Source organism: Mameliella sp. LZ-28 (assembly GCF_012274245.1).
Lineage (GTDB): Bacteria > Pseudomonadota > Alphaproteobacteria > Rhodobacterales > Rhodobacteraceae > Antarctobacter > Antarctobacter albus.
The window spans coordinates 226,683-281,833 of record NZ_JAANYX010000032.1; the positions used below are offsets into that span (position 1 = coordinate 226,683).

Genomic DNA, 55,151 nt, shown 5'->3' on the forward strand with positions numbered 1-55,151 from the left:
GGTTCCACGACTGGCCCTCGGGGTTCAGGTGATCGGGCGGGGCGCCGATGGTGACGCCTTGGGCGATGGTGTCGCGGTGCATCCAGACCTCGGCGCCGCCGGGTCGCGCGCCCACCGCCAGATCCAGGTACAGCCCGAAATCCATTCCCGCCTCGCGCGCGGTGGCCTGCGCGGCATCGATCTGTATCTCGGCCCGCCATTGCAGCCACTGGTGGAATTCCACGTCCTCTGCGGCGGCCCGCGCGGCGTCGGGGCCCGGACGTCGCAAGGCATCGGGCCAGTTGCGGAAATCCTCGCCGTGCAGCGCGCTCAGCGCCTCGAACTGGGCAAAGGTATCCAGCCGGGCGCCACCCTCGGCCCGGAAGCGCTGAAAGGCGCGGCGCTCGGCTTCGGGGGCGGCCTCGAAGCGCAGGTACTCGCTGTGCAGCGCGCCCCGTTGGCGGCGGCGGTAGGTGGCGTAGTCGATCAGCTCATCCCGGGGTGTCGGTCCCAGCCCGGCGCGCGGTGCGATGTGATCGGTGCTGAAAAAGCCCCGGTGCGTGGGCGAATAGGGGCTGGTCATCTCCTCCGCCGTCCAGCCCAGCGCATGGATCGGGTTCAGCCCGAAGAACTGCGCCCCCGCCTGCGCCAGCGCCCGCAGGGCGGCGGGCAGGTCGCCATAGCTGCCCAACCCGCCATTGTGCCCGGACCGCAGACCGTAAAGCGCGCCGCAGACCCCCCATCCCTTTGCCCGCCCGGTCAGGTCCTGAACGGTTGGTGCATGGGCCGGGGCCGCCAGCACCAGCGATTCGGCGTGCCGGTCCGGTGCCGCGACATGCAGAGTGAAATAGCCCACGTCCATCGGCCCGAGGTCGATACTTTCCCCGGCCCGTCCCGCCTGTACCTCGGCGCCGCTCTCGTCCAGCAGCATCCAGTCGCAGGGCGCCGGAACGGGCTGCGACAGGGGTGCACCGGCGCGGGCCAGGATCTCGGATGGCACGGGGCTTTCGTCCTGGCGGACGCGCAACTGCTCCAGCGCCTCGGCCACCGTGGCGGGCGTATCGGCGGCAACGCCCATCCCCCCCAGGAGCGCGCGCAGCGTTTCCGGTGCGGCGGCGTGTTCATGGCCTTGCAGGTCGTGAAAGCCCAGGTGAACGCCATAGGCCTTGGCCAGGGCGCGCAGGGCCTCGTCGGCTCCGGTCATGTCGTCTTCTCCGGGTGGCGGACAAAGCCCGCGACGCTGAATGCGGCGACGGTGACGGTCGCCTCGGTGATGTCCTGCGGGTTCTGGCGCGGCGCCGAGCTGTCGATCTCGCGCCGCCATGTGCCTGCGGGCGGGGGCAGTTCAAGGACCTGATCGCTGCCCTCGCGGTTGAAGGCCAGCAGGATCTCCTCGGTGTCGGCGCAGCCCGACGGGCTTTCGGCACAGCCGCGCAGCAGCAGGCAGAGCGAGGACAGTCCCGGATCGCGCCAGTTGAGCGCGCTGCCGTCAAAGCCGCGCCATTCCACGTCCGGCTTGCCGTCCGCGCGCTGGACCCCGTGCAGGAACCGGCCCTGCCGCAGCACGCCATGCGCCTTGCGGAAGGCGATCAACGCGGCGGTGAAATCGACCAGGTCCTTGTCCATCGTCGCCCAGTCCAGCCAGCTGGTTTCATTGTCCTGGCAATAGGCGTTGTTGTTGCCGCCTTGCGAATTGCCGCCCTCGTCGCCCGCAAGGATCATGGGCGTGCCCTGCGACAGCAGAACCGTGGCCAGCATGTTGCGCACCCGCTGGCGACGAGCGGACAGGATCGTCGCGTCCTTGGTCTCGCCTTCCTCGCCCAGGTTGTCCGAATGGTTGGCATGGTGGCCGTCGCGGTTGCCTTCGCCATTGGCCTGGTTGTGGCGTTTCGAATAGGCGGTGACATCGGCCAGCGTGAACCCGTCGTGGGCGGCGGCAAAGTTGACAGAGGCCCAGGCGCGGCGCCCACGCGTGTCGAACAGGTCCGCCGTGCCCAGAAGCGCCGAGCCAAGATCCTGCGCCGCATGCCCGTCGCCGCGCCAGAAGCGCCGTACCGTGTCGCGAAAGCGGTCGTTCCATTCGGCGAACTCGGGCGGGAACTGGCCCAGTCGATAACCGCCGTGTCCCAGATCCCAGGGTTCGGCGATCAGCTTGACCTCGGCCAGCAGCGGGTCCTGCCGCAGCGCATCCATGAAGCCGCCGTGCCGGTCGAACCCCTGCCGTTCGCGCCCCAAGGTGGTGGCCAGGTCAAAGCGGAACCCGTCGACGCCCATGCAGTCCACCCAGAAGCGCAGGCTGTCGAGGATCAGGCGCAGGACAAAGGGATGGTCGGTGTTCAGCGTGTTCCCGGTGCCGGTGTCGTTGACATAGAACCGGGGCTGCCCCTCGACGAGGCGATAGTAGGAGGCATTGTCGAGCCCACGAAAAGAGAAGGTGGGACCAAGGTGATCGCCCTCGGCCGAGTGGTTGTAGACCACGTCAAGGATCACCTCGATTCCCGCCACGTGGAACCTGTCGACCATCCGGCGGAAGCCTGCCACGCCCGCAGGTCCAAGGTAGCGCGGTTCGGGAACAAAGAACCCGGCGGTGTTGTAGCCCCAGTAATTGACCAGCCCGCGCCCGGTCAGCGCGTTTTCCGACCGGATCGCCTGCACCGGCAGCAGTTCGACCGTGGTGATGCCCAACCGGGTCAGATGGTCCAGCATCGCGTCCGAGGCCAGCCCCTCGACCGTGCCACGCAGCGCCTCGGGCACGTCCGGGTGGCGCATCGTGCTGCCCCGGACGTGGGTTTCGTAAATGACCGTGTTGGACCATCCGCGCCGCAGTCCCCTGGCGCCGGTGGGATAGTCGGCGGGGTCCCAGACCACGGATTTGGGTGTATGGGCCGCGCTGTCGGACGAGCTGAACGACAGATCGCCATCCGCCGACCCGGGGCTGTAGCCGAAGGTCGCGGGATGGGTGCTGAACCCGCCGTGCAGGGCGCGGGTGTAGGGATCGACCAGCAGCTTGTTGGCGTTGAAGCGGTGGCCGCGCTCGGGGGCAAAGGGACCGTGGACACGATAGCCGTAAAGCGCTCCGGGCTTCAGCCCCGGGACATACCCGTGCCAGACCGCGCCGCGCCGTTCGGGCAGCGAATGGCGTTGCTGCTCGGTTTTGCCATCGGGCGAGAAGAGGCACAGGTCGACCCGCTGGGCATGATCCGAGAAGAGCGCGAAATTGGTGCCTTCTCCGTCAAAGACGGCGCCCAGCCGGTTTGGCCGGCCTGCGCCGATCCCATATGTGCCGCCCCCGGGTTCGGTCATGCGCAGAGCGTCTCGTACATCCGGACATAGTCGCGGGCCGAGCTTTCCCAGCCAACGGGCTGACGCATGGCCGCCGCCTGCATCTGTTTCCACAGGTCCCGGTTGGCATGGGCGGCGATGGCGCGGGCAATCACGCCCTCGATCCCGGCGACAGAGACATCGTCGAACACAAAGCCGGTGGCCACGCCCGCCGCCAGCGCCGCGTGGTTGGCATCGATTACCGTGTCGGCCAGCCCGCCGGTCCGCGCCACCACCGGCAAGGTACCGTAGCGCAACCCGTACAGCTGGGTCAGGCCGCAGGGTTCGAACCGCGAGGGGATCAGGATCGCATCCGATCCCCCTTGCATCAGGTGCGACAGCGCCTCGTCATAGCCGATCTCGACCCCAACCTTTCCGGGGAAGCGCGCGGCGGCGTCGCGAAAGGCCTGCTCCAGCTCTGGCTCGCCCGAGCCGAGCAGCGCCAGTTGGCCGCCGCCGGCGACCAGCGCAGGCAGGGCGCCGGCCAGCGCGTCCAGTCCCTTTTGCAGGGTCAGGCGGCTGATGACGCAAAAAAGCGGGCCGTCATGGTCGGGGTCCAGCCCAAGCCGCTCGGCCAGGGTGGCGCGGTTCTTGGTCTTGGCGCCCAGCCGTTTCAGTCCGTAGGTCGCGGTCAGGGCCGGGTCGCTCTTGGGGTTCCAGGCCTCCAGGTCGATGCCGTTCAGGATGCCGGTCAGGTCCGAGGCCCGGCCTGCCAACACCCCGTCCAGCCCCATGCCGAATTGCGGTGTCAGGATCTCGCGCGCGTAGGTCGGGCTGACGGTGGTGATGTGATCGGCATAGACCAGCCCCGCCTTGAGAAAACTGACATCGCCGTAATATTCCAGCCCGCCGGGGTGGAACAAGTCGCTGCGCAACTGCAGGTCGCCCATGACATGCGGGCCGAACCGGCCCTGGAAGGCGATGTTGTGGATCGTGATGACCGATTTGGGCGGCGTGCGTCCGTCCTGTTTCAGGTAGACCGGCGCCAGCCCCGCTTGCCAGTCATGCGAGTGCAGCACGTCCGGCACCCAGCCGTCAAGCCCGTCGAAACTGATCCGTGCCGCCGCCTGCGCCAGCGCACCGAAGCGGCGGTGATTGTCGGGCCAGTCCTTGCCATCGGCGCCGGTGTAGGGCGCGCCGGGCCGGTCGAAAAGCTGCGGCGCGTCCAGCAGCAACAGGGTAAGCCCCTCGGCCTGAACCTCGACCAGACGCCCGGGACCGCCGGGCAGGTCGCCAAAGCTGGCCACCTCCTTGCCCTTGGCCAGCAAGGGGAACAGCGCCGGGTAAGCGGGCAGGACGGTCTTGACCTCGACCCCCAGCGGCGCCAGCGCACCGGGCAGCGCGCCCGCCACGTCCGCCAGCCCCCCGGTCTTGACGAAAGGCGCACATTCCGAGGCGACCATCAGCACCTTCATGCGATCACTCCAGTTCCTCGATCATCTTGCGGGTGATGAGGCAGATGCCGTTTTCGGTCCGCCGGAATCGCTTGGCGTCAAGCTCGGGGTCTTCGCCCACGACCAAACCCGGCGGGATTTTCACGCCACGGTCGATGATCGCGTTCTTGATATGCGCCCGCCGTCCGACCTCGGAATAGGGCAGGGCGACGACGCCTTCCATCTGTGAATAGGAATGCGTCTTGACCCCGGTGAACAACAGGCAGCGATAGAGCGACGAGCCCGAGATGATGCAGCCGCCCGAGACCATCGAGGACACGGCCTGACCGCGCCGGCCTTCCTCGTTGTGGATGAACTTGGCCGGGGCCGTCAGCTCGGAGTAGGTCCAGATCGGCCAGTCGGTGGCGTAGATGTCCAGCTCGGGCTCGAAATCGGTCATGTCGATATTGGCCTGCCAGTAGGCATCCAGCGTGCCGACATCGCGCCAGTAGGGTTTGCGTTCGAGCCCCGACATGACGCAGGAGCGGCCAAAGGGATGGGCGACGGCATCGCCAGAGGCCACCAGCCCGGGGATGATGTCCTTGCCGAAATCATGGCTGGAGTTGGGGTCGCGCGCGTCCGCCTCCAGCAGCTCGCACAGGAAATCCGTCTCGAAGACATAGATCCCCATCGAGGCCAGCGAGCGTGTCGGATCGTTCGGCATGGTGGGCGGGTCGGCGGGTTTCTCGACAAACTCCAGGATCTTGTCGTTCTCGTCCACCGCCATGACGCCAAAGCCCTTGGCCTCTTCGCGGGGCACCTCGATACAGCCGACCGTCACCTTGGCGCCGGATTCCACATGCTGTTCGATCATGTAGGAGTAATCCTGCTTGTAGATGTGGTCCCCGGCCAGGATCAGGATGTACTTGGGCTCGTATCCCTTGATGATCGAGATGTTCTGCGTGACCGCGTCGGCGGTGCCCTTGTACCAGTTTTCCTCGTTCAGTTGCTGTGAGGCCGGGAGAATATCCAATCCCTCGTTGCGCTCGGCCCGGAAAAAGGACCAGCCGCGCTGAAGGTGGCGGATCAGGCTGTGCGCCTTGTACTGGGTTGCGACGCCGATGCGGCGGATTCCGGAATTGACCGCGTTCGACAGGGCAAAGTCGATGATCCTTGTCTTGCCGCCGAAATAGACCGCGGGTTTGGCTCGGATGTCGGTCATCTCCTTCAGGCGCGATCCGCGCCCGCCTGCCAGGACATAGGCCATCGTCTGCTGGGCCAGTCTGAACCTGTCGTATTCCATGTGGTCCTCCCCCGTTATCTGGCGTCCGGTCACTCCCCCCCGGACAGTTGAAAAAATACCGTCGCCAGCGGCGGTACGGTGATTTCAATCGAATAGGCGCAGCCATGTGCGGAGTCTGCCGTTGCGGTCACCCCGCCTGGGTTGCCCTGGCCGCTGCCGCCGTAAAGCGGCGCGTCGGTGTTCAGGCGTTCGTCCCAGTGGCCTGAAAGCGGCACGCCGATCCGGTAGCCATGCCGTGTCACCGGCGTGAAGTTCGACACCACCAGCACCGGCGCCTCGCCCTCGTCGCCCATGCGGACCCAGGAAAAGATGGATTCCGCCGCGTTGCCGCCGTCGATCCAGCGAAAGCCCTCTGCCTTGCTGTCCAGCTGGTAGAGCGCCGGCGTGCCCCGGTAGAACGTGTTGAGATCGCGGACCAGCCGCTGCATCCCCTTGTGCGGCTCCTGTTCCAGCAGGTGCCAGTCAAGGCTGCGGTTGTGGTTCCATTCCTCCCACTGGCCGAATTCGCCGCCCATGAACATCAGCTTCTTGCCGGGATGGCCGTACATGAAGCCGAAATAGGCCCGCAGGTTCGCGAATTTCTGCCAGTCGTCGCCCGGCATCCGCGACAGCAGAGAGCCCTTGCCGTGCACCACCTCGTCATGGCTGAGCGGCAGCACGAAGTTCTCCGAAAAGGCGTAGTGCAGCCCGAAGGTCATCTTGTCGTGATGGTATTTGCGGTTGATCGGGTCCTCGCCCATGTACCGCAGGGTGTCGTTCATCCACCCCATGTTCCACTTGAAGCCAAAACCCAGCCCGCCGGTATCGGTGGGCGCGCTGACGCCCGGAAAGGCGGTGGATTCCTCGGCCAAGGTCATGATGTCCGGATGTGCGGCATAGACCTGTTCGTTCATGTGCCGCAGAAAGGCGATGGCTTCCAGGTTTTCGCGTCCGCCGTGCTGGTTGGGGATCCATTCGCCGTCCTTGCGGGAATAGTCGCGATAGAGCATCGAGGCCACCGCATCGACGCGCAGCCCGTCGATGTGGAATTCCTCCAGCCAGTAACGGGCGTTGGCGATCAGGAAATTCGCCACCTCGGTGCGGCCATAGTTGTAGACCAGCGTGTTCCAGTCCGGGTGATAGCCTTCCTTGGGGTCGGAATGTTCATAGAGCGCCGAACCGTCGAACCGCGCCAGCCCGTGGCTGTCGGTGGGGAAATGGCCCGGCACCCAGTCGATGATCAGGCCAAGGCCCGCGCCATGCGCGGCCTCGACCAGCGCCCGGAAATCCTCGGGCGTGCCAAAGCGCGAGGTGGGCGCGTAAAGACCCACCGGCTGATAGCCCCATGAACCGCCGAAGGGATATTCGGAAATCGGCGTCAGCTCGATATGGGTAAAGCCCATGTCTGCCGCGTATCGCACCAGTTGTTCGGCGTGTTCGCGGTAGGTCAGCGGGCGGCCGTCCTCTTCGGGTACGCGGCGCCAGCTTTCCAGGTGCACCTCGTAGATCGAGATCGGCTGGTCGATGCGGTGCTTGTGCCAGCGTGTCGCCATCCAGCCATTGTCCATCCACCAATGCTGTCCAAGGTCGCGGACGACAGAGGCAGTGTTGGGCGGCAATTCGGCGCCAAAGCCCACCGGATCGGCCTTGAGCGGCAGGAGCATCCCGTTGGCGTCCAGCAGCTCGAACTTGTAGAGCGCGCCTTCTGCCACGCCGGGCACGAAGATCTCCCAGATACCGGTCGGGCCCCGGCGGCGCATGACGTGGCGGCGTCCGTCCCATTCGTTGAAGTTGCCCACCACCGAAACGCGCGCGGCATTGGGCGCCCAGACGGCGAAATGTACGCCCGAGGTGCCGGCGTAGCTTGTCAGATGCGCCCCCAGTGCGCGCCAGAGCTGGCCATGCGTGCCCTCGCCCAGCAGGTATTCGTCGATCTCGCCCAGCACGGTGCCGAAGGCATAGGCGTCTTCTTCTTCCCAGCTGTCGTTGCCGCGCGACAGACGCAGGCGATAGTCATATCGCCCGGCGATCCCCGGCAGGATGCCGTCGTACATCCCGGGCGCGCCTTCGACCGGCTCCAGCACCGCCAGCAACATGCCACTGTCGCGCGCCAGCACCTCGACCCGGTCGACGTTCGGGTAAAAGACCCGCACGCATTGGCTGCCGTCCGGCAGGGTGTGCTGGCCAAGAACAGAGAACGGGTCGCCGTGGCGTCCCTCGACGATGTTTCGGGCGGTGCGTTGGTCGAGAGGGGCTGTCATGCGCTTTGCTCCAGTTGGCCGTCAATGGCGCTATGCACGTTCCAGATGTCACGCGCGTAACCCCTGATCGTTCTGTCGGAGGAAAACCAACCGACGCTGGCGGTATTGCTGAGCGCCATTGCCGCCCAGGTCGCCTGGTGCTTGAAGGCCTCGTCGGCGCGCCGCTGGGTGTCGAAGTAGCTGTCGAAATCGCAGGACACGAGGAAATGGTCGTGGTCCCAGAGGTTGCCGACAAGCCCGTGATAGCGGCCCGATTCCTGCGGCGAGAAGCGCCCCTCGGCGATCTGGGCCAGCACCTTCTGCATCCGCGGGCTTTGTTCGATGGCGGCGCGGGCATAGCCGTGGTGGCTGCGCCGTTCGATCACCTCTTCGGCGGTCAGGCCGAAGAGAAAGAAATTCTCCGCCCCCACATGTTCGCGGATTTCCACGTTGGCGCCGTCCAGGGTGCCGATGGTCAGCGCACCGTTCAGGGCGAATTTCATGTTGCCGGTGCCGCTGGCTTCCTTGCCGGCGGTCGAGATCTGCTCAGACAGGTCCGCCGCCGGGATCAGCAGTTCGGCCATCGTCACGTTGTAGTTGGGCGGATAGACGATTTTCAGCAGATCCTTCGTGACCGGATCGTTGTTCACCACTGCGGCCACGTCGTTGATCAGGCGGATGATCTCCTTGGCGACGTGATAACCAGGCGCCGCCTTGCCGCCGAAGATCTTGACCCGGGGCGTCCAGCCCGCCTGCGGATTGGCGTGCATCTCGTTCCAGAGCGCGATGGTTTCGAGGATGTTCATCAACTGGCGCTTGTATTCGTGTATGCGCTTGATCTGGACGTCGAACATCGCATCCGGGTCGATGGCGATGCCGCAGTGATCCTGCACCCAGTTCGACAGGCGCTCCTTGTTGGTCCGCTTGGCAGCCATGAAGGCGCGCAGGAAGTCCGGATCGCCGGTGCGGGTCCGCAGAGCGCCCAGTTGCTCCAGGTCCGCCGCCCAACCCTCGCCGATTTCCCGGGTGATGAGGCCGCTCAGCGCCGGGTTGCAGCCATGCAGCCAGCGGCGCGGCGTGATGCCGTTGGTCTGGTTCACGATGCGGGTCGGGTGGATGCGGTGCAGGTCGGCAAAGACGGTCGATTTCACCAGGTCGGTGTGCAGCGCCGAGACCCCGTTGACCTTGTGCGCCATGATGAAGGCCAATTCGCCCATGTTGACGTTGCCGTGGTCCAGGATGCGCGGGCTGCCGGGATATTGCGCCTGCTGGCCGGACTCTATGGCGCGGATGATTTCCAGGTGGCGGGGCAAAACGCGGCCCAGCAGCCATTCGGGCCAGCGTTCCAGCGCCTCGGGCAAGAGGGTGTGGTTGGTGTAGCCCAGGCAGCGGCGGGCGAGGTCGATGGCTTCTGCCATCTCCAACCCGTGTTCGTCGGCCAGGATGCGCACCAGTTCCGGCCCCGCGATGGCCGGGTGCGTGTCGTTCAACTGGATCGCGGCCGCATCGGGAAGCTGGCGGATATCGTCGTGATCGGTGAAAAAGCGGCGCAGCAGGTCCTTGATGGACGCGGCCGTAAAGAAATACTCCTGCTTCAGGCGCAGTTCCTTGCCGCTTTCGGTGGTGTCGTCCGGGTAGAGGACGCGGCAGATCGTGCGGGCCAGCGCCTCGGACCGGCTGGCGGCGAGGTAGTCGCCCCGGTTGAAGCTGGCCAGGTCGAATTCCTTTTGCGGCCGTGCCGACCACAGGCGCAGCGTGTTTCCCCAACGCCCCTGCCAGCCGACGATGGGCGTGTCGAAGGCGGTGGCGATCACGGTTTCATGCGGATGCCACTGCGCCTTGCCCTCGTGGTGGTGGACATGGCCGCCGAACCCGACCTTGTAGCTGACCTCGGGGCGTTCGAATTCCCAGGCGTGGCGCTGTTGCAGCCATGTTTCGGGTTTTTCGATCTGCTGGCCCTCGACGAAATCCTGCTCGAAGAGCCCGTGTTCGTAGCGGATGCCATAGCCCATCGCGGGAATGCCAAGCGTGGCGAGACTGTCCATAAAGCAGGCGGCCAGCCGGCCCAGACCGCCATTGCCCAGGGCCGCGTCCGGTTCGTCCTTGACCAGCAGGTCATAATCCTGGCCCAGCTCGGCCACCGCGGCGCGGGCCTCTTCGACGAGGCCAAGGTTGGCGGCCACGTCCTCGACCAGGCGGCCGATCAGGAATTCCATCGACAGGTAGTAGACGCGCTTGGCATGGCGGTCGTAGCTGGTCTTGGTGCTCTGGAACCAGGAATCCATCATCCGGTCCCGCAGCGTCAGCGACAACGCCATGCGCCAGTCGTAGATCGCGGCATGCCCGGCGTCCTTGCCAAGCGAGTAACGCAGATGTGCGAGGATGTCGTCTTTCATAGGATCGGTCCTGTCCTTCGGGCGGCGGTTCGCGCGCCACTGACCCGTGCCACGCCTGTTATCGCTAACGACAGTTTCCCGACATTGGCCAGACCCGACAGGGGGCAGCGTGAACCCGTGAACGCCCTGTTGCAAGCAGGTCCCAGTAAAGGGGCCGCCCCCTGCCTGTTTCGGGGGCGGCAATGCCGGGTTTATGCCGCGGCCTTGGGCACAAGCTGCTGTTCCTCGACGGGGGGCGGTTCCATCGCACCGGTCATGATGGCCACGGCTTCGGACATCGAGATCTTGGCCGGGTCGACCACCGCGTGCCGTTTGCCCAGCCGGTGGATGTGGACGCGGTCCGCCACCTCGAAGACATGCGGCATGTTGTGGCTGATCAGGATGATCGGGATGCCCTTGGCGCGCACGTCCTGGATCAGTTCCAGAACCCGGCGGCTTTCCTTGACGCCCAGTGCGGCGGTCGGCTCGTCCATGATGATGAACTTCCTGGCAAAGGCGGCGGCGCGGGCCACGGCGACGCCCTGGCGCTGGCCGCCGGAGAGGGTTTCGACCGCCTGGTTGATCGACTGGACCGTCATGAGGCCCAGTTCGGTCAGCTTGTCCCGGGCGAATTTCTCCATCGCCTTCTTGTCGAGCTGGCGAAAGACGCTGCCCATGATGCCGGGTTTGCGCAGCTCTCGTCCGGCGAACATATTGTCCGCGATGGACAGCGCCGGGGACAGGGCAAGCTGCTGGTAGACGATCTCGATCCCCATTTCCCGCGCCTGCAGGGGCGAGGAAAAGTGCACCGGTTTGCCCTCGATCCTGATCTCGCCCTCATCGGCCTGGACGGCGCCGCAGATCGCCTTGACGATCGAGGATTTGCCGGCGCCGTTGTCTCCGATCACCGCCAGCACCTCGCCGGGGAAAAGATCGAAATCGGAGTGGTTGATCGCGGTGACGTGGCCGTAACGCTTCACGATTCCGCGGCCTTGAACGATAGGTTGCACAGTCATTATCCCGACACCTTCCGGATCCATTGGTCGACAGAGACGGCAGCGATGATCAGCACGCCGATGAGCAGGTAAGTCCATTGCGCGTCAGCCCCCAGCAGACGCAGGCCAAGGGTGAACACGCCCACGATGAGCGCCCCGAAGAGCGAGCCGAGCACAGAGCCGCGACCGCCGAAGAGCGAGATGCCCCCGATCACCACGGCGGTGATGCTTTCGATGTTGGCCAGCTGGCCCGAGGTCGGCGAGACCGAGCCGATGCGCCCGATCAGGGCCCATCCGGCAAAGGCGCAGATCAGGCCAGAGAGCGCGTAGACCGAGACGAGAACCTTGTTCGCCTCCATCCCTGACAGTTCGGCGGCTTCCTTGTCATCGCCCACCGCATAGACGTGCCTGCCCCAGGCGGTTTGTGTCAGCGCATAGGTCAGCACCGCAAAGAGGATCAGCATGAAGATCGCGCCAAAGGTCAGGCGGGCACTGCCGATCTGGATCACGTTGCCGAAGAACTGCAGGATCGGTGCCTTTTCCGCGATTTCCTGCGAGCGGATGGTTTCGTTGGCCGAGTAGAGGAAGTTGGCGGCCAGCACGATCTGCCACATGCCCAGCGTCACGATGAAGGGCGGCAGTTTCATCCGCGTGACCAGCAGCCCGTTGATGGCGCCGATGCCGGTGCCGACGGCCAGGCCGCAGACCACCGCGATACCTGGGGGAATGCCGTAGCGAAAGGTGAACTGGCCCATGACGACAGAGCTCATGACCATGATGGCGCCTACACTGAGGTCGATCCCTGCAGTCAGGATCACCAGCGATTGCGCGGCGGCCACGATGCCGACGATCTGAACCTGTTGCAGGATGAGGGTCAGGGCGAAGGGCGAAAAGAACTTCGATCCCAGCAAGAGCCCGAAAACAATGATGGACAGAACAAGCACGATGAGCGGAACCAGCGCGGGGTTCGTGTGCAATGCGTGTTGGAGCTTGTAGACAAACCCCTCGCGCTTTTCGAATTCGGCCACTTGCTGGTTGGCGCCGGACAACGACGACTCGTAGTCCTGCCCCTTTGAGGCAGACTCTGACATGGGGGTCCTCCCGTCTATGTGGGTGCGTTCTGATGCGCGTTTTCAACCAGCCTAGTCGATCGGGTGGCGACGCGTCCATTGGCAAGGGGGCGGGCGGCGCCCCCTTGTTCTTGTCTCAGGCGGAGGGGATCAGCCCCAGCAGAGGTCCAGGCCTTCCTTGACCGAGATCGACTCGACGCCTTCGACCGGCTCGTCGGTGACCAGGGCCACGCCGGTGTCGAAGAAGTCCTTGCCCTCGGTCGGCTCGGGCTTGACGCCCTCGTCGGCCCATTTCTTGATCGCCTCGATGCCCAGGCTGGCCATCATCAGCGGGTACTGCTGCGAGGTGGCGCCGATCACGCCGTCCGCGATGTTCTGAACACCGGGGCAACCGCCGTCCACAGAAACGATCAGCACGTCATTTTCACGCCCGATGGCCTTGAGCGCCTCGTAGGCACCGGCGGCGGCGGGTTCGTTGATTGTGTAGACCACGTTGATGAAGGGATCCTGCGCCAGCAGGTTCTCCATCGCGCGGCGACCGCCTTCCTCGTTGCCCTGTGTCACGTCGTTGCCGACGATGCGCGGGTCGGTCTCGTCGCCCCACTTGGACGCGTCCATGACGTCGATCCCGAAGCCGGTCAGGAAGCCCTGGTCACGCAGAACGCCCACGGTCGGTTGCGACACGGCCAGGTCCAGCATGCCGATCTTGGCATCGGCTGCATCGTCGCCCAGTTTGGCGGCGGCCCATTTGCCGATCAGTTCACCGGCCAGGAAGTTGTCGGTGGCAAAGGTCGCGTCTGCGGCGTCGATCGGGCTCAGCGGTGTATCCAGGGCGATCACCAGGATGCCGGCGTCACGCGCCTGTTGCACGGCGGGAACGATGGACGAGGTGTCCGATGCGGTCAGCAGGATGCCCTTGGCGCCGTCGGCGATGCAGGTCTCGATCGCCTGAACCTGGGTTTCATGGTCGCCGTCGATCTTGCCGGCAAAGGATTTCAGCTCGATGCCCAGCTCTTCGGCCTTGGCGGTCGCGCCTTCCTTCATCTTGACGAAGAAGGGGTTGGTGTCGGTCTTGGTGATCAGGCAGGCGCTGATCGAATGGCTGGCGGCGCTTGCCCCGCTGGCCAGAGCGGCGGCGGTCAGGGCAATGGCCGTGCCGGTCAGAAGCTTTGTCATGGTATCCTCCCAGAATGTCTTTCGACGTATCGCGGGGCCCCTCGCGTGGTGAACCGAGCCCGAGGGCAGGGTTCGCCGGCCCCATGCCATCTAGAAAGCCGATTCGGACCGAGTCTGTCAACATTAATAAATCCACTTTATTTATTATTGACAGAAGGCCGTCCGGCATGGAGTCTGTCAGGCAGCCACCATTGGCCAAGAAGACGAGAACAGACCCGATGAAATTGGACGGCACAAAGGCAGAGGGAGAGGCGGCGGCAATGCCCGCCGATGGGGTTCGAGGCTCTAACCAGAGCGGGGTGCGGGCCCATAACGAACGCCTTGTCCTGTCGCTTGTCCGTCAGTTCGGGCCGCTCGCCAAGGCAGAGATCGCCCGGCGCACTGGGCTTTCGGCGCAGACCGTTTCGGTCATCATGCGCGCGCTGGAAAAGGAAGGCCTGCTGGAAAAGGGAGAACCTGTGCGCGGCAAGGTCGGCCAGCCTTCTGTGCCGATGGGCCTGGCGCAGGGCGGCGCCTATTTCCTGGGGTTGAAGGTCGGCCGCCGCTCGCTGGACCTTATCCTGACGGATTTCCACGGTCACGTCGAAGGCCGGGTACACCTGTCGCATCGCTATCCGACTCCCGAAAGCGTTGTGACTTTCGCCAACACGGCCATTGCCCAGCTACTGGACCAGCTGACGCCGGAGAACCGCAAGAAGGTGTCGGGCCTGGGAATCGCAACACCGTTTCGCCTGTGGGACTGGGCGCGCCCGCTGGGCCTGACCAGTTCCGAAATGGAGGCCTGGCGCGAACGCGACATCGCAGCCGAAATCGCGGACACTTGGGAGTTTCCGGTCTACCTGCGCAACGACGGGTCTGCCGCCTGCGGGGCAGAACTGGTCTTTGGCGATCAGAACAAGCCGCGCGACTTCCTGTATTTCTTCGTCGGTTTTTTTGTGGGCGGCGGTTTGGTGATCGACAACACGGTCTTTACCGGGCGCAGCGGCAACGCAGCCGCCCTCGCCTCTATCCCCATCGGAATCAAGGGCGCGAAGGTCCGGCAACTGGTCGACGTGGCCTCGATTTACACTTTGGAACAACTGGTGATCGGCGAAGGGGGCGACAGTCGCCTGATTTGGGACAACCCGACCGAATGGAACCTGCCGGGCGACGTGCTGTCCACCTGGGTGGAAAAGGCCGCCGAGGGGCTGGCCTATGCGACGCTCTCGGCCTCTTGCCTGATCGACTTTGAATGTGTGGTGATCGACGGCTGGCTGCCCGATTCCGTCCGTACCTCCCTTGTCGATCATACCCGCCGACGGCTGAACGAGATTCGCGTTGCGGGAATCGAGGTGCCGGACCTGCGCGAAGGCAGCATCGGTCGCGACGCGCGCGCGCTGGGCGCGGCCAGCCTGCCGCTGTCGGACAAGTTTCTCGTCGACCGGAACGCCTTTCTCAAGGCCTGAGCCGGTGTCCCCGAGTCCTTGGTCACGATTGACCGAAGGCATGCGCTGACTCTTGGGGCGCAGATCGAATTCCTGAACTTTGAAGCGTCGCGAAGGTGCCGGGCGCGAGCGGATTTCTCGGCACGATATTTAGGCGTCCCGGTGCGGGTAAGCCGATGTTTTTCATGTCTTGGAAAATGGTGCCCAGGAGAGGACTCGAACCTCCACGACCGAAGTCACTGGTACCTGAAACCAGCGCGTCTACCAATTCCGCCACCTGGGCATCAGGAGCGTGAGGCAGGCGTTTAAAGGTGGTGCGAGGGGGTGTCAACGGCCATTTTCAAGAAATCTTCACGCGGCAATGCGGCGCCTTGCGGGCGAGGCGCCGCGCCGGTATTCCTGCCGGGAAAGCTGGCTACAGGAGGGCGCGCCCCAATGTCCAAACTCGTCACCATCTATGGCGGCTCGGGATTCGTCGGACGCTATATCGCCCGTCGCATGGCCAGGGAGGGCTGGCGCGTCCGTGTCGCCTGCCGCCGCCCGAACGAGGCGATCTTTGTCCGGCCCTATGGCGTCGTCGGCCAGGTCGAACCGGTGTTCTGCAACATCCGCGATGACGACAGCGTCCGCAGCGTGATGCAGGGGGCCGATGCGGTGGTGAATTGCGTCGGCACCTTCGACAAGGGCGGCAAGAACAACTTTGACGCCGTTCAGCACGAAGGCGCGGAGCGCATCGCACGCATCGCCGCCGAGGAAGGCGTTTCGCGGATGGTGCATGTTTCTGCCATCGGTGCCGATCCCAAGGGCAAGAGCCTTTACGCCAAGAGCAAGGGCAAAGGTGAGGAAGCCGTCCTTGAGCACATGCCGCAGGCCGTGATCCTGCGCCCGTCGGTGATTTTCGGCCCCGAGGACGCCTTTTTCAACCGCTTCGCCTCGATGACCCGCATGGGTCCTGTGCTGCCGATCGTCGGCGGCGCAACGAAATTCCAGCCGGTCTACGTGGACGACGTGGCGCAGGCTGCCGGCAAGGGCGTTCTGGGACAGGCAGAGCCGGGCATCTATGAACTGGGCGGTCCGGACGTGATGACCTTCCGCGAACTGATGCAGGTGATGCTGGACGTGATCCGCCGCCGTCGCCTCGTGGCAAACATTCCTTTTTTTGCCGCAAGTGTCATCGGGGCGGTTTCGGATCTCGTGCAAAGCCTCTCGCTGGGCCTGATTCCCGCGCAGATCACCGCCGACCAGGTCCGCAGCCTGCGCCAGGACAACGTCACCGCCGAAGGCGCTCGGGGGTTCTCCGACCTAGGGATCTCGCCGATGTCCGTTCAGGCGGTGCTGCCGGACTATCTCTGGCGGTTCCGGCCTTCGGGCCAATACGAGGCGATCAAGGAATCGGCCCAGAACCTGCGGTCGCAATGACAGAAAAAATGGGGGCGGAAACGCCCCCTGTTGTCATTCTGGCCCGGGCGTCTCTTTCCCGCAGGTGACCGTCACTGGCGTCGCTGAAGCTCGGCCAGTATGGGGCCGTTGTAGCACCCCGGGGGCGGTGTCCCGGTCAGCGAGGTCTGGCGAGACAACCATTGCTCGCAGGCATCGACCAAGGCGCATCCCCGACAGGCGGTGACCATCGAGGCATAGGCGCCCGGTGCCAGGCTGCCATCGTTCAACGCATCGCTGAGGCTCAGGCCCATGACCCGCGCAACGCTGCGTGTCATGAAAAAATGCCGGGCGGGGTCACCAAGCGTCAGTCCCATCTTTCTTCTCCTAGGACGTGGTGCCTTCCATCGCGTCTTGCAGCGCGGCAAGGCGTTTGCGGTTCAGACAGGTGCCGGGAAAGCTGCGCGTGTCGTCCACGGGCTTGTTCAGCCATTGACCGCAACCCTCGGACCAAGTGCAGCCCCGGCAGCGCGTGACGAGTCCCGCCCAGTCCTCCTGCGTGAGCAGCCCGGCGTCCATCGCGCCGACCAGATCGACGCCGGTGGCCTTGGCCATGCGCTGGACCAGCCAGTAGTGCTCGGTTTCATCCCCCAAGACGGTGGGGCGGGTCGGGGCAGGGCGCGTTCCGTCCATCTCTCAGCCCGCTTCCAGGGAACGGAACAGGCCGGAGTTGCGGCAGAACGCGGGCGTCTCGGTGTCTTCGCGATTGCCCAGCCAGCGTGCGCAGGTCTCTGGCGACGTGCAGGCCGTGCAGCGCAACACCGCGTCCTCCAGTTCAGAGACCGTCAGCTTTCCGCGCATGATCTGTTCTTCAAGGTCTATCCCGCGGGCCTGCGCCATGTCATCGACCAGCGCCGCATGGCGTTTCAGTGTCGCTCTGCTCTGCATTGATCCGTTCCCTCTGTCCTCTGTCGTCGAGGCAAAGCATGGCAGAGCGGGCGCGCGGTCGCCTTGACTCAGGTCAACGCAGGGTTGCCGCAGGGTGAGGCGTCACCGCTGGCGCAGCGCCTTTTCCGTCTCGGCCACGATCTTGAGGCGGGCGGCATTGGGCGGGTGGCTGCCAAGGAACCTGTTGCCGGGATCGGGAATGCGCGCGAAAAACTCGGCCCCGCGCAAGGGATCGAAGCCGGCGCGATAGGTGATGATCGTGCCCAGCTGGTCCGCTTCCAGCTCGAACTCCTTGGAATAGGTGCGGGCGCCCACCGCTGCACCCAGTTGTTCGGCATTGCGCACGGCCTCGGCCTCGGCCCCGCTGATGGCGGCAATCCCGGCAAAGACCACGGCGCCGATGGTGGCGCTCTGCTTGGTCTTGGCGAGATGGTCGAGTATGTGATGCGCGGCCTCGTGCCCCATGACAAAGGCCAGTTCGTCCGCGTTCCGGACCGAGTTGATCATGCCGATGTTGAAGGCCAGGATCGGTCGGCCGAACCGGTCGACGGTCTGGAAGGCATTGGGCGCCAGCTCGGCTCGGTCGTCGATCACGATCTGGAAATCGCAGTTCAGCCCCCGGGTCCGCTCGCGGCATTCGCGTTCCGCCACCGGCTCGACGGTCTGCACGACCTGCACGAATTGCCGCGCGGCGCGGTTGGCGCGCTGCTGGGCCTCGGATCCGCCCAGGGCACTGGGCGCGGGGGCCGGCAGGGGCGCGGCACAGGCGGACAGCAACGCAAGGGCGATGAGCGGCAACAGTCGGGTCATGGAGGGTCCGGAAAACGATGAGTGTACCGCGACCCTAAGCTGCCGCGACCTTCTGTTCCAGCCGGTCGCGATCAATTGGCAGTGTTGCGCCGGTGATCTAGGTTTCAGTGCATGACCGAAAGGCCAACCGTGATCTACAACGACAGTTGCCCGATCTGTTCGCGCGAGGTGGCAGGCTATCGCCGCATGGCGGAACGTGACGGCGTCGATGTCGGCTTTGCCGGGCTCTCCGAAGGCACGCATCAAGATCACGGACTGTCCCGCGACCAGGCGGCCCGCAGGTTTCATGTGGTCAAGGACGGCACGCTTTACAGCGGGTTGCCCGCCTTTGCCGTCCTCTGGGCAGAGATGCCGCGCCTGCGCTGGCTGGCCTGGCTGGTGCGCCTGCCGATACTGAGCCGCATTCTGGGCCTGATCTACGATCACCTCGTGGCCCCGGCGCTATATGCCCTGTACCGGCGGCGTCAGCGTCGTGCCGAATCGGTTTCCGGCAAGGGGCGCGCGGGCTAGGCTGACGACATGTACAGCGTAGAACATGACTTTGACGCCACCGTCGTGACCCTGGTGGACGAAGGCGGCCCGCCCCTGCAAGAGGACGTGGTCATCTCGGGCTTCGAGGATTGCATCACGGTCGAGCAATACGACCCGCGCACCGACAGGATGCAGCGGATCACCCTGTCAATTTCGCAGATGCAGGACCTGGTGGCGGCGGTGAACACGCCCGAAGGCGTCTATCGGCGCAAGGATTGAATCCCGGCTCAGTCGGCGATTCGAAACAGCTTGTCCCGCGCGGTCTCGCCGCGCACCAGTTCCAGCCGGCTTTTCGGCAGTCCCAGCGCCTTGGCCAGCAGCTTGATCACCGCCGCATTGGCCTTGCCGCCCTCCGGCACCGTCGTGACCGTGACGCGCAGGCTGTCCCCGTCTCGGATGACGGCATTGCGCGATGCCCTGGGCGTGACACGCACGGTCAGCGTGGCGCCCGGCACCGCAAGGTCGGAGAGATCTGGCTGTTTCATGCCCCCCGCATACAGGCTGCGCCGTGATGCGCAATATTCCCGGTTGAAACCCGGCGCCTGCGGCCTGACATAACGGCGGACGATGACAGGAGACGCCATGCCCATCCCGAACCCCGCTGCAATGGACTTTCTGCTGAGCCGCCGGTCGCGCCCGGCCAAGACGTTGAAGGCGCCCGGCCCCGACGATGCCGCGCTGATGCCCCTGTTGACGGCAGCGGCGCGGACCCCCGATCACGGCAAGCTGGAGCCCTGGCGGTTCATCGTGTTGCGGGCGCCCGCGATGCGGCGTCTGGCGGATGCCGTGACAGAGTGCGGCACCCGGCTGGGCAAGAGTGACGAGGACATCGCCAAGGCACGCGACGCATGGGAGCGCAGCCCGCTCTGCGTTGCCGTCGTCGAGGTGCGGAAGGACAGCCCCAAGATACCGGCGCTGGAACAGACCTATTCGGCGGGTGCCGCCTGTCTTGCGCTGCTGAACGCGGCGCTGGCCTCAGGCTGGGGCGCGAACTGGCTGTCGGGTTGGGCCAGCCATGATCGCGGCTTTGTCGAGGGCGCACTGGGGCTTGGCGCAGATGAAAAGATCGCCGGGTTCATCCACATCGGAACCGAAGGCGCCACGCCGCCGGAACGTCCGCGCCCCGACCTTGACCAGATCGTCAGCTGGGTGTCGGAATGATCTTCGATGCCGTCAGCCGCGCCATGGCGCAAATGCCTGATCCGCGCTTTCGCGGCGTGCTGTTGCGCGGGATCGGGATCACGCTGGGGGCGCTGATCGCCGCCGTCGTGGTGGTGTTCAACGTGGTCGGCTGGATGGTCGGAGATGCCGTCACGCTGCCCTGGATCGGCACGGTGCAATGGCTCGACGACGCGGCAAGCTGGGCCTCGGTGCCGGTCATGCTGCTGTTGTCGGTCTTCCTGATGACGCCGGTGGCCTCGGCCATCATCTCGATGTTCCTCGAAGAAGTCGCGCAGGCGGTCGAGGACCGCCACTATCCCGGTTTGCCCGCCGCAACCCCGGTCAGCTTTTCAGATGGCCTGATGGATGCGCTGGGGTTCTTCGGGACAATGGTCCTGGCGAACCTGCTGGCGCTGATCGTCTACCTGATCTTTATCCCCTTCGCGCCCTTCATCTTCTGGGCGCTGAACGGGTTTCTGCTGGGTCGGGAATATTTCACGCTGGCCGCCATGCGCCGTGTCGGCCGGATCGAGGCACGCAAGCTGCGGCGCCGGCACATGCTGACGATCTGGGTGACGGGTGTGGTGATGGCGGTGCCCCTGACCGTTCCCATCGTGAACCTGCTGGTTCCCGTGCTGGGGGCGGCGGCCTTTACCCATGTGTTCCACCGGGTGAACCGCGCCCGCTAGGGGCGCGGTCCCAATCAGTTGACGTGCGAGCTGCCGTCCATCCGGTCGAACATCCAACCGTCGATGTCGCGCACCGTGATCACTTCGAAGACGATGATCGAGGCGATGACGGCCCAGAGCACGAAGGCGATGCCGGTCGTGATCCAGGCCTTGCGCTTGAGGTTATGCACCTCGGGGCTGCCGGCATGGGTGCCGGGCACAACGTCGCCCAGGTCTCCCTGGGTCTTCAGCCGGATCGGGATGACGCAGAGGAACGTCATGAACCAGATCACGGCAAAGAGGACGATGGCCGAGGTGATCCCCATCAGACCTGCTCCAGTTCCACGAGGCAGCCGTTGAAGTCCTTGGGGTGCAGAAAGAGCACGGGCTTGCCATGTGCGCCGATCTTTGGCTCTCCGGTGCCCAGCACGCGGGCGCCGGTTTCCTTCAGGTGGTCGCGCGCCGCAAGGATGTCCTCGACCTCGTAGCAGACGTGGTGGATGCCGCCCGAGGGGTTCTTGTCCAGGAACCCCTGGATCGGAGAGTTTTCTCCCAGTGGATACAGCAGCTCGATCTTGGTGTTCGGGAGTTCGATGAAGATCACGGTCACGCCGTGGTCGGGCTCGTCCTGCGGCTCTCCGACCTTGGCACCCAGCGCGGTGCGGTACTGTGCGGCGGCGGCCTCTAGGTCGGGCACGGCGATGGCAACGTGATTCAGGCGTCCGATCATTTGTCTCTCCATGTCTGGCGTTGGCAGAGGTTATGGCGTGACGACACAGGCCGGACAAGCCGGTGCGACCCTTAACCGCTTGTTCACCTTGTCGGGGCCAATCTGGCAGGCGACTCGATGAGGAGCCCCGACATGGACGACTATGATCAACTCTCCCCGCACCTGCGTCCTACCGCGACGCGGCCCCTGCTTGGGCTGACCATCCTCGTGGTTGAGGACAGCCGGTACTCTTGTGATGCCATGCGCCTGTTGTGCCTGCGGTCCGGGGCGCGTATCCGCCGTGCGGACTGCCTGAAGTCGGCGCGACGGCACCTGCAGGTCTATCGGCCCAGCGTGGTGATCATCGACCTGGGCCTGCCGGATGGGTCGGGTGCAGACCTGATCGCCGAACTCAGCACGACCTGTCCGCGCGTAGATGTCCTGTTGGGCACCAGCGGCGACACCTTCGCCGAAGAAGTGGCCCTGGCCGCCGGTGCCGACGGTTTCCTGGGCAAGCCGATCTCTTCGGTTGTCGCCTTCCAGAACGCCATCCTGTCGGTCCTGCCCAGCGAACGGCGTCCCACCGGCCCGCGTCTTGTCTGCGACGATCCCGTGGTCCCCGATCCCCTGTCCTACCGCGATGACATGGCCCACGCGGCAGACGTGCTGGGCGACGCGCGCAACCCACAGACCTTGGCCTACCTGACGCAGTTCCTTGCCGGGGTCGCGCGCAGCGCGGGCGACGGCGTGTTGCAGCAGGCAGCAGAGGACCTGGCCGATGCGCGTGCGGCTGGCCGTCCGGTTAAGCCCGGTCTGGACCGTGTGTCTGCCCTGGTTCAGGACCGCGTGGCCGATCGCATGGCGATCTGACCGCCCGCACTACAACAACAGGCCCGGGTCGCTTCCCATGTCGAGTCCGGGAAAGACCGTGGTTTCCAGCGTGCTGCGAGCGATGCCGAATTGTCCGTGCAACAGCCAGGCCAGATGCGCCCGCAGGTCGCGGGTGGGTCTGAGGTCACGCTCTTCATAAAGCGCTCCGTCGCCTAGGCCGGGCCAGTCGGTGATGACACGGCCCCCGCGCAGGGCGCCACCGGCCAGTACCATTGCCCCACCGGTGCCGTGGTCCGTGCCTTCTGTCCCGTTCCAGCGCGCGGTCCGCCCGAATTCGGTCACCGCAGCCACCGTGGTCTTGCCCCAGGCCTCTGGTCCCAGGGCCTCTTGCAGGGCAAGAAGCGAGTCCGACAGCTGTTCCAGCGACAGGGCCAGGTGGCGCTCCTGCGACTTGTGCGTGTCCCAGCCGTTCAGGGAATAACAGGCGATCCGCGCCGCATCCCGCAATTGCGCACCGGCAAATTCCGCCAGCACACGGCCCGGTCGATGCCGGTCGCGCGGCGCCATCATGTCGTCCCGCATCGCGGCCATCATGTCGCCGGGGGTGCCCGAAAAGGCCAACCCGTCACCGTCACCTCCCGCCAGCGCAAAGGCGCTTTCCAGCGCTGCGGCCATCGCAGGATCGGACTGCATCACCCGTTGGGTCAGCAGAATGGCCTGAGGCGACAGGCGCAGGTCCGCCTCCGGCGTCCAGCGGTTTACGGGCGCAGGCCCCGACAGGATGCGCAGCGGCTCGCTGCCGATGGCATAGGCGGTTTCCGCGCTGGCCCCGGGCAGATTCTGGACGAGACGGTTCAGCCAGCCATCATCGGGCAAGGGCGCGTCCGAGGCGGCCACGCCGGCTTCCAACAGGTCCTGGCCGTCGAAGTGGCTGCGCTTGTCGCGGTAGGGGATCGAGACCGCATGGGCGAAACCCAGGTCACCCGCCTGCCAGAGCGGGCGCAACGGGGCCAGGGCCCCGTGCAGCGCGAACTGCCCGTCGAGATCGAAGGCGCCCCCGTCCATGTCCGGTCCCGGCCGGCCCAGGGCGGCAAAATCCGGATCGCCATAGGGCGCCACCACGTCGAGGCCATCCATGCCGCCGCGCAGGATGATGACCACCAGCCGGGCATCGCCCGGCGTCGCGGCGAAGCTGACCGGCGTGACCAGCGGGCTGGCGGCCAGAGAACAGCCAAGGGCGGCACTGCGGGCCAGGAAATTGCGTCTGTCCATCGCTCACATCCTCTGAAAGGCGGGGGAGGCCAACACCACGCCGATCCCGTCGGCTCGGGTCTCGGCGGCGCCGGCGGCAAAGCGCACCTCGGCAGGGGCGCGCGACCCCAGCGCGGTTTCAACGAAATCGCGCGGGTCCGGCAGGGCCCCCAGCAGGGCCTGCGGCATGGTAAAGCCCCATTGCAGACGGGCGGCCAACCCCTGCGGTGTCAGCCAGGCGTCATCGGCCTCGGGCAACCCGTCGGGGCCGGGTGGTTTCTGCCAGACCTGCCCCATCAGGCGCATCGGTTCGACCAGCGCGATGCCGACCCGCTTGCCCAGGATTTCCTGCGGGATGTCCAGCGCCCGGCAGGCCGAGGCGATGAAATCCAGCGGCTGCTTGGCATTGGCCGGGCGCGGGTCCCAGGCGGCCGGGTGATCCAGCATGGCCCGGTAGACCGCCATCAGGTCGCCGTCGGTGTTCAGCCAGGCGGTTTCCATCGCGCTGACCAGGTCCGCGTCGGGTGCATCCGCCACGAAATGCACGGCCAGCTTGCCCGCGACATGGCGTGCTGTCACCGGATGCCTGGCAAGGTCGCGCAGGGCGTCGTGAATATCCTCCAGCCGGGCGGGATGGTCGCCGCCATAGCTTTTGCCCAGCACGGTCTCCGACCCGGGTTCGGCCAGCGGGCGGCGGAACTCGGTGCCGCCTTCGGGAGTGAAGGCGAGCCCGGTCAGCAGTTCTGCCAGTTCGCGCACGTCGGTCTGCGTATAGGGGCCGTCCACGCCCAGCGTATGCAGTTCCAGAATCTCACGGGCCAGGTTCTCGTTCAGGCCCTTTTGCCCGGGGTATTTCAGTGCCTGCGGAGAGTTTGGCCCGGCCGAGGCGTGCTGGTCGAGGTAGTGCAGCATCAGGGGATGCGTCGTCACCGCGATCAACATGTCCTCGAACCTGCCGGCGAGATGCGGGCGGATGGCAGATTCGACGTAGGGCGACCCGGCCTGGATCATCACGTTGGCCTTGCCGCGCGCGGTGAAATGGTCGGCCCAAAAGCTTTCCAGCCGTTCGCGCAAAGGCGTCGGGCTGTTCACGCGGCGGGCGACATGGGCCACCAGCCACTCCGACTGCAACTTGCGGGCACTGCGTTTGAGTCGCTGGATTTGTTCAAGTGCCAGCCCCTCCGCCTCGGTGCCGCGCGTCAGGCGGCGGATGCGACCCAGCGTGTAGGCGTTGACGACCATGTCCCTGGAAAAGGCGTCGAACGCCATGATCGGAAAGCTTTGTGCCATTCCGTCTGGGGCGGTCAGCCCGTCCAGCAGCGCCTGCATGGAGGCGGGGGCGGCGATCCGGGGGGACCGGCCACAGCCAAAGCGGATATCGGCAAGAACGGGGTCGAACATCTTGGGGCCTCAACGCTGTTAAGGCCCCTATAGCGCAAGCGGGGCGTGCTTGCATCGCCCCGCACGATGTTGTGTCCGGCGCCTCGGCAAAAAGGCGCCTTTTGCGGCGTCAGTCTTGCGGAATGACGCGCAGGGACAGTTCCATAAGCTGATCCGACGATGGATCGGAGGGCGCGTTCATCATCAGGTCTTCGGCGCGCTGGTTCATCGGGAACATGATGACCTCGCGGATGTTCGCCGTTTCGGCCAGCAGCATCACCATCCGGTCGATGCCCGCGGCACAGCCGCCGTGCGGCGGGGCGCCGTAGTGGAAGGCGTTGTAGAGCGCGCCAAAGCGGTTCTTGACCTCGTCCTCGCCGTAACCCGCGATTTCGAACGCCTTCAGCATGACCTCGGGCTTGTGGTTCCGGATCGCACCGGACACCAGCTCGTAACCGTTGCAGGCCAGGTCGTACTGGAAGCCCAGCACCTTGAGCGGATCGCCCTGCAGCGCCTCCATCCCGCCCTGCGGCATCGAGAAGGGGTTGTGCTCGAAGTCGACCTCGCCGGTTTCCTCGTCCTTTTCGTAGATCGGGAAATCCACGATCCAGGCAAAGGCAAAGCGGTTCTCGTCGATCAGCTTCAGCTCATGGCCCAACGTATCGCGCGCCTTGCCCGCGATCCGCTGGAAGCTGGCGGGCTTGCCACCCAGGAAGAAGGCCGCGTCGCCGACGCCAAGGCCCAGTTGTTCCCGGATCGCCTCGGTCCGCTCGGGGCCGATGTTCTTGGCGAGGGGGCCGGCGGCCTCCATGCCCTCGCCCTGGTCGCGCCAGAAGATGTATCCCATGCCCGGCAGACCCTCTTTCTGCGCCCAGGCGTTCATCCGGTCACAGAACTTGCGCGAGCCGCCGCCCGGCGCCGGGATGGCGCGGATCTCGGTGCCCTCCTGTTCCAGCAGCTTGGCGAAGATGGCAAAACCGGAACCGGCGAAATGCTCGGAGACCACCTGCATCTCGATCGGGTTGCGCAGGTCGGGCTTGTCGGTGCCGTATTTCAGCGCCGCCTCGGCATAGGGGATCTGCGGCCATGTCTCGGGTGCATCCACGGACTTGCCGCCGCCGAATTCCTCGAAGACGCCCGCGATCACCGGCGCCACCGTGTCGAACACGTCCTGCTGCTCGACAAAGGACATTTCCATGTCGAGCTGGTAGAAATCGGTGGGCGAGCGGTCGGCGCGCGGGTCCTCGTCGCGGAAACAGGGCGCGATCTGGAAATACTTGTCGAAGCCCGAGACCATGATGAGCTGCTTGAACTGCTGGGGGGCCTGCGGCAGGGCGTAGAACTTGCCCGGATGCAGGCGCGACGGCACCAGGAAGTCGCGCGCGCCCTCGGGCGAGGAGGCGGTGATGATCGGCGTCTGGTACTCGCGGAACCCCTTGCCCCACATGCGGCGGCGGATGCTGGACACCACGTCGGACCGCAGGGTCATCGATTTCTGCATCGCCTCGCGGCGCAGGTCGAGATAGCGGTATTTCAGGCGGGTTTCCTCGGGGTATTCCTGGTCGCCGAAGACGATCAGCGGCAGTTCCTGCGCCTCACCCAGCACCTCGATGTCGCGGATATAGACCTCGATTTCGCCGGTGGGCAGCTTGGGGTTCACCAGGCTGTCGGCGCGGGCCTTCACGGTGCCGTCGATCCGGATGCACCATTCGCTGCGCACCTTCTCGACCTGGGCAAACACCGGGCTGTCGGGATCGCAGAGCACCTGCGTCATGCCGTAATGGTCGCGCAGGTCGATGAACAGCACGCCGCCGTGGTCGCGGATGCGGTGCACCCAGCCGGCCAGCCGGACGGTATCACCCACCTGGTCCTTGGTCAGATCGGCACAGGTATGGCTGCGATAGGCGTGCATGTCGGGCCCCTTTGATATGCGCAAAAGTCAGGCGCCGATACATCCCGAGGGGCGGGGGAAGTCAAGGGAGACGGCTTTATTTGGTGAGAATCACCTGAGTCTGCTAATCATCAATGCCGGGAGGACGCGCCAAAACGTCGCAAGGGGGTTTGCCATGTGGGAGTCTCTGTTTCGCAACATGATGCGCCGGATGCTGCGGCACGGCCAGTTGACCGTGACCATGCCCGGCGGGCAATCGGAAACCTACGGGCCGGGCGGTGGCCCCGAGGCCCATATCATCCTGACCGAACCGGACACCGTGCGCCGGTTACTGATGCGCCCCGGCCTGGCGTTGGGGGAATGCTATGCCGAGGGCACGCTGCAGGTCGAAGGCGACGACCTGCCGGGGCTTCTGGGGCTGTTCGTGCCCAGCGGCAACATCGCCGAACTGCCGCCCTGGTACGAACTGCCGCGCAGATTGCAAAGCGCGCTGCGAGGTTTCCTGCAGCGCAACACGCCGTTCACGGCCCGGCGCAACGTCGCGCATCACTACGATCTTTCGGACGATCTGTACCGGATCTTCCTGGATGCGGACATGCAGTATTCCTGTGCCTACTGGTCAAAGTCCGACATGACCCTGGAAGAGGCGCAGGCGGCCAAGAAGGCGCATATCGCTGACAAGCTGATGATAAAGCCGGGGATGCGGGTGCTGGACATCGGCAGCGGCTGGGGCGGCATGGCGCTGACGCTGGCACGCGACTACGGCGCGCAGGTGACGGGCGTGACGCTGTCGGAGAACCAGCTGGCCACGGCGCAGGCACGGGCGCATGTCGAGGGGCTGGAGGATCGGGTGCGCTTCCTGCTTCTGGACTATCGCAAGCTGGAAGAGCGATTCGACCGGATCGTCAGTGTCGGCATGCTGGAACATGTCGGCGCCCCGCATTACCGCGAGTATTTCGGCAAGGTGCGCGACCTGATGGCCGACGACGGCGTTGCGCTGATCCACTCCATCGTCAAGAACGGCCCGCCGCGGCCCAACAACGCCTGGATCGACAAGTACATCTTTCCCGGCAGCTACGCCCCCTCCGCCTCCGAGGTCTATCGCGCGATCGAGGACAACTGGCTGCATCAGTGCGACGACGAGGCGCTGCGCATCCATTACGCTATGACGCTGCGGGCCTGGCGCGAGCGGCTGGAGGAAAACCGCGACCGGGTGGTCGAGATGTTCGACGAACAGTTTCTGCGGATGTGGCGGTTCTACCTGGTCTCGATGGAAGTCTCTTTCCGGCAGGGCAACCTGCATGTCCAGCAGTGGCAACTGGCCAAGTCCATGTCGGCCGTGCCGATCACCCGCGATTACCTGTACCCGGCGGCGCGGGCGGACTGGATGCGCGCGGCGGAATAGTGGTGGTGCGGTCTCAGAATGGCCGCACCACGTTGCCCGAGTAAAAGAAGATGCCCAGCCCCAGCGCGAACAGGATCACCCCGGCGATGGAATGCAGTACCACCGCCTCTGCGAAACTTCCGCGCCGTTCATAAGCCCAGGCAAAGGCGAGCCCGCCGAAAAAGGTCATCCCGGCGACGATCCAGCTCCAGTACATCAGGTGGGCAAAGGAAAAGAGCGCGGCGTTCAGCACCAGCGGCGGCCATGTCCCATCGGGCAAGAGTCCGCCGTAGCGTCGAAAGAACAAGGGCCGAAAGACCAGTTCCTGCGGCAGGGCCGACAGGAATGGATAGAGCGCCGCGATCATCAGCATCAGCATCGGGTTTAGACGGATCAACGCAAAGGCGGCCTCTGGCGCGGTCAATTGCAGCACCGCGTAGCCCGTGGTGGCCGTCACCGCCGCAAAGCCCGCCACCAGCCACCAGTCGATCCGCGCGGCGCCGCGCCGCAGCGAGCGCCAGTGAAACCCCGGCGTGATGTGCAGCAGGACCACCCCCAGCGCGGTGAACCCGAAAAGCAGCGGGAGCATCATGTCCGCGGGAAAGGCCAGCGCGATGACCGCGGGAATCACCGCAAAGAAACAGGCGAACTCTACCCATAGCCAGACGCGCCGCGTCTCTGCCCTGTCGTCCTCCGGCAAAATGGCCATACCCGCCGCATCCTTGTCCTGTACCCTGCTGTCAGATAGGTGCCCTGTGTCGCCGTACCACCCCGTTCGAGGCTTGCGCTTGAACCCGCGCTGCGTATAACGCCGACAATTTGCCAACAGAGTCCCCCGGAAACGCGCCATGCCGGGGCCCAGACGGAGCTGCCCGATGCCCAAGCGTACCGACATTCAGTCCATCATGATCATCGGAGCGGGGCCCATCATCATCGGCCAAGCCTGCGAGTTCGACTATTCCGGTGCCCAGGCCTGCAAGGCGCTGCGCGAAGAGGGCTACCGGGTGATCCTGGTGAACTCGAACCCGGCCACCATCATGACCGACCCCGGCCTGGCCGATGCCACCTACATCGAGCCGATCACGCCGGAAGTCGTCGCCAAGATCATCGAGAAGGAACGCCCCGACGCGCTTTTGCCCACGATGGGCGGGCAGACGGGCCTGAACACCTCGCTGGCGCTGGAAGAGATGGGGGTGCTGGAGAAATTCGGCGTCGAGATGATCGGCGCCAAGCGCGAGGCCATCGAAATGGCCGAGGACCGCAAGCTGTTCCGCGAGGCGATGGACCGCATCGGCCTGGAAAACCCCAAGGCCACGATCATCACCGCGCCCAAGAAGGACAACGGCAAGCGTGACCTCGAGGCCGGCGTCGCCCTGGCTCTGGAAGAGCTTGAAGAGATCGGCCTGCCGGCGATCATCCGACCCGCCTTTACCCTGGGCGGCACCGGCGGCGGCGTGGCCTACAACCGCGAGGACTATATCCATTACTGCCGCACCGGTATGGATGCCTCGCCCGTGGGCCAGATCCTTGTCGATGAATCCCTGCTGGGCTGGAAAGAGTATGAAATGGAGGTTGTCCGCGACAAGGCGGACAACGCGATCATCGTCTGTTCCATCGAGAACGTCGATCCGATGGGCGTGCACACCGGCGACTCGATCACCGTAGCGCCCGCACTGACGCTGACCGACAAGGAATACCAGATCATGCGCAACGGCAGCATCGCCGTCCTGCGCGAGATCGGCGTCGAAACCGGCGGTTCCAACGTGCAGTGGGCGGTGAACCCGGAAAACGGCCGCATGGTCGTGATCGAGATGAACCCGCGCGTGTCGCGGTCCTCGGCGCTGGCCTCCAAGGCCACGGGTTTCCCGATCGCCAAGATCGCCGCCAAGCTGGCCGTCGGCTACACGCTGGACGAGCTGGACAATGACATCACCAAGGTCACGCCCGCCAGCTTTGAGCCGACCATCGACTATGTCGTGACCAAGATCCCGAAATTCGCCTTCGAGAAATTCCCCGGTTCCGAACCTTACCTGACCACGGCGATGAAATCGGTGGGCGAGGCAATGTCCATCGGCCGCACCATCCACGAATCGCTGCAAAAGGCGCTGGCCTCGATGGAATCGGGCCTGACCGGCTTTGACGAGGTGGAAATCCCCGGCGTCAGTGTCGATCCGTGGTCGACCGCCCCGGAAAAGGCTGCCGTCATCAAGGCGATCAGCGAACAGACCCCGGACCGGATGCGCACCATCGCCCAGGCCATGCGCCACGGGCTGACGGACGACGAGATCCACGGCACCACCATGTTCGACCCCTGGTTCCTGGCCCGGATCCGCGAGATCGTCGAAGCCGAGCAGGAGGTCCGCGCCGAGGGGCTGCCGCAGGACGCAGAGGCGATGCGCGCGCTCAAGATGATGGGCTTTACCGATGCCCGCCTGGCCAAGCTGACCGGTTTTGCCGAAAAGGACGTGCGCGCACGGCGGCAGGCGCTGGGCGTCACCGCGGTCTTCAAGCGCATCGACACCTGCGCCGCCGAGTTCGAGGCGCAGACCCCCTACATGTATTCCACCTACGAAGAGCCCCTCATGGGCGAGGTGGAATGCGAGGCGCGGCCCTCCGACCGCAAGAAAGTGGTCATCCTGGGCGGCGGTCCCAACCGGATCGGGCAGGGGATCGAGTTCGACTATTGCTGCTGCCATGCCTGTTTCGCGCTGACCGACGCGGGCTATGAGACCATCATGGTCAACTGCAACCCGGAAACTGTCTCGACCGACTACGATACCTCGGACCGCCTCTATTTCGAGCCGCTGACCTTTGAACACGTCATGGAAATCCTGACGAAAGAGCAGGAAAACGGCACGCTGCACGGCGTCATCGTTCAGTTCGGCGGCCAGACCCCGCTGAAGCTTGCCAACTCGCTCGAGGCCGAGGGCATCCCGATCCTGGGCACCACGCCCGACGCCATCGACCTGGCCGAGGACCGCGAGCGGTTCCAGGCGCTGGTCAACCAGCTGGGCCTGAAACAGCCCAGGAACGGCATCGCCTCGACCGACGCGCAGGCGCTGGACATCGCCGAAGAGATCGGCTTTCCGCTGGTGATCCGCCCCTCTTACGTCCTGGGTGGTCGGGCGATGGAAATCGTGCGCGACATGGATCACCTGCGCCGCTACATCAAGGAGGCGGTTGTCGTGTCCGGTGACAGCCCCGTCCTGCTGGACAGCTACCTGTCCGGCGCGACAGAGCTGGACGTCGATGCGCTCTGTGATGGCGAAAACGTCCATGTCGCCGGCATCATGCAGCACATCGAAGAGGCCGGCGTGCACTCGGGCGACAGTGCCTGTTCGTTGCCGCCCTACTCGCTGGACGCCGATATCCTGGCCGAGATCGAACGCCAGACCCATGCGCTGGCCAAGGCGCTGAACGTGGTTGGCCTGATGAACGTGCAGTTCGCGATCAAGGCCAACGCGGCGGGCGAAAACGAGGTCTACCTGATCGAGGTGAACCCACGCGCCAGTCGCACGGTGCCCTTCGTCGCCAAGGCGACCGACAGCGCAATCGCCAGCATCGCCGCCCGCGTCATGGCCGGTGAACCGCTGACGGCCTTCCCCAAGCGTGCCGGTTACGAGGCAAGCATAGACTATGACACCGACGTGCCGATGGCTGATCCGATGACGCTGGCCGATCCGAACATGCCCTGGTTCAGCGTCAAGGAAGCGGTGCTGCCCTTCGCCCGCTTCCCCGGCGTGGACACGATCCTGGGCCCGGAAATGCGCTCGACTGGCGAAGTCATGGGCTGGGACCGCAGCTTTGCCCGCGCTTTCCTCAAGGCGCAGCTGGGGGCGGGGACGCATCTGCCGACAGAGGGCACGGTGTTCTTCTCGATCAAGGACGAGGACAAGACACATCAACTGATCGAGACTGCGCGCATTCTCGTGGACCTCGGCTTCACCATCGTCGCGACCTCGGGTACGGCGTCCTTCCTGGCCGCGCATGACATCGCCTGCGAGCTGGTGAAAAAGGTCTACGAAGGCCGCCCGAACATTGTCGACCTGATGAAGGACGGCAAGGTTCACCTTGTCATGAACACCACTGAGGGGTCCGCGGCGGTCGAGGACAGCCGCGAAATTCGTTCGGTCGCGCTCTACGACAAGATCCCCTATTTCACGACCGCTGCCGGGGCGCATGCCGCCGCGCTGGCCATGAAAGCACGGGAAGAGGGCGAATTGGTGGTGAAGAGTTTGCAGGGGTGAGGTGCGGTTTCGGCGCGAGCTGGGGGAACAATGACCCGCTCTGTTTCGTGCCGCCGCGTCCTGGGCCTGCCCCGGGAGCAAGCGCCGCCTGCGGAAATATCAGCCGTTGAAACATTGGTGGACGGCGGCGTTTACCGCGCCGTCCGCCACCTCTGCACACCCCAGATCAGCCCGAAATTCACCAGTCCGAACCCCACCGGCGGCACCAGCATCGCCACCATCGCCAGCGGCAGGCTGACCCATCCCACATACGGCAAGGCCCAGGCCTCGACGGCGTAGCGCAGCCAGATCGAGAGGGTAAAGAACGATCCCAGCGCGCAGAGCATAAGCAGCGCAGAGACCCACCTGACCCAGCGCGGCAGCGGCCCGGCCTTGGGACGGCGGTGGGTCACTTGTTGGGGCCCGTCCCGGACCTGATCCGGGACCTCGCCGCCGGCCACGCGCCGAGCGCGCCAGCGCCGTATCAGCGGCCAGATCAGGCACCCCGCGAAAAAGATCAGGAACATCCAGGCCAGCGCCAGGCTCCGGCTTTCGAATAGCGGGTCCACCAGCACGGTGTCCGGCTCGTCTCGCAGGTAGCGCACCGGCACCTGCGCGCCGGGGTCATGGGCGCGCAGGAAATCTCCGGTCACCTGCGCCTCGGCCGTGATGACCTCACCGTCTACGGAATAGCGGACCGTGGCATAGTGGCGAAAGCGCACCGGCTTTTCGGGCTGGCTCTGCGTTCGCTGCGTGCGGCCGGAGAGGAAGACCGCCGTGGTCTCAACCCCGTCACGTTCGAACCGGGCGGCGCGCGACGAGGCGCTGTAGATCAGCGTGACAAGCAGGAGAAACAAAAGCGCTATTAACCCGGCGACAAACAGGGGAATCGGTTTGCGGGCACTCATCCTGTTCCCCCGGTTTCTGCACGTTGCGGGCGGGTCCTCCCGTCCATTCCATCGCTTTTTAGCACGAGTTCGGGGTACGGGAATGCGGGGCTGCGCGCGGTCCGGATTTTCCGGCAGGTCGGCAGGATCTCGGACCGAACCCGGCGCCAACCCGCTCAGAAAGGATGCCGGTCCGGGCGACATCTGGGTAACCCCTTGTCATGGGCGCCCGCCGCTACGGCGAGGTGTGACTTTCCCGCTGGCATACCCCCTCCACATCCCTCTCCGCCCCTGTTAAACCGCTGCTGAACGATCCTCGGAGGGCTTAGCCGATGAAACCCGTCATTCTCACGATCCTGGACGGCTGGGGCCTGCGCGAGGAGGAGGCGAACAATGCCCCCAAGCTGGCCCATACCCCGACGATGGACAGGCTGATGGCCAGCTGCCCCCATGCCACGCTGATCACCCACGGCCCTGACGTGGGCCTGCCGACCGGGCAGATGGGCAATTCCGAGGTGGGGCATACCAATATCGGCGCGGGCCGGGTGGTGGCGATGGACCTGGGCCAGATCGACCTGGCCATCGAAGACGGCAGTTTCTTTGACAATACGGCCATCCTGGAGTTTGCCGCCAAGGTAAAGGCCGCGGGTGGCCGGGCGCATGTCATGGGGTTGACCTCGGACGGCGGCGTGCATGCCCATACCGATCACATGCTGGCAGCGGCCAGGATCCTGACCGGCCAGGGGCTGCGGGTGGCGGTCCATGTCATCACCGATGGTCGCGACGTGGCGCCCACTTCCGCCGCGGATCAAGTCGCACGATTTGAAAAATCCCTGCCCGAGGGCGCGGAGATCGTCAGCGTCACCGGCCGCTACTACGCGATGGACAGGGACAATCGCTGGGACCGGGTGGAAAAGGCCTATCGCGCGATGATCGAGGGCGAGGCCCCCGCGCATCCCGACGCCGTGAGCGGCATCAAGGCCAGCTATTCAGCGGACAAGGCTGACGAGTTCATCCTGCCCTTTGTCATCGAGGGCTACGGCGGGATTGCCGAAGGCGACGGTGTCTTCTTCGTCAATTTCCGTGCCGACCGCGCGCGCGAGATCCTCGCCGCCATCGGTGCGCCGGATTTCGACGGGTTCGACCGCGAGAAACCGGACCTGTCCGGCCTGCTGGGGATGGTGGAATATTCCGACAGCCACAACGCCTACATGACGACGGCCTACCCCAAGCGAAAGATCGTCAACACGCTGGGCGAATGGGTGGCCAAGCACGACAAGACCCAGTTCCGCCTGGCCGAGACCGAGAAATATCCGCACGTGACCTTCTTCCTCAATGGCGGCAAGGAAGTGCCGGAACCGCACGAGGATCGGTTCATGCCCAAGTCGCCCAAGGTGGCGACCTATGACCTGCAGCCCGAGATGTCCGCGGGCGAGGTGACGGAGAAATTCCTGGGCGCGATCGACCACGGCTATGACCTGATCGTGGTGAACTACGCCAACCCCGACATGGTCGGGCATACCGGTGATCTGCAGGCGGCGATGAAGGCCTGCGAGGCGGTCGATGCCGGGCTGGGGCAGGTGGTCGACAAGCTGGAACAGACCGGCGGCGCGCTGCTGGTGATCGCCGACCACGGCAATTGCGAAACGATGGTCGATCCGGAAACCGGCGGGCCGCATACGGCGCATACGACGAACCTGGTGCCGGTGATCCTCTATGGCGCGCCCGGCGTGGAAAAGCTGCGCGATGGGCGGCTGGCTGACGTGGCGCCGACCCTGCTGCAGCTGATGGACCTGCCGCAGCCCGAGGAAATGACCGGGGAAAGCCTGATCGCGTGAGACGCCTGGCCCTGATCCTCTGCCTGATTGCCGCGCCGCTGGCCGCGCAGGACGCGGGGGACAAGGCGCGCGCCGCCGCCGAGGCGCTGGAGGCGGCCTCTGTCCTGCTGGACACCGCCGACGAGGCGCAGGACCGCGTGGCGGCCCTGACCGATACGGTGCGCGCCTACGAGGACGGGCTGACCGCCATGCGCGAGGGGCTGCGCGCGGCGACGATCCGGGAGACAGAACTCAGCCGCAAGCTGTCCGCGCAGGAGGCCGAGGTGGCGCGCCTGCTGGGCGCCCTCATGGCCGTGGGTGACCGCGCCGCGCCGCGCACGCTGGTGCATCCGGGCGGTCCCTTGGATGCCGCGCGTTCGGGGATGTTGGTAGCGGCATTGACGCCCGGTCTTGCCGCGCAGGCGGCAGAGCTGCGCGCCGATCTCGAAGAGGTCACGGCCCTGCGCGCCCTGCAACAGAACGCCGCCAACACCCTGCAGGAGGGTCTGAGCGGCGTGCAGGCCGCGCGCACCGCGCTCAGTCAGGCGATCGCCGACCGCACCGATCTGCCCCGTCGCTTTACCGAGGACCCGATCCGGACCGAACTGCTGATCACCTCGACCGAGACATTGCAGGGCTTCGCCTCGGGCCTGGCCAAGATCACCGAAGACGAGACCGGCCCGCCGCTGCCGCCGATCACCGACCGCAAGGGCAGCCTGCCGTTGCCCGTGCGCGGGGTGGTTCTGCACGGGGCCGGGGACCGCGACGCGGCGGGCGTCGCGCGCCCCGGCGTCGTCATCGCCACCCGTCCCGGGGCACTGGTGACAACCCCGTCTGCCGCGACGATCCGCTATGCCGGCCCGCTGCTGGACTACGGCCTGGTGGTCATCCTGGAGCCTCAGGCGAACCTGATGTTCGTGCTTGCCGGGCTGGACACGGTTTTTGGCGAGGCGGGGCAGGTCCTGGCCGCCGGGGCGCCTGTCGGGCTGATGGGTGGGCCTGCCGGCAACAATATGTCACCTTCGGGTGAGGGGGCTGGCGGAGACCGTTCGGAAACGCTCTATATAGAGGTCAGAGAGGGCGACGTGCCCGAGGACCCACTGCGGTGGTTCACAACCGACAAGGGATGATTGAGGTATGAGGAAATTCGTGATGGCCGCCGTCGGCGGCACCCTGGCGTCCATCGTGGCGACGACCCAATTGGTGGGGCCGTTGCTGGCGCAAGAGGGCAGCCGTCCGGAGAGCGTTTATGAGCAGCTCGACCTGTTCGGTGACATCTTTGAACGCATCCGCGCGCAATACGTCGAGGAAGTCGACGAAAAGGACCTGATCGAGGCCGCCATCAACGGCATGCTCACCTCGCTCGACCCGCACTCCAGCTACCTTGCCCCCGACGATGCCGCCGACATGCGCGTTCAGACGCGCGGCGAATTCGGCGGCCTGGGGATCGAGGTCACGCAGGAAGACGGGTTCGTCAAGGTGGTCTCTCCCATCGATGGCACCCCCGCGATGGAGGCCGGCATCGAGGCGGGTGATTTCATCACCCATGTCGATGGCGAAAGCGTGCTGGGCCTGACCCTGGACGAGGCAGTGGACATGATGCGCGGGCCGGTGGGTTCGGAAATCGTGATCACCGTGGTCCGCGAAGGCGTCGACGAGCCCTTTGACGTCTCGATCATCCGCGACACCATCAAGCTGACGGCCGTGCGTTCGCGCACCGAGGGTGAGACCGTCGTGCTGCGCATCACCACCTTCAACGATCAGACCTTCCCGAACCTCGCCGACGGCATTGCCAAGCAGGTTGAAGAGGCGGGTGGCATCGACAAGGTGAACGGCTTTGTCGTCGACCTGCGCAACAACCCCGGCGGGTTGCTGAACCAGGCGATCATGGTGGCCGATGCCTTCCTCGACAAGGGCGAGATCGTCTCGACCCGGGGCCGCGACCCGGCTGATGGCGACCGCTACAACGCCCAGCCCGGCGACCTGGCCGAGGGCAAGCCGCTGGTCGTGCTGATCAACGGCGGCTCGGCCTCGGCCTCCGAAATCGTCGCCGGTGCGCTGCAGGATCACCGCCGCGCCATCGTTGTCGGCACCAAGAGTTTCGGCAAGGGCTCGGTCCAGACCGTGATGCCGCTGCGGGGCAACGGCGCAATGCGCCTGACCACCTCGCGCTACTACACGCCCTCGGGCCGGTCGATCCAGGCGCTGGGTGTCTCTCCCGACATCGTGGTCGCCCAGCCGCGCCGCGATCCGAACGCCGAACCCGCGGAAGAGCCGGCGGCCAACCCGTTCACCCGTTCCGAGGCCGACCTGCGCGGTCGCCTCGACAACGACTCGCTGACGCCCGAGGAAATCGAGCAGATCGAGCTTGACCGGGCCAAGGCCGAGGCCGCCGCCCGCCTGCGCGAAGAGGACTACCAGCTGGCCTATGCCATCGACATCCTCAAGGGCCTGTCGGCGCTGGGTCCCAAGGACTGAGGCTGTCCTGTCTCGAAACAGCTACACCGGCGGCCCCCTGGCCGCCGGTTTTCGTTTTCAATGTGCCATGGTCCGCGCGCCCGACCGCTTTGAAAACGGGTCCGGCGAGTGTATGCACGAGAAGGCAGGAGTGCCCGTGGATCCTGTACGTTTTGTACAAAACGTACGCGATTTCCGGCAAAACGTACAAAGAGGCCCAAGGTGAGCAAGACCCGCCCGATGACCCCCGAAGACATCGCCGCCCTCCCCTACCGCCGCAACGTCGGCGTGATGCTGGTCAACGCCCAGGGCCATGCCTTTGTCGGCCAGCGCATCGACAGCGAGGTGCCCGCCTGGCAGATGCCCCAGGGCGGCATCGACAAGGGCGAGGACCCGCGCGACGCGGCGCTGCGCGAGTTGGAAGAGGAAACCGGCGTGAGCCGCGACCTCGTCACCGTCGAGGCGGAAACCGAGGGCTGGATCGCCTACGACCTGCCGCATGACATCGTGCCCCGGATCTGGAAGGGCCGCTACAAGGGGCAGGAGCAGAAATGGTTCCTGCTGCGCTTTCACGGCACGGACGACCAGGTGCGGCTGGATGCGGACGACCACCAGGAGTTCTCGGAATGGTGCTGGCTGCCCGCCGATGAGGTCGTGGAACAGATCGTGCCGTTCAAGCGCCCGGTCTACGCTCAGGTCATTGCCGCCTTTCGGGATCACCTGTGATGCGCTGGCTGGCCCTGTCGCTATCGCTGCTGGCGGCCTCTCCGGCGCTGGCGCTTTCCTGTCGCCCGGCGGACCCGGTGCGCGATTTCAAGGCGGCCGAAGCGTCCGGCGATCGTTGGGGGATCGCCGTCGGCCGCCTCGATTTCGACGAGGGGCGCCTGCCCAGGGTCGACTGGGCCCGCCAGGACCGGGTGCCTCCACGGACCGATCTGCGGGCACAGTTCATCGGACATTCGCTGGACATGAACGGCTTTGACACCCTGTTCCAGGCGAATGTGACCCTGCGGGTGCTCTGCTTCGGCCCCTGGTGCGCACATCCGAAAAGCGGTACGCGTTACCTGGCTTTCATCAAGCATGAAAACGGCAAGCGCGTGCTGCAGGCCGACCCCTGCGGCAGCTGGCTCTACCCGAACCCGCACCGGCATGACCTGGACCGGGTCCACAGCTGTCTTGCCGGTGGCCCCTGCGAGGAACGCGGGTTCTGATCCCCACGCCCCTGCTTCTTCTTGCCGGAAATACCCCCGGGGGGTCTGGGGGGCTGGCCCCCCAGCGGGTCGCCTGGCCGTAGGCCGGGCGAAAGCAGAAACCTTACCGCAGCCGCTTCAACACCGAGAGCGAGGCATAGCCGTCCGGCACCAGCCCCTGGGATCTCTGGTACTGGCGCACCGCCTCGACGGTCAACGGGCCGATCTTGGCGTCGATGCCCTCGGTGTCGAAGCCGGCGGCGGTCAGGCGCTGCTGCAGCTCGATGCGTTCCTCGAAGGTCAGTGCGCGGTCGCCCCGGGGCCATTTGCCCTGGATCGCCTTGCCGCCCGCGATGCGGTCCGCCAGGTGGCCGACACCGATGACGTAGGCATCGGCGGTGTTGTAGGTCTCGATCACCTCGAAATTGTCGAAGACGAGGAAGGCCGCGCCGGTATGCCCGGCGGGCAGCAGCACCGAGGCCGGGCCGAAATCCCCGACCGGCTTGCCATCAATGTCCAGCACGCCCAGGTCGGCCCACTCCGAGGGCAGGCGGGTCACCTCGCGCTTGGCCTGCATGTAGTCGAAGCCCTTGGGCACGCGGACCTCGACCCCCCAGGGCACGCCGGTCTTCCAGCCGTTGGATTTCAGGTAATTGGCGGTCGAGGCAAGGGCATCGGCGGGGTCGTCGCCCCAGATGTCGCGCTTGCCGTCGCCGTCGTGATCCACCGAGAGCCGCTGGAACGAGCCGGGCATGAACTGGGTGTGTCCCATCGCCCCGGCCCAGGATCCGCGCAGGTTGGCCTGTGTCGTGTGCCCGTCCTGCAGGATTCTCAGCGCGTCGATCAGCTCTCCCTCGAAGAATTCGGCGCGCCGCGCGTCATAGGCGAGGCTGGCCATCGCCTCGATCACCGGGGTGCTGCCGCGAAAGGTGCCATAGGCGGATTCCAGACCCCAGATCGCCACGACGATCTCTTTCTGCACGCCGTATTCCGCCTCGATCTTGTCCAACAGCTTTCGGTGCTTTTTCAGCGCCGCCTTGCCGTTGCGGATGCGGGTCGCCGAGGCGGCGCTGTCGAGGTAGTCCCAGATCGTCTTGGTGAACTCGGACTGGTTGCGGTCGCGTTCCACCACCTTGCGGTCGAACTTTGCCCCCTTGAAGGCGGCATCGAAGACAGCCGGTTCGATCCCCTGTTCCAGGGCGCGGGGGCGAAACGCGCGCACCCAGTCGCGGAACCCGGCCTGCGTGCCGGTGATCCGGGCGGAATGTGCGGCCAGTGTTTCCAGCGCGGCAGGGCGCAGGACGGGGCGGAGGGAGCCAGTAGGCGCCAGCAGGCTGGGCGTCAGCGTGGCGGCGCGGCTGACCAGCTCCAGCTCATCCTCCGGCACGCCGTCGACGATCAGCGGGCGATCCTCGACCTCGGGCGCCTCGCCGCGTCCGACGGGCCGGGGAGAGGCGGGAATGGCGCGGTCGGTCACGCGGGCCTCCAGTTCCCCACGCGCGACGGGGCGCAAGGAGACCTCGACCGCCTCCGCCGCCGCCAGCGGGGCGAAAAGGGCAAGGGCGATCAGCCCGGTTGTTGCGCGCCACATCATGGATCGGGTCCTGCTGCTCTTTGGTTTTACAAGAGATTAGCGTGCCCGGGCGCAATTGCGAAGCCATCCGCGACACCGCATGCAGATTCCCGCCGCCCCCGGTGGGGTGTTGGCACGAAACATGGATATGCCCGGCGGCATGGACCATTCTGTTGGTATCCCGCCCAAGAGAGGTTTTCCGATGCTGCAATTGATGACGTTCCCGCCCGGTCTCGACGAGCCCAGCCACAGCCCCTTTTGCGCCAAGGCGATGATCCTCTTGCAACTGGCGGGTGTCGACTGGGAACCGGACTGGCATCCGGACCCGCGCAAGGCGCCGCTGGGCAAGCTGCCCGCGCTGCGCACGCCCGACGGGATCGTGCCCGACAGCACCCTGATCCTGCGCTGGCTGACCGGGCAGGGGGCGGACCTGTTCCCGGGCCTCGGGCTGGAAGAGCGGGCGCAGGCGCATGTACTGATGCGCATGGTCGAAGACACGCTGCGGCAGGGGCTGGTGCATGACCGTTGGGCGCGGGACGACTGCTGGGCCGTGATGGGGCCGGTGTTTTTCGCCACGGTCCCCGCGCCTCTCCGTGGCATCGTCTCGGGGATCATGCGGGGCAGGGTGGTCAAGGGGCTGAAAGGCCACGGTATTGCGCGTTTCTCGGAGGGTGATCGCTTGACCCAGATGGGCGCAGACCTGGACAGTTTGACGGTGCAACTGGGCGAGAAGGACTGGCTGTTCGGGGATCAGCCCACGGCCGCGGATGCCAGCACTCTGCCGGTGCTGAGCATGATCGACCACCTTCCGGTGCGGACGCGGCTGCGCGACAACCTGCGCGGGCGCGACAACCTGATGGGCTATGTCGCGCGGGGGCGGGAGCGGCTGTATGCCGGGTTGCCGCTGACGCTCTAGCCCTTTGAGCGCCGCTGCCGGGTCACCTTGCGCTTGGTCTTGGCATCCTTGGCCTTGGCCTTGGCCTGTTTGCGGCGGGGCGAAGGGCCGGATTTGCCACGGGGGCGGCCCTTGCCGCGCGAAAACCGTCCGCCCTGGCGGCTTTCGTATTCCTCGTCGTCCAGCTCCAGCAGTTCAAACGCGATGCCGCCTGTCACCGGCGCGGCCTCGACCAGTTTCACCCGCGCGCGCATCCCCAGCCCGATGATCCGGCCCGTGTCGCCGCCCATCAGCGTGCCAGCGTCGCGGTCGAAATGGAAATACTCGTTGCCCAGCGTGCCGATGGGCACCAGCCCGTCGGCGCCGGTCTCGTCGAGTTTCACGAAGATCCCGAACTTGGCGATGCCGGAGACGCGGCCGGTGAATTCCGCCCCCAGCCGGTCAGAGAGGTAGGCGGCCAGGTAGCGATCGGTGGTGTCGCGCTCTGCCATCATCGATCGGCGTTCGGTGTCTGATATGTGCTGCGCTGTGGCGTCCAGCCGCTCGATGTCCTCCTGGCTGAGGCCGTCGCCCTCCCACTTGTGGGCGGTGATCAGGGCGCGGTGCACGATCAGGTCGGAATACCGCCGGATGGGCGAGGTGAAATGTGCGTAGTTCTGCAGCGCCAGCCCGAAGTGGCCAAAGTTCTTGGGGCTGTAATAGGCCTGCGTCATCGACCTGAGGGTGGCGAGGTTGATCAGTTCCGCCTCGCCGGTTTTGGCCGCCTGGTGCAACAGCTGGTTGAGGTGGCGGGTTTTCAGCACCTGTCCCTTGGCCAGCGTCAGCCCGGCAGCCTGAGCCGTGTCGCGGAGCGACTCCAGCTTGTCGACGGGCGGTTCCTCGTGGACGCGGAACAGCAGCGGCGTGTCCTTGGCGATCAGGGTTTCGGCGGCGGCGACATTGGCCTGCACCATGAATTCCTCGATCAGCTTGTGCGCATCCAGCCGGTCGGCGAAATTGACGGACGTGACCTTGCCGTCCTCGTCCAGCGCGATCTTGCGTTCCGGCAGGTCGAGGTCCAGCGGCTGGCGGCGTTCGCGGGCCGCGCGCAGGGCGGCATAGGCGGCGTAGAGCGGTTTCAGCACCGGCTCCAGCAGCGGTCCGCACTTGTCGTTGGGCTGCCCGTCTATGGCCGCCTGCACCTCCTGGTAGCTGAGCGAGGCAGGCGAGCGCATCAGGGCGCGGTAGAATTTCTGCCCCAGCTTGTTGCCCTCGGCGTCGATGCGGATGCGCGCCGCGATGCAGGCGCGCGGCACGCCCTCGTGCAGCGAACACAGATCGCCGGACAGCCGGTCGGGCAGCATCGGCACCACCCGGTCGGGAAAGTAAGAGGAGTTGCCCCGCATCTTGGCCTCGCGGTCCAGCGCCGAGCCGGGGGTGACGTAATGGGCCACGTCGGCAATGGCGACCCAGAGGACATGCCCGCCCTCGTTCTGAGGGTCCTCGTCCGGTTCGGCAAAGACCGCGTCGTCATGGTCGCGGGCATCGGAAGGGTCGATGGTGATCAGCGGCAGCTCGCGCAGGTCGGTGCGGCCCTTGAGGCCGGCGGGCTTCATGCTGTCGGCCTCGGCCAGAACCTGTTCGGGGAAATCGTCGGGAATGCCGTGCTGGTGGATGGCGATCAGGGACACCGCGCGCGGCGCGGTGGGATCGCCCAGCCGCAGCACGATGCGCGCCTTGGGCAGGCCCATGCGGCCCTTGGGTCCGGCCTGTTCCGCCTCGACCAGCTCGCCATCCTGGGCGCCGCCGGTGGCATCGGGCGAGACCGTCCATTCCTTGTCCGAGCCCTTGTCGATGGGCAGGATGCGCCCGCCCTCGGCGCCCTTGCGGAAGATGCCCACCACCTTGCGCGGCGAGGTGCCGATGCGGCGGATCAGGCGGGCCTCGTAGTTGTGATCGGCGTGATGGACCACCTGCAGGCGGGCCAGGATGCGGTCGCCCTCGCCCAGAGCCGGGTCGTTGGCGCGGGCGATAATCAGCACGGTGGGTTCGACCCCTTCGCCGTGCCATTCCAGGGGGCGCGCAAAAAGGTCGCCGTTGTCGTCCGGCGCCTTGACCTGCAGCACGCTGACAGGCGGCAGGCGATCCGGGTCGCGATAGGTCTTGTGGCGCTTTTCAAGGTGCCCCTCGTCCTCCAGCTCGCGCAGGATGCGCTTGAGGTCGATCCGGTCAGCCCCCTTGATGCCAAAGGCCTTGGCGATGTCGCGTTTCGAGGTGAGGGTCGGGTTGGCGGAGATCCAGTCGAGGACATCCGCCTTGGTGGGCAGCTTGCTCATGAGGTTGGCGTAGCATGGGCGCGGGGCGGCGTCATGTCGAAACCGGCGGGGTGAGGGGCAACGCGTTTGGAAACGCTTGCCCCAAGCCGCTTCGAAGCGGCGTGTCCCCCTGTCGAGGTCCGTGGCCCGGTCCACATCCGCCAGGACATCGATCCGCGCGACCCGGTGCCCGGCGACCGAGGCTTCGGTGTCGCTCAGCGCGTGTTCGGTGGACCAGCGCACGTCACGGAACAGCCCTTGCGGAAATCGTCGGGCGTTTTGCACACCGACCAGCCAATAGCCGCCGTCCTCGGCCGGGCCAAAGACCACCCCAGCCTTGCCCAGGGCGCGGAAGGCGCGCCAGACCGCGGCACGGGTGATGCCGGGAATATCGGCACCGATCACGCAGACCGGACCGGGGGCCGCGGATCGCATCGCCCGGGCCATGCGGGCGCCAAGATCGCCGGAGCCCTGCGGCAGGCGGGTGAGGTCGTCGGGCCAGCAGCGCGAGGCCATGCCGTCGCGGTCAGGCGAGACCGCCAGCACGATCCGCCAGCGCGGATCGCGCAGGCGCCGCAACAGGCGCGCGCATTGGTGCCGGAACCACCAGGCGGCGGCCACGCTGCCAATGTCCCGCGCCAGCCGGGTCTTGACCCGGCCGGGGCGCGGTTCCTTGACCATGACGATCAGGGTGCGTTGCATGGTGGCGGTCAGGCGAAATAGTCGCGCAGCATCCGGGTGTAGATCGCCTTGAGCTGGTGCACATGGGCGATCTCGACCCGTTCGTCGACCGCGTGCATGGTCTTGCCCACGAGGCCGAATTCCACCACCGGGCAGTGATCCTTGACGAACCGAGCGTCCGAAGTGCCGCCGGTGGTGGACATCTCTGGCGTGATGTTGGTTTCCACCGCGACCGCGCGCGACACGAGGTCGGACAGCGGCCCCGGCGGTGTGAGAAAGCTCTCACCCGAGATCTTGATCCGGACCTCGGTGGTGGTGCCGAAGGCGGCGTCCACCTTTGCCGCCTCTTCGCGCAGCCAGTCGGACAGCGCGGCGCCCGTGTGGGTGTCGTTGAACCGGATGTTGACCGTGCCGCGCGTCTGCGCCGGGATCACGTTGGTGGCCGGGTTGCCGGTGTCGATGGTGACAACGGCCAGGGTGGAGGGATCGAAATGATCCGTGCCCTGGTCCAGTTCATGCGAGGCCAGCCTGTCCATCAGCCGCGCCATCGCGTGCATCGGGTTCACCGCGCGGTGGGGATAGGCGGAATGGCCCTGTTTGCCGGTGACGGTGAAATGGGCATTCATCGAGCCGCGCCGCCCGATCTTCATCATCTGGCCCATGTGGTCGGGGCAGGTGGGTTCGCCGACGATGCAGACGCTCATCTGTTCGTCGTTCTCGGACATCCAGTCGAGCAGGGCGGTGGTGCCGTCCACGGCATCGCCCTCTTCATCACCCGTGATGGCCAGGATCAGGGCGCCGTCCGGGGGGGTGTCGGTGACATAGTCGATGGCGGCGGCGGCAAAGGCGGCGACGCCGGATTTCATGTCGGTGGCGCCCCGGCCATAGAGGAACCCGTCCTCGATCTCGGCGCCGAAAGGGGCGTGGGTCCAGTCGTCGGGGTTGCCGATGGGTACCACGTCCGTGTGCCCATTGAAGCCGAAGCTGCGGGCGTGGCCCTTGTCGCCCCAGCGGGCAAAGAGATTGCACACCTCGCCGCGATCGACACGGGTGCAGGCAAAGCCCGCGCCTTCCAGCAGGTCCTGCAACAGGACAAGGGCGCCGCCCTCTTCCGGCGTGACAGAGGGGCATTGCACGAGGCGGGCGGTAAGATCGACCGGATCGGTGGTCATCGGCGGCTCCTTGGGTGTGACGTGGCACAGGGCTACCCCGCCCTGCGGCGCTTGGCAAATGGCGCGGGACGGGTGGGCGTGCTAGGCCTGTTGCACAGGGGCAAGAGAGGGGCGGCATGGGCTGGATTGCTGTGGCGGATGAGGGCGGTCGCTGGCTGCGGCCCGACTGGGCGGAGAGCCCGGCAGATCGCCTGATGCCGCGCGGAACGCTGATGGTGGAGGTGCCTGTCACCGGGGCCACCCGGCCCGAGCGGCTGGTGACGCTGGAGCGTGAAACGCCCTGGCCTGGGAGCCTGTCCCTGACGGCCCTGCCGGGCGAGGGACTTGCGCTGGTGGTGACGCAGGGCACCCAAGTGGTGCAGGCGGTGCTGCCGCTGGACCTGGACCGGCGCGAGGGCGGCTTGCGGATCACCTATGCCTGGGACAGCCCGGCGCGGCGGGGACGGGTCGCGGCGGAACGCACCGATGGCACGCTGCTGGCGCTCCGAGACATCGCGGCGCCGCCGCCGTTGCTGGCGGCAGATGCGCAGGCGCTGAACGGACAGGGGCTGGCGCTGTGCGCGCTCAGCGAGGCGGTCGAGCCGCTGGGGCCGGTGCCGACGCTGGACGCGGCAACGCAGGTCGAGACGCCGCAGGGCGCGCGGCCGGTGGCCGATCTGCGCTGTGGCGACTCGGTATTGACGCGGAGCGGGGCGGTGGTGCCGGTGCTGGCGCCGCTGGAGCGCCGCGTTCCGGCGCGCGGATCGTTCCGCCCGGTGCGCCTGCGGGCGCCCTATTTCGGGCTGCGCGCGGACCTGGTGGTGGCGCCGGGGCAAAGCCTGGTCGTCTCCGGCACGGACGTCGCCTATCTTTTCGGCTGCGAGGCGGTGCTGGTGCCCGCCTCGGCGCTGGTGAACGGGCGCGCGGCGGTCTTCGAGGACACCGGGCCATTGGTGACATGGCACCAGCTGCTGCTGCCGGGGCACGAGGCGCTGGTGTCCGAAGGCGCCGGGATCGAGAGCCTTTACGTCGGACGACTGCGGCGCCACCGCGAGATCCTGCGCGAAACCCTGCTGGCAGAGGTGCCGCCGGGGCTGATGCCGGAACATGGTGGCCGTTCGCTGAAAGTGCTGGCGCCCTTCGAGGCGATCACCCTGGCCGAGACCCGCGCCGCCTGACGATCAGTCGAAGAAGGGCGAGACCTGGGCCACGATCACCGCGTTTTCCGCCAGCGCGCGATCCATCAGGGTCGCTTCGTCGTCGTCGATCTCGTGGCCCTGTGCCTCGCGTTCCTCGCGGGTGCCGTAACCGGTGACATCCAGAGGCGCCATGTCGGCCTGTTTCAGGATGGCGACGGTTTCGCGCACGGCCTCTGCCTCGTCCACGCCGGAGGCGTAGCACATCAGGCCCGCGCCGGTTGCCTTGTCGGGCAGGCCATCGCCGGACTTGCGGCCGACCTCGACCAGCAGGGTGTAGACCTGTTGCGGTTTCTTGCCCGCCATATCCGCGCTCCTTCGTGGCATTACGCGCCGTGGGATGTGCCTTTGCGGGCGGGCTGTCAAGACGGGGGCTGTGGCATTCCGGTCACGGCGGTGCGGGGCGTCGGGAAAACCTCACTTGGCCCGAATCGCGGGGTGGCGGTATCAGGGCGCATCCGAAACACCTCGACGGAAAGGAGGGCGCCTATGACAATCGACAAGCTAGCTGCCCTCACGGGCCCCATCCTTTAAGACCCGACTGCCCCCGTGCGGGGCTGATTTTCCAAGAGCGGCGCGTGATGCGCCGATGGTTTCATGGACAGTTTCCTGACAGATATGCTCACCCGCGCGGTGGGCAGCGATTTCTTTGCCGGTGGCCTGGCGCTGGGCGTCTTCGGGGCCGCGATCGGCATCCTGCGCATGGTCTATGGCATGGCCCGCGCGCAGGCGCGGCGCCGCTGGGCGGTGTCAATGACCGTCGACAACCGGTCCGAGGCCTACCGGCATCTCTATGTCTGGCTGGACCGCAAGGGCGTGCTTCGGCGCATCCGGCAGGTGCAGGCCACAGGTGTTCGCGCGGGCCGGGCCGAGATCTTTGCCCCCGCCGAGGGGCGCCACTGGTTCCTGCATGGCGGGCGGCTGTGTTCCTTTGAGCGGTCCCTGCGGGAAAAGACCCGTGTCGGCGGCGACGGCGGCCCGATGGAGGTGCTGACCGTGACCATGCTGTTCGGCCGATCCGAGGTGCTGCGGAGCTGGGTCGACGACGGTGCCGCGATCTGCGCCGCCGAGGAAGAGCGTGCGCCGATCCTGCACGTCCTGCGGGGCGACTGGTGGGACCATGTCTGCGAGATGCCGCGCCGCGCGCTGGACACGATCCTGGCCGAGGACGACCGGATCGAGCGGCTGCGCGACGACATGGCCTGGTTCTACGGCAACGAGGATTGGTACCGGACGCGGGGCGTGCCCTGGCGGCGGGGCTACCTGCTGTACGGGCCGCCGGGCACCGGCAAGTCGAGCGTGATCCGCGCGCTGGCCAGCGACCTGGGCAAGGACCTGGCCAGTGTCAGCCTGGCAAGTCCCGGCCTGTCGGACGAGGACCTGCGCAGTGGGCTGGCCTCGGCCCCCAAGGGCGCCTTCCTGGTGCTGGAGGACATCGACGCCAGCTTTGCCGGGCGTGGTCAGGGAGAGGCCCGGTCGGGCATCAGCTTTTCCGGTCTGCTCAATGCCATCGACGGGGTGGCGGCGCAGGAGGGGCGGGTTCTGGTCATGACCACCAACCACCCCGAGCGGCTGGATCCGGCGCTGATCCGTCCGGGACGGGCGGATGTGCATCTGGAACTCGGGCCGGTTCCGGCATCGGTCGCGGCGGACCTGTTCCGCCGGTTCTTCCCGGGGGAAGAGGCGCTGGCAAGGCGGTTCGCCGAAGCACTGGGGGCGCGCCGGGTGACACCGGCGGCATTGCAGGGCTGGCTGCTCAGCCATGCGCAGGACCCGGTGGCGGCCTCATCGGCAGAGGGATTGGTGGCCGGGGCCGAGGCCGTGGCGGCGGAGTAAGGGCAGCGGCGCGGGATGCGCCCTTGCCCCCCTGGAGATTGGATCGTGGAACCGGGCCGCACCCAGGGTCCAGAACTGAAAGCCTCGCCGGGATACGACGTCTCAGCCGCCGACCACCGCGAGGGCCACAGCCCCGCCGTAGATCAGGATCAGCAGAAGGCTCTCCAACCCGATCTGTGCCGGGCCGTGGCGTTGCCGCAGGATCAGCCCGGCCAAGAGGACGGCGGTCATCATCTGCCCCGTCACCAGCCAGTATAGGTCTTGCGTCCCCACCGCGTGATAGAGCGACCCCTCGCGGTAAGCGGTATCGGCGAAGACCAGGAACAGGGTGTCGAAGGTGTTGCCGCCGATGATCCCGCCAAGCGCCAGTTGCAGCGCCCCGCGCCGGGTGGCGGCCAGCGTTGTCACCAGTTCCGGCATCGAGGTGACGACAGCGGTGACCAGCGCGCCCACCAGCGTCGAGCCCATACCGAAGCGCGCGATCAGCGTCCCGCCGACCTGGCTGATGACCCAGCCGCAGAGGCCCATGACCGCCACCAGCGCGGCAAATCCCAGCGCCGGTTTCAGGGCCGATCGGTGCGGTTCGCTGCTGTCCTCTGGCGTATCGGTGCGGGTTTCCGGGGTCTGCACCGGCTGCCACATGGGTTCATCGCGCAGGCGTGCCGTCAGGTGCAACCCGCCGAGGTAGACCATGACCAGCAGGGGCGAGGCCGGGTGAATGCCCCAGAAGCTGATATTCGGTCCTGCGATTGCGGCCAGCGGCAGGCAGAGCAGCAGGATCAGCAGGACCGACTGGAACAGGTTGGCCGGCTCTGCGGCGGCATGTTCGAGATTGGCCTTGCGATAGGTCAGGTCGGCCAGCGCAAGGAACAGCGTCTGGGCGGCGATCCCGCCCACGGCGTTGGAAAAGGCGAAAGAGGCATCGCCAGAGGCCGCGGCGTTGATCGAGACGATGGTGCCCGCCAGCGAGGTGGCCGCGCCCAGGAGGATCGCGCCGACCAGCGCCTCGCCCATGCGGGTGCGGTCGGCCAGGATGTCGGCCAGGTCGGTGGCGCGGATGGCGGTAATCACGAGGACCGCCGCCGAACCGGCAAAGACCGCCAGCAGCGGCAGGAGAGAGAGGCTGGCGATCATGCCGGGCGGGGGAGGCGCGTGTCGGTCATGCGTCTTGAACCCGCCCGGCTGTCCGTGGTTCCGCGATCAGTCGCGCAGAAGTTCGTTGATGCCGGTCTTGGAGCGGGTCCGCTCGTCGACGCGCTTCACGATCACGGCGCAATAGAGGTTCAGGTTGTTTTTGGTCGGCATCGAGCCGGCAACCACCACCGAGTAAGGCGGCACCTCACCCATGAAGACCTCACCGGTTTCACGGTCGACGATCTTGGTGGACTGGCCGATGAAGACACCCATGCCCAGGACCGAGCCTTCGCGGACGATGCAGCCTTCGACCACTTCGGAGCGGGCGCCGATAAAGCAGTTGTCCTCGATGATGGTGGGGCCGGCCTGCATCGGTTCCAGCACGCCGCCGATACCGACGCCGCCCGACAGGTGCACGTTCTTGCCGATCTGCGCACAGGAGCCGACGGTGGCCCAGGTGTCGACCATCGTGCCCTCGTCGACATAGGCGCCGAGGTTCACGAAAGAGGGCATCAGCACCACGCCGGGCGCGATGAAGGCGGATTTGCGGACGATGGCATTGGGGACGGCGCGGAAGCCGCCGGCTTTCCATTCATTGTCGCCCCAGCCCTTGAACTTGCTGTCGACCTTGTCCCACCAGTGGCCGCCCTGCGGGCCGCCGTCCTGCTGTTCCATGTCCTTGAGGCGGAAGCCCAGCAGCACGGCCTTCTTGGCCCACTGGTTGACGTGCCAGTCGCCGTTGTCCTGGCGTTCGGCTACGCGGAGCTTGCCGCTGTCGAGCGCGTTCAGCGTGTCCTCGATCGCCTCGCGCGTTTCGCCGCCGGTCGAGGGCGTGATCTCGGCGCGGTTTTCCCAGGCGGCTTCGATGGCCGTTTCAAGTTGTGCGTTGGACATGCGGTCCTCTCCCCACGAAATATTGTTCCGAAGCCCTATAGCGGCCTTGCCCGGGTGGGACAATCCTATCCGCTGCCCCAGGGGCAGGCAGGTTTCCGGCGCAGTCAGCCCAGCGGGTCGGGCGCGATGTTGCCGCCGCAGACCAGCACCGCCACTCGCTCATCCGGTTCGGGTACATAGGCGCCGCAGCGCAGGGCGGCGAGGGCCGTGGCGCCCGCCGGTTCCACCAGCAGGCGGTGCGCCTGCCAGAGCGCGGCTTGCGCGTCGAGGATGGCGGCGTCGGGGACGGTGACGACCGGCGTGTCGAACTGCTGTGCGAGGCCAAAGCAGATGTCGCCGATGCGCCGCGCCCCCAGCGCGTTGGCCGCGACGCCAGATACCGCCACGTCCACGGGCTTGCCCGCCGCCCGCGCGGCCTCCAGCGCGTTGCAGGGCACGGGTTCGACGGCGACGATCTTGCGCGCGCCTTGTGCCCAGGCCAGCGCGCCCGCGATCAGCCCGCCGCCACCGACGGCGATCAGAACCGTGTCGGCCTCCAGCCCCTGCGCCTCCCACTCTCGCAGCAGGGTGCCCTGGCCCGCCACGGTCAGCGGCGCGTCATAGGCGTGGATCTGCATGGCGCCCTGTTCGTCCTCGTAGCGGCGGGCCATGTCCAGCGCGTCGGCGTATTCGCCCGGCACCACGGTCAGCTCGGCCCCGGTGCGTTCGATCAGGGCAATCTTGGCGGGTCCTGCGATTTCCGGGACGAAGATGCGTGCCCGATGACCCAGCCGTTGCGCGGCAAAGGCCACCGCCGCGCCGTGGTTGCCGCCCGAGGCCGCCACCACGCCGCCCGCCGGCACATCCGAGGCGCGCAGGGTGTTGAAGGCCCCGCGCGCCTTGAAGCTGCCGGTGTGCTGGCACTGTTCCAGTTTCAGGCCGATGTCGCGGTCCCACAGGGCGTCGCTGTGCATGACCGGGGTCCGGACCGTGTAGCCCGCGATCCTGCCGGCGGCGTTTTCGATTTCCGATGTCCAGTCCATGTGCGGTCTCCTGCGGCAGGGGGCGCCGCCGGGCCGCGAGGGCACGCGGCAACTGGCGCTTCGGTCCGGCAGGCTATAGTCCTGAGAAGAGGCGAACAAGGAGCCGCGACATGAAAGAAGACCGCCGCAGCCCGCTGCGCGACGCCAACCTCGACCGGAGCACGGCCGAGCACGTCCCGCAGACCCCGCAGACGCAATCGCCCAGCTATCGGCTGGCCTTTGCGGACGTGGATTTCATGGGCCAGGAGGAACTGCGCCCGGTGCGTCTGCAGCTGGAACTGCTGAAGTTCGAGATGCTGATGGACCAGTACCAGATCGACTCGACCGTGGTGCTGTTCGGCGGGGCGCGCATTCCCGCGCCCGCGGACAAGGACAAGGCGCGGACGCAGACACTGGCCGACCTGTCCCGCTTTTACGACGAGGCGCGCGAGTTTGCCCGGCTGATGACGCGCAAGTCCAAGGAGACGGGCAACCGCGAATACGTCGTCTGCACCGGCGGCGGGCCGGGCGTGATGGAGGCGGGAAATCTGGGGGCGCATGAAGAGGGGGGCGTTTCGGTGGGGCTGAACATCGTGCTGCCGCACGAGCAGGCGCCGAACCCCTATGTCACGCCGGAGCTGGCCTTCAACTTTCACTACTTCGCGATCCGCAAAATGCATTTCCTGATGCGGGCCAAGGCGATCTGCGTCTTTCCCGGCGGGTTCGGCACGCTGGACGAGCTGTTCGAGACGCTGACCCTGATCCAGACGGGCCGGATGCAGCGGGTGCCGATGTTGCTGTTCGGGCGCGAATTCTGGGAGCGGATCATCAACTGGGATGCGCTGGCCGATGCGGGCACGATCAGCCGCGAGGACCTGGACCTGTTCCGCTATGTCGAGAATGCGGCCGAAGCGATGGAGATCGTCGAGACCTGGGGACCACTGGACGCGCGGACGGACATTCCGGACCGTTGAGGCAAAGGCGGCGGGGCGGGCCTGACGGCCCGGCCCGAACCGGTCAGACCGACTGTGCGGCCTCGTCCAGCTCTGCCTGTTCCACCCAGCGCAGGATAACGGCGCGGGCGGCGGCTTCGTCGTAGGCTTCGATGGCCAGGCGCAGGTCCTTGAGCGCGGTGGCCATCTCGAATTCCGAGAGAAAGCTTTCCTGGGCGCGCAGGATCTTGGTGTGCGGCGTGGTCAGCATGTCGGGCGAGATCAGCAGCTCTTCGTGCAGTTTCTCACCCGGGCGCAAGCCGGTGATCTTGATTTCGATGTCGCCGCCCGGGTTGTCATCGTCGCGGACAGAGAAACCCGCACCCTCGATCATCTGGCGGGCCAGTTTGCGGATCGGGACCGGATCGCCCATGTCCAGCACGAAGACGTCACCGCCGCGGGCAAAGGACCCGGCCAGCAGAACCAGGCGCGCGGCCTCGGAGATCGTCATGAAATAGCGCGTCACCTGCGGATCGGTCAGCGTGACGGGACCGCCGCGTGCGATCTGTTCCTCGAACAGCGGGATGACCGACCCGGACGAGCCCAGCACGTTGCCGAAGCGCACCATCGAGAAGCGGGTGCCGGGGGTGCGGGCGGCGAGATCCTGGATCACCAGTTCGGCCAGGCGTTTGGACGCGCCCATGACATTGGTCGGGCGCACGGCCTTGTCGGTCGAGACCAGGATGAACCGGTCGACCCCTGCGGCGCGCGATGCCTCTGCCAGCACCTTGGTGCCCAGCACGTTGTTGCGCAGGCCCGCCATGACGTTCTTTTCCACCAGCGGCAGATGCTTGTAGGCGGCGGCGTGCAGGACCACGTCGATGTCGTGTTCGATCAGGACGTCGCGCATCCGCTGTTCGTCCAGCACCGAGGCCAGAACGGGCACGATGTGCAGCCCGTCACCGATGTCACGCAGTTCCTTGTCGATGTTGTAGAGCGCCAGTTCCGAGTGATCGACCAGCACCACGCAGGCCGGTTTGCAGGCGATCAGCTGGCGGCAGAGTTCCGACCCGATGGACCCGCCCGCGCCGGAGACGAGGATGCGGCGGCCGGAATAGACGTGGCTGACGCCGGGCAGTTCGCTTTCCAGGCGGCTGCGGCCCAGCAGGTCCTGGATCGACACCGGGCTGACCTGCTTGCGGATCTCGCCCTCGCCGACCATCGCGGCAAAGGAGGGCAGGGCGTGCACCTCGCAGCCGATGTGGCGCAGTTTATGCGCAATCCGGGCGATCGCGGGCTGGCTGATCGAGGGCATGGCCAGGACGACGCGGTCGATATCCTTGTCCAGCACCAGTTTCTTGAGGCTGGAGGGCGCGTGCACGCGCAGGCCCGAGACCATGAGGCTTTGCAGGGTCGGGTTGTCGTCGATGAAGGCGACCGGCAGGATCGCCTCGTCATGGCGGAGGGCAGCAACCAGCTGTTGGCCGGTCTGCCCGGCGCCGTAGATCAGCACCCGCATCCGGTCCTTGCCGTGACGGTAGACATGCAGGGTGAACTGGCGCAGGGCGATGCGCCATGTGGCCGACATGACCAGCAACAGCAGGCCGAAGATGACGAAGGCGCCCAGCGGCAGGCCGGTGCCCATCGCCGCGTTCAGGGCCAGGCCCAGCGCGGCCAGCAGGCCGGCATAGGTGGCGGTGCGGATGACTCCGCGCATTTCATAGGCATTCAGCGTGATCCGCGTCAGCCCCAGCCACCATCCCAGGCCAACGGCCGTGACGTTGAGGATCAGCACCAATGGCAAGAGGGCCGAGACGGTCGTGCTGTCGGGGGTGACGGTTGCGGCCAGGACCAGGGCGGCGAACATGGCAAGCGGGACGACAATGGCATCCATCAGGATGAAGAGCGCCTGTTTCTGCGCCCGGGACAATGCCGTCACGATCTTGTAGAACATTCAGCCCTGTCCCTCGCTTATGGCCGTGCGAAGCTTATACCCAAGCTCAGACCCGAAATCGACGTGTGTCGAAGTGGGCCAGTTCGCCTGATGCGAGTGCTCCGTTTTTTCAACTCTTAGGTTACTGAACACCAAACAGGCAAGCTGCTTATTTCTGCAGTTGCGAGTACCGGCGGATTATCACTTGTCCCACATGCCGAATTTTTGGGCGCGTTCCGGTGGGTCAGGCGGTCCTTTGCGCGCTTCTGAAGCGTTTGTGACGCCGATGGGGGCTTTCGCCCATGCTGCACCTGCGATAAGTACCGCGCCAGTCCGCCGGCGGGGCATTCCGCCTGCTTCCGGCGGCGCAGATCCAGAGGAGGGCCAGATGGGCTACCGTATTGTCGTCGTAGGCGCCACGGGCAACGTGGGCCGCGAGATGCTCAACATCCTCGCCGAACGGGCGTTCCCCGTCGACGAGATTGCCGTGCTTGCGTCGCGAAAATCGCTGGGCACAGAAGTGAGCTTTGGCGACAAGACCCTCAAGACCCAGGACCTTGCCACCTTCGACTTCACCGGCTGGGACATGGCGCTGTTCGCCGTGGGTTCGGGGCCGACCAAGGAATTCGCCCCCAAGGCCGCGGCCGCGGGCTGCGTGGTGATCGACAACTCGTCGCTCTACCGCTACGACCCGGACGTGCCGCTGATCGTGCCCGAGGTGAATGCCGACGCGGTCATGGGCTATACCAAGAAGAACATCATCGCGAACCCGAACTGCTCGACCGCGCAGATGGTCGTGGCGCTGAAGCCGCTGCATGACCGCGCCAAGATCAAGCGCGTCGTCGTGTCGACCTACCAGTCGGTCTCCGGCGCCGGCA

Annotated in this window: 48 protein-coding genes, 1 tRNA gene and 1 pseudogene (2 of these 50 cut by a window edge); 19 read left to right on the top strand and 31 right to left on the bottom strand. The window is 66.2% G+C overall.

The genetic code is table 11. From position 1 onward, the window contains the following. From malQ to G9Q80_RS16325, 9 genes are all read right to left on the bottom strand, one after another. On the bottom strand, nt 1–1,183 hold the 5' portion of the coding sequence (malQ, locus tag G9Q80_RS16285) for a 4-alpha-glucanotransferase (RefSeq protein ID WP_157903804.1). 806 nt of this gene lie to the left of the window's left edge; only the first 1,183 of its 1,989 coding nucleotides appear in the window; the start codon lies at nt 1,181–1,183; its stop codon lies beyond the left edge, outside the window. Beyond that, nucleotides 1,180–3,282, bottom strand: a complete 2,103-nt coding sequence (gene glgX, locus G9Q80_RS16290; RefSeq protein ID WP_088714669.1) for a glycogen debranching protein GlgX — start codon at nt 3,280–3,282, stop codon at nt 1,180–1,182. Before glgX ends, malQ begins: the two co-directional genes overlap by 4 nt. Further along, the gene (glgA, locus tag G9Q80_RS16295) at nt 3,279–4,715 is read right to left on the bottom strand and encodes a glycogen synthase GlgA (RefSeq protein ID WP_088714670.1); all 1,437 of its coding nucleotides are present in this window, start codon (nt 4,713–4,715) and stop codon (nt 3,279–3,281) included. Before glgA ends, glgX begins: the two co-directional genes overlap by 4 nt. 4 nt (nt 4,716–4,719) lie before the next feature. Beyond that, complete coding sequence (gene glgC, locus G9Q80_RS16300) at nt 4,720–5,976, bottom strand: glucose-1-phosphate adenylyltransferase (RefSeq protein WP_043140549.1); 1,257 nt, start codon at nt 5,974–5,976, stop codon at nt 4,720–4,722. A 29-nt stretch (nt 5,977–6,005) separates the two neighbouring features. Beyond that, the gene (gene glgB / locus G9Q80_RS16305) at nt 6,006–8,216 is read right to left on the bottom strand and encodes a 1,4-alpha-glucan branching protein GlgB (protein ID WP_088714671.1); all 2,211 of its coding nucleotides are present in this window, start codon (nt 8,214–8,216) and stop codon (nt 6,006–6,008) included. Continuing rightward, entirely contained in the window at nt 8,213–10,591 is a 2,379-nt protein-coding gene (locus G9Q80_RS16310) for a glycogen/starch/alpha-glucan phosphorylase (protein WP_088714672.1), read from the bottom strand. The genes glgB and G9Q80_RS16310 overlap by 4 nt, the downstream gene beginning before the upstream one ends. Before the next feature lie 191 nt (nt 10,592–10,782). Further along, complete coding sequence (locus G9Q80_RS16315; protein ID WP_052244427.1) at nt 10,783–11,610, bottom strand: ATP-binding cassette domain-containing protein; 828 nt, start codon at nt 11,608–11,610, stop codon at nt 10,783–10,785. Continuing rightward, nucleotides 11,586–12,656: an ABC transporter permease gene (locus tag G9Q80_RS16320; protein WP_043140558.1), complete on the bottom strand. Its 1,071-nt coding sequence runs from the start codon at nt 12,654–12,656 to the stop codon at nt 11,586–11,588. The genes G9Q80_RS16315 and G9Q80_RS16320 overlap by 25 nt, the downstream gene beginning before the upstream one ends. 129 nt (nt 12,657–12,785) lie before the next feature. After that, the gene (locus G9Q80_RS16325) at nt 12,786–13,811 is read right to left on the bottom strand and encodes a sugar ABC transporter substrate-binding protein (RefSeq protein ID WP_043140561.1); all 1,026 of its coding nucleotides are present in this window, start codon (nt 13,809–13,811) and stop codon (nt 12,786–12,788) included. 218 nt (nt 13,812–14,029) lie between these two features. Here G9Q80_RS16325 and G9Q80_RS16330 point away from each other — a divergent pair, with 218 nt between their 5' ends. Next, nucleotides 14,030–15,256: an ROK family transcriptional regulator gene (locus tag G9Q80_RS16330; protein WP_232788175.1), complete on the top strand. Its 1,227-nt coding sequence runs from the start codon at nt 14,030–14,032 to the stop codon at nt 15,254–15,256. A 177-nt stretch (nt 15,257–15,433) separates the two neighbouring features. Here the strand turns inward: G9Q80_RS16330 and G9Q80_RS16335 are convergent. Further along, nucleotides 15,434–15,518 (bottom strand) — tRNA-Leu (locus G9Q80_RS16335). Between the two features lie 152 nt (nt 15,519–15,670). Between G9Q80_RS16335 and G9Q80_RS16340 the strand changes: the two genes are divergently transcribed. Further along, nucleotides 15,671–16,654, top strand: a complete 984-nt coding sequence (locus tag G9Q80_RS16340; protein WP_088714673.1) for a complex I NDUFA9 subunit family protein — start codon at nt 15,671–15,673, stop codon at nt 16,652–16,654. 71 nt (nt 16,655–16,725) lie between these two features. On the opposite strand, the gene G9Q80_RS16345 is transcribed toward G9Q80_RS16340, so the two are convergent. The 4 genes from G9Q80_RS16345 to G9Q80_RS16360 form a co-directional block, all read right to left on the bottom strand. Next, nucleotides 16,726–16,989: a DUF6455 family protein gene (locus tag G9Q80_RS16345; protein ID WP_074621923.1), complete on the bottom strand. Its 264-nt coding sequence runs from the start codon at nt 16,987–16,989 to the stop codon at nt 16,726–16,728. Nucleotides 16,990–16,999: 10 nt separating this feature from the next. Next, nucleotides 17,000–17,305: a DUF6455 family protein gene (locus G9Q80_RS16350; RefSeq protein WP_074621922.1), complete on the bottom strand. Its 306-nt coding sequence runs from the start codon at nt 17,303–17,305 to the stop codon at nt 17,000–17,002. A gap of 3 nt (nt 17,306–17,308) precedes the next feature. Next, the gene (locus tag G9Q80_RS16355) at nt 17,309–17,560 is read right to left on the bottom strand and encodes a DUF6455 family protein (RefSeq protein ID WP_074621921.1); all 252 of its coding nucleotides are present in this window, start codon (nt 17,558–17,560) and stop codon (nt 17,309–17,311) included. A 102-nt stretch (nt 17,561–17,662) separates the two neighbouring features. Next, nucleotides 17,663–18,370 (bottom strand): M48 family metallopeptidase, encoded by a 708-nt coding sequence (locus tag G9Q80_RS16360; protein WP_088714674.1) that lies wholly within the window; start codon nt 18,368–18,370, stop codon nt 17,663–17,665. 111 nt (nt 18,371–18,481) lie between these two features. On the opposite strand from G9Q80_RS16360, the gene G9Q80_RS16365 reads away from it, so the two are divergent. After that, nucleotides 18,482–18,880 (top strand): thiol-disulfide oxidoreductase DCC family protein, encoded by a 399-nt coding sequence (locus G9Q80_RS16365; protein ID WP_088714675.1) that lies wholly within the window; start codon nt 18,482–18,484, stop codon nt 18,878–18,880. 9 nt (nt 18,881–18,889) lie between these two features. Beyond that, a complete protein-coding gene (locus G9Q80_RS16370; protein ID WP_043140582.1) occupies nt 18,890–19,120 on the top strand; it encodes a DUF8831 family protein in 231 nt (76 codons plus the stop codon). Between the two features lie 8 nt (nt 19,121–19,128). Here G9Q80_RS16370 and G9Q80_RS16375 read toward each other — a convergent pair whose 3' ends face one another. Then, nucleotides 19,129–19,386: a DUF167 domain-containing protein gene (locus G9Q80_RS16375; protein WP_069210603.1), complete on the bottom strand. Its 258-nt coding sequence runs from the start codon at nt 19,384–19,386 to the stop codon at nt 19,129–19,131. 97 nt (nt 19,387–19,483) lie between these two features. Here G9Q80_RS16375 and G9Q80_RS16380 point away from each other — a divergent pair, with 97 nt between their 5' ends. Both G9Q80_RS16380 and G9Q80_RS16385 read left to right on the top strand, forming a co-directional pair. After that, nucleotides 19,484–20,062, top strand: a complete 579-nt coding sequence (locus tag G9Q80_RS16380) for a nitroreductase family protein (protein WP_088714676.1) — start codon at nt 19,484–19,486, stop codon at nt 20,060–20,062. Continuing rightward, nucleotides 20,059–20,751, top strand: a complete 693-nt coding sequence (locus G9Q80_RS16385) for an EI24 domain-containing protein (protein WP_069210553.1) — start codon at nt 20,059–20,061, stop codon at nt 20,749–20,751. The genes G9Q80_RS16380 and G9Q80_RS16385 overlap by 4 nt, the downstream gene beginning before the upstream one ends. 14 nt (nt 20,752–20,765) lie before the next feature. On the opposite strand, the gene G9Q80_RS16390 is transcribed toward G9Q80_RS16385, so the two are convergent. Next, nucleotides 20,766–21,056 (bottom strand): DUF1467 family protein, encoded by a 291-nt coding sequence (locus tag G9Q80_RS16390; protein ID WP_069210554.1) that lies wholly within the window; start codon nt 21,054–21,056, stop codon nt 20,766–20,768. After that, a complete protein-coding gene (gene mce, locus G9Q80_RS16395; RefSeq protein ID WP_043140590.1) occupies nt 21,056–21,460 on the bottom strand; it encodes a methylmalonyl-CoA epimerase in 405 nt (134 codons plus the stop codon). Before mce ends, G9Q80_RS16390 begins: the two co-directional genes overlap by 1 nt. A 132-nt stretch (nt 21,461–21,592) precedes the next feature. On the opposite strand from mce, the gene G9Q80_RS16400 reads away from it, so the two are divergent. Next, nucleotides 21,593–22,309: a response regulator transcription factor gene (locus tag G9Q80_RS16400; protein ID WP_043140593.1), complete on the top strand. Its 717-nt coding sequence runs from the start codon at nt 21,593–21,595 to the stop codon at nt 22,307–22,309. A gap of 9 nt (nt 22,310–22,318) precedes the next feature. On the opposite strand, the gene G9Q80_RS27910 is transcribed toward G9Q80_RS16400, so the two are convergent. The 3 genes from G9Q80_RS27910 to aspS form a co-directional block, all read right to left on the bottom strand. Further along, on the bottom strand, nt 22,319–23,542 hold the full coding sequence (locus G9Q80_RS27910; protein ID WP_184757139.1) for a DUF1501 domain-containing protein: 1,224 nt from the start codon (nt 23,540–23,542) through the stop codon (nt 22,319–22,321). 3 nt (nt 23,543–23,545) lie between these two features. Next, the gene (locus tag G9Q80_RS27915; RefSeq protein WP_184757137.1) at nt 23,546–24,922 is read right to left on the bottom strand and encodes a DUF1800 domain-containing protein; all 1,377 of its coding nucleotides are present in this window, start codon (nt 24,920–24,922) and stop codon (nt 23,546–23,548) included. A 109-nt stretch (nt 24,923–25,031) separates the two neighbouring features. Then, nucleotides 25,032–26,813, bottom strand: coding sequence for an aspartate--tRNA ligase (gene aspS / locus G9Q80_RS16410; protein ID WP_088714677.1), 1,782 nt, complete (start codon nt 26,811–26,813; stop codon nt 25,032–25,034). A 154-nt stretch (nt 26,814–26,967) separates the two neighbouring features. On the opposite strand from aspS, the gene G9Q80_RS16415 reads away from it, so the two are divergent. Beyond that, nucleotides 26,968–28,197, top strand: coding sequence for an SAM-dependent methyltransferase (locus G9Q80_RS16415; RefSeq protein WP_168246503.1), 1,230 nt, complete (start codon nt 26,968–26,970; stop codon nt 28,195–28,197). A 13-nt stretch (nt 28,198–28,210) separates the two neighbouring features. Here the strand turns inward: G9Q80_RS16415 and G9Q80_RS16420 are convergent, their stop codons facing one another. Beyond that, the gene (locus tag G9Q80_RS16420) at nt 28,211–28,885 is read right to left on the bottom strand and encodes a CPBP family intramembrane glutamic endopeptidase (RefSeq protein ID WP_088714678.1); all 675 of its coding nucleotides are present in this window, start codon (nt 28,883–28,885) and stop codon (nt 28,211–28,213) included. Between the two features lie 166 nt (nt 28,886–29,051). Here G9Q80_RS16420 and carB point away from each other — a divergent pair, with 166 nt between their 5' ends. Then, the gene (gene carB, locus G9Q80_RS16425; RefSeq protein ID WP_043140610.1) at nt 29,052–32,423 is read left to right on the top strand and encodes a carbamoyl-phosphate synthase large subunit; all 3,372 of its coding nucleotides are present in this window, start codon (nt 29,052–29,054) and stop codon (nt 32,421–32,423) included. A 131-nt stretch (nt 32,424–32,554) separates the two neighbouring features. Here the strand turns inward: carB and G9Q80_RS16430 are convergent, their stop codons facing one another. Then, the gene (locus G9Q80_RS16430; RefSeq protein ID WP_157903805.1) at nt 32,555–33,310 is read right to left on the bottom strand and encodes a DUF3592 domain-containing protein; all 756 of its coding nucleotides are present in this window, start codon (nt 33,308–33,310) and stop codon (nt 32,555–32,557) included. 311 nt (nt 33,311–33,621) lie between these two features. On the opposite strand from G9Q80_RS16430, the gene gpmI reads away from it, so the two are divergent. The 5 genes from gpmI to G9Q80_RS16455 all read left to right on the top strand — a co-directional run bounded on the left by gpmI (nt 33,622) and on the right by G9Q80_RS16455 (nt 38,774). Next, nucleotides 33,622–35,127: a 2,3-bisphosphoglycerate-independent phosphoglycerate mutase gene (gpmI, locus tag G9Q80_RS16435; protein WP_088714680.1), complete on the top strand. Its 1,506-nt coding sequence runs from the start codon at nt 33,622–33,624 to the stop codon at nt 35,125–35,127. Further along, nucleotides 35,124–36,236: a murein hydrolase activator EnvC family protein gene (locus G9Q80_RS16440; protein WP_088714681.1), complete on the top strand. Its 1,113-nt coding sequence runs from the start codon at nt 35,124–35,126 to the stop codon at nt 36,234–36,236. Before gpmI ends, G9Q80_RS16440 begins: the two co-directional genes overlap by 4 nt. A 7-nt stretch (nt 36,237–36,243) precedes the next feature. Further along, on the top strand, nt 36,244–37,584 hold the full coding sequence (locus tag G9Q80_RS16445; RefSeq protein WP_043140618.1) for a S41 family peptidase: 1,341 nt from the start codon (nt 36,244–36,246) through the stop codon (nt 37,582–37,584). Between the two features lie 219 nt (nt 37,585–37,803). Then, nucleotides 37,804–38,289 carry an RNA pyrophosphohydrolase gene (locus G9Q80_RS16450; protein WP_043140620.1) on the top strand — a complete coding sequence of 162 codons (486 nt, stop codon included), beginning with the start codon at nt 37,804–37,806 and terminating at the stop codon, nt 38,287–38,289. After that, nucleotides 38,289–38,774 (top strand): hypothetical protein, encoded by a 486-nt coding sequence (locus G9Q80_RS16455; RefSeq protein ID WP_052244431.1) that lies wholly within the window; start codon nt 38,289–38,291, stop codon nt 38,772–38,774. Before G9Q80_RS16450 ends, G9Q80_RS16455 begins: the two co-directional genes overlap by 1 nt. A 103-nt stretch (nt 38,775–38,877) precedes the next feature. Here G9Q80_RS16455 and G9Q80_RS16460 read toward each other — a convergent pair whose 3' ends face one another. Continuing rightward, the gene (locus G9Q80_RS16460) at nt 38,878–40,347 is read right to left on the bottom strand and encodes a lytic murein transglycosylase (RefSeq protein ID WP_232788176.1); all 1,470 of its coding nucleotides are present in this window, start codon (nt 40,345–40,347) and stop codon (nt 38,878–38,880) included. A 193-nt stretch (nt 40,348–40,540) separates the two neighbouring features. Between G9Q80_RS16460 and G9Q80_RS16465 the strand changes: the two genes are divergently transcribed. Beyond that, nucleotides 40,541–41,242 carry a glutathione S-transferase family protein gene (locus G9Q80_RS16465; RefSeq protein ID WP_184757135.1) on the top strand — a complete coding sequence of 234 codons (702 nt, stop codon included), beginning with the start codon at nt 40,541–40,543 and terminating at the stop codon, nt 41,240–41,242. On the opposite strand, the gene rnr is transcribed toward G9Q80_RS16465, so the two are convergent. The 3 genes and pseudogenes from rnr to dapE form a co-directional block, all read right to left on the bottom strand. Continuing rightward, nucleotides 41,239–43,536 (bottom strand): ribonuclease R, encoded by a 2,298-nt coding sequence (gene rnr, locus G9Q80_RS16470; protein WP_168246509.1) that lies wholly within the window; start codon nt 43,534–43,536, stop codon nt 41,239–41,241. The genes G9Q80_RS16465 and rnr overlap by 4 nt on opposite strands. A gap of 126 nt (nt 43,537–43,662) precedes the next feature. Then, nucleotides 43,663–44,217: pseudogene (locus G9Q80_RS28255) on the bottom strand (TIGR04282 family arsenosugar biosynthesis glycosyltransferase); the annotation flags it as partial. A gap of 8 nt (nt 44,218–44,225) precedes the next feature. Continuing rightward, nucleotides 44,226–45,368, bottom strand: coding sequence for a succinyl-diaminopimelate desuccinylase (gene dapE, locus G9Q80_RS16480; protein WP_088714684.1), 1,143 nt, complete (start codon nt 45,366–45,368; stop codon nt 44,226–44,228). A 116-nt stretch (nt 45,369–45,484) separates the two neighbouring features. Between dapE and G9Q80_RS16485 the strand changes: the two genes are divergently transcribed. Further along, on the top strand, nt 45,485–46,525 hold the full coding sequence (locus G9Q80_RS16485) for a Hint domain-containing protein (RefSeq protein WP_088714685.1): 1,041 nt from the start codon (nt 45,485–45,487) through the stop codon (nt 46,523–46,525). Between the two features lie 3 nt (nt 46,526–46,528). Here G9Q80_RS16485 and G9Q80_RS16490 read toward each other — a convergent pair whose 3' ends face one another. Beyond that, nucleotides 46,529–46,849: a DUF8846 family protein gene (locus G9Q80_RS16490; protein ID WP_043140633.1), complete on the bottom strand. Its 321-nt coding sequence runs from the start codon at nt 46,847–46,849 to the stop codon at nt 46,529–46,531. Between the two features lie 291 nt (nt 46,850–47,140). On the opposite strand from G9Q80_RS16490, the gene G9Q80_RS16495 reads away from it, so the two are divergent. Then, nucleotides 47,141–48,379: an AAA family ATPase gene (locus G9Q80_RS16495; protein WP_088714686.1), complete on the top strand. Its 1,239-nt coding sequence runs from the start codon at nt 47,141–47,143 to the stop codon at nt 48,377–48,379. Between the two features lie 102 nt (nt 48,380–48,481). Here G9Q80_RS16495 and G9Q80_RS16500 read toward each other — a convergent pair whose 3' ends face one another. The 3 genes from G9Q80_RS16500 to G9Q80_RS16510 all read right to left on the bottom strand — a co-directional run bounded on the left by G9Q80_RS16500 (nt 48,482) and on the right by G9Q80_RS16510 (nt 51,429). Continuing rightward, complete coding sequence (locus tag G9Q80_RS16500) at nt 48,482–49,513, bottom strand: sodium:calcium antiporter (protein WP_088714687.1); 1,032 nt, start codon at nt 49,511–49,513, stop codon at nt 48,482–48,484. A gap of 66 nt (nt 49,514–49,579) precedes the next feature. Then, nucleotides 49,580–50,407: a 2,3,4,5-tetrahydropyridine-2,6-dicarboxylate N-succinyltransferase gene (gene dapD / locus G9Q80_RS16505; RefSeq protein WP_043140638.1), complete on the bottom strand. Its 828-nt coding sequence runs from the start codon at nt 50,405–50,407 to the stop codon at nt 49,580–49,582. 104 nt (nt 50,408–50,511) lie between these two features. Next, a complete protein-coding gene (locus G9Q80_RS16510) occupies nt 50,512–51,429 on the bottom strand; it encodes a threonine/serine dehydratase (RefSeq protein WP_043140640.1) in 918 nt (305 codons plus the stop codon). Between the two features lie 110 nt (nt 51,430–51,539). On the opposite strand from G9Q80_RS16510, the gene G9Q80_RS16515 reads away from it, so the two are divergent. Beyond that, nucleotides 51,540–52,382: an LOG family protein gene (locus tag G9Q80_RS16515; RefSeq protein ID WP_088714688.1), complete on the top strand. Its 843-nt coding sequence runs from the start codon at nt 51,540–51,542 to the stop codon at nt 52,380–52,382. A gap of 43 nt (nt 52,383–52,425) precedes the next feature. Here G9Q80_RS16515 and G9Q80_RS16520 read toward each other — a convergent pair whose 3' ends face one another. Further along, entirely contained in the window at nt 52,426–54,294 is a 1,869-nt protein-coding gene (locus G9Q80_RS16520; protein ID WP_069210575.1) for a nucleoside-diphosphate sugar epimerase/dehydratase, read from the bottom strand. A gap of 367 nt (nt 54,295–54,661) precedes the next feature. Between G9Q80_RS16520 and G9Q80_RS16525 the strand changes: the two genes are divergently transcribed. Continuing rightward, a protein-coding gene (locus G9Q80_RS16525) for an aspartate-semialdehyde dehydrogenase (RefSeq protein ID WP_088714689.1) crosses the window boundary here: on the top strand, nt 54,662–55,151 show its beginning. Its footprint extends 533 nt past the window's final position; the window shows 490 of its 1,023 coding nt (coding positions 1–490); its start codon is at nt 54,662–54,664; its stop codon lies beyond the right edge, outside the window.

Excerpts from the sequence above, each read along its gene's own strand:
- glgX (WP_088714669.1), bottom strand. The coding sequence starts at position 3,282 with ATGACCGAACCCGGGGGCGGCACATATGGGATCGGCGCAGGCCGGCCA.
- glgA (WP_088714670.1), bottom strand. The coding sequence starts at position 4,715 with ATGAAGGTGCTGATGGTCGCCTCGGAATGTGCGCCTTTCGTCAAGACC.
- glgC (WP_043140549.1), bottom strand. The coding sequence starts at position 5,976 with ATGGAATACGACAGGTTCAGACTGGCCCAGCAGACGATGGCCTATGTC.
- glgB (WP_088714671.1), bottom strand. The coding sequence starts at position 8,216 with ATGACAGCCCCTCTCGACCAACGCACCGCCCGAAACATCGTCGAGGGA.
- G9Q80_RS16310 (WP_088714672.1), bottom strand. The coding sequence starts at position 10,591 with ATGAAAGACGACATCCTCGCACATCTGCGTTACTCGCTTGGCAAGGAC.
- G9Q80_RS16315 (WP_052244427.1), bottom strand. The coding sequence starts at position 11,610 with ATGGATCCGGAAGGTGTCGGGATAATGACTGTGCAACCTATCGTTCAA.
- G9Q80_RS16320 (WP_043140558.1), bottom strand. The coding sequence starts at position 12,656 with ATGTCAGAGTCTGCCTCAAAGGGGCAGGACTACGAGTCGTCGTTGTCC.
- G9Q80_RS16325 (WP_043140561.1), bottom strand. The coding sequence starts at position 13,811 with ATGACAAAGCTTCTGACCGGCACGGCCATTGCCCTGACCGCCGCCGCT.
- G9Q80_RS16330 (WP_232788175.1), top strand. The coding sequence starts at position 14,030 with ATGAAATTGGACGGCACAAAGGCAGAGGGAGAGGCGGCGGCAATGCCC.
- G9Q80_RS16340 (WP_088714673.1), top strand. The coding sequence starts at position 15,671 with ATGTCCAAACTCGTCACCATCTATGGCGGCTCGGGATTCGTCGGACGC.
- G9Q80_RS16345 (WP_074621923.1), bottom strand. The coding sequence starts at position 16,989 with ATGGGACTGACGCTTGGTGACCCCGCCCGGCATTTTTTCATGACACGC.
- G9Q80_RS16350 (WP_074621922.1), bottom strand. The coding sequence starts at position 17,305 with ATGGACGGAACGCGCCCTGCCCCGACCCGCCCCACCGTCTTGGGGGAT.
- G9Q80_RS16355 (WP_074621921.1), bottom strand. The coding sequence starts at position 17,560 with ATGCAGAGCAGAGCGACACTGAAACGCCATGCGGCGCTGGTCGATGAC.
- G9Q80_RS16360 (WP_088714674.1), bottom strand. The coding sequence starts at position 18,370 with ATGACCCGACTGTTGCCGCTCATCGCCCTTGCGTTGCTGTCCGCCTGT.
- G9Q80_RS16365 (WP_088714675.1), top strand. The coding sequence starts at position 18,482 with ATGACCGAAAGGCCAACCGTGATCTACAACGACAGTTGCCCGATCTGT.
- G9Q80_RS16370 (WP_043140582.1), top strand. The coding sequence starts at position 18,890 with ATGTACAGCGTAGAACATGACTTTGACGCCACCGTCGTGACCCTGGTG.
- G9Q80_RS16375 (WP_069210603.1), bottom strand. The coding sequence starts at position 19,386 with ATGAAACAGCCAGATCTCTCCGACCTTGCGGTGCCGGGCGCCACGCTG.
- G9Q80_RS16380 (WP_088714676.1), top strand. The coding sequence starts at position 19,484 with ATGCCCATCCCGAACCCCGCTGCAATGGACTTTCTGCTGAGCCGCCGG.
- G9Q80_RS16385 (WP_069210553.1), top strand. The coding sequence starts at position 20,059 with ATGATCTTCGATGCCGTCAGCCGCGCCATGGCGCAAATGCCTGATCCG.
- G9Q80_RS16390 (WP_069210554.1), bottom strand. The coding sequence starts at position 21,056 with ATGGGGATCACCTCGGCCATCGTCCTCTTTGCCGTGATCTGGTTCATG.
- mce (WP_043140590.1), bottom strand. The coding sequence starts at position 21,460 with ATGATCGGACGCCTGAATCACGTTGCCATCGCCGTGCCCGACCTAGAG.
- G9Q80_RS16400 (WP_043140593.1), top strand. The coding sequence starts at position 21,593 with ATGGACGACTATGATCAACTCTCCCCGCACCTGCGTCCTACCGCGACG.
- G9Q80_RS27910 (WP_184757139.1), bottom strand. The coding sequence starts at position 23,542 with ATGGACAGACGCAATTTCCTGGCCCGCAGTGCCGCCCTTGGCTGTTCT.
- G9Q80_RS27915 (WP_184757137.1), bottom strand. The coding sequence starts at position 24,922 with ATGTTCGACCCCGTTCTTGCCGATATCCGCTTTGGCTGTGGCCGGTCC.
- aspS (WP_088714677.1), bottom strand. The coding sequence starts at position 26,813 with ATGCACGCCTATCGCAGCCATACCTGTGCCGATCTGACCAAGGACCAG.
- G9Q80_RS16415 (WP_168246503.1), top strand. The coding sequence starts at position 26,968 with ATGTGGGAGTCTCTGTTTCGCAACATGATGCGCCGGATGCTGCGGCAC.
- G9Q80_RS16420 (WP_088714678.1), bottom strand. The coding sequence starts at position 28,885 with ATGGCCATTTTGCCGGAGGACGACAGGGCAGAGACGCGGCGCGTCTGG.
- carB (WP_043140610.1), top strand. The coding sequence starts at position 29,052 with ATGCCCAAGCGTACCGACATTCAGTCCATCATGATCATCGGAGCGGGG.
- G9Q80_RS16430 (WP_157903805.1), bottom strand. The coding sequence starts at position 33,310 with ATGAGTGCCCGCAAACCGATTCCCCTGTTTGTCGCCGGGTTAATAGCG.
- gpmI (WP_088714680.1), top strand. The coding sequence starts at position 33,622 with ATGAAACCCGTCATTCTCACGATCCTGGACGGCTGGGGCCTGCGCGAG.
- G9Q80_RS16445 (WP_043140618.1), top strand. The coding sequence starts at position 36,244 with ATGAGGAAATTCGTGATGGCCGCCGTCGGCGGCACCCTGGCGTCCATC.
- G9Q80_RS16450 (WP_043140620.1), top strand. The coding sequence starts at position 37,804 with ATGACCCCCGAAGACATCGCCGCCCTCCCCTACCGCCGCAACGTCGGC.
- G9Q80_RS16455 (WP_052244431.1), top strand. The coding sequence starts at position 38,289 with ATGCGCTGGCTGGCCCTGTCGCTATCGCTGCTGGCGGCCTCTCCGGCG.
- G9Q80_RS16460 (WP_232788176.1), bottom strand. The coding sequence starts at position 40,347 with ATGATGTGGCGCGCAACAACCGGGCTGATCGCCCTTGCCCTTTTCGCC.
- G9Q80_RS16465 (WP_184757135.1), top strand. The coding sequence starts at position 40,541 with ATGACGTTCCCGCCCGGTCTCGACGAGCCCAGCCACAGCCCCTTTTGC.
- rnr (WP_168246509.1), bottom strand. The coding sequence starts at position 43,536 with ATGAGCAAGCTGCCCACCAAGGCGGATGTCCTCGACTGGATCTCCGCC.
- dapE (WP_088714684.1), bottom strand. The coding sequence starts at position 45,368 with ATGACCACCGATCCGGTCGATCTTACCGCCCGCCTCGTGCAATGCCCC.
- G9Q80_RS16485 (WP_088714685.1), top strand. The coding sequence starts at position 45,485 with ATGGGCTGGATTGCTGTGGCGGATGAGGGCGGTCGCTGGCTGCGGCCC.
- G9Q80_RS16490 (WP_043140633.1), bottom strand. The coding sequence starts at position 46,849 with ATGGCGGGCAAGAAACCGCAACAGGTCTACACCCTGCTGGTCGAGGTC.
- G9Q80_RS16495 (WP_088714686.1), top strand. The coding sequence starts at position 47,141 with ATGGACAGTTTCCTGACAGATATGCTCACCCGCGCGGTGGGCAGCGAT.
- G9Q80_RS16500 (WP_088714687.1), bottom strand. The coding sequence starts at position 49,513 with ATGATCGCCAGCCTCTCTCTCCTGCCGCTGCTGGCGGTCTTTGCCGGT.
- dapD (WP_043140638.1), bottom strand. The coding sequence starts at position 50,407 with ATGTCCAACGCACAACTTGAAACGGCCATCGAAGCCGCCTGGGAAAAC.
- G9Q80_RS16510 (WP_043140640.1), bottom strand. The coding sequence starts at position 51,429 with ATGGACTGGACATCGGAAATCGAAAACGCCGCCGGCAGGATCGCGGGC.
- G9Q80_RS16515 (WP_088714688.1), top strand. The coding sequence starts at position 51,540 with ATGAAAGAAGACCGCCGCAGCCCGCTGCGCGACGCCAACCTCGACCGG.
- G9Q80_RS16520 (WP_069210575.1), bottom strand. The coding sequence starts at position 54,294 with ATGTTCTACAAGATCGTGACGGCATTGTCCCGGGCGCAGAAACAGGCG.